This window comes from Streptomyces sp. XY006 (assembly GCF_002237655.1).
GTDB classification, from domain to species: domain Bacteria; phylum Actinomycetota; class Actinomycetes; order Streptomycetales; family Streptomycetaceae; genus Streptomyces; species Streptomyces levis.
The window spans coordinates 1-56,479 of sequence record NZ_NOKT01000002.1 but is presented as its reverse complement, the minus strand read 5'-3'; the positions used below and the strand labels follow the sequence as shown (position 1 = coordinate 56,479).

General features: G+C 73.4%; 49 protein-coding genes and 3 pseudogenes (1 of these 52 cut by a window edge). 19 read left to right on the top strand and 33 right to left on the bottom strand.

Annotated features, from left to right (window positions below):
- The 3 genes from CHR28_RS02830 to CHR28_RS02820 all read right to left on the bottom strand — a co-directional run.
- Window positions 1–318: the beginning of a tetratricopeptide repeat protein gene (locus tag CHR28_RS02830; RefSeq protein WP_094051824.1), read on the bottom strand. The gene continues 738 nt to the left of window position 1, outside the view; the window shows 318 of its 1,056 coding nt (coding positions 1–318); the start codon lies at window positions 316–318; its stop codon lies off the left edge, out of view.
- A gap of 183 nt (window positions 319–501) precedes the next feature.
- Window positions 502–1,179, bottom strand: a complete 678-nt coding sequence (locus CHR28_RS02825; protein ID WP_094051823.1) for an AIM24 family protein — start codon at window positions 1,177–1,179, stop codon at window positions 502–504.
- A gap of 141 nt (window positions 1,180–1,320) precedes the next feature.
- Window positions 1,321–2,790 carry a CAP domain-containing protein gene (locus CHR28_RS02820; protein ID WP_094051822.1) on the bottom strand — a complete coding sequence of 490 codons (1,470 nt, stop codon included), beginning with the start codon at window positions 2,788–2,790 and terminating at the stop codon, window positions 1,321–1,323.
- A 162-nt stretch (window positions 2,791–2,952) separates the two neighbouring features.
- On the opposite strand from CHR28_RS02820, the gene CHR28_RS02815 reads away from it, so the two are divergent.
- Genes CHR28_RS02815 through CHR28_RS02800 form a run of 4 tightly spaced genes read left to right on the top strand, consistent with a single transcriptional unit; the run spans window position 2,953 to window position 9,662 of the window.
- A complete protein-coding gene (locus CHR28_RS02815; RefSeq protein ID WP_094051821.1) occupies window positions 2,953–4,140 on the top strand; it encodes an ROK family transcriptional regulator in 1,188 nt (395 codons plus the stop codon).
- Window positions 4,141–4,163: 23 nt separating this feature from the next.
- The gene (locus CHR28_RS02810; RefSeq protein WP_094051820.1) at window positions 4,164–6,020 is read left to right on the top strand and encodes an alpha-galactosidase D; all 1,857 of its coding nucleotides are present in this window, start codon (window positions 4,164–4,166) and stop codon (window positions 6,018–6,020) included.
- Window positions 6,021–6,039: 19 nt separating this feature from the next.
- On the top strand, window positions 6,040–8,391 hold the full coding sequence (locus CHR28_RS02805) for a glycosyl hydrolase family 95 catalytic domain-containing protein (protein ID WP_094051819.1): 2,352 nt from the start codon (window positions 6,040–6,042) through the stop codon (window positions 8,389–8,391).
- 38 nt (window positions 8,392–8,429) lie between these two features.
- The gene (locus CHR28_RS02800; protein ID WP_094051818.1) at window positions 8,430–9,662 is read left to right on the top strand and encodes an SGNH/GDSL hydrolase family protein; all 1,233 of its coding nucleotides are present in this window, start codon (window positions 8,430–8,432) and stop codon (window positions 9,660–9,662) included.
- 67 nt (window positions 9,663–9,729) lie between these two features.
- Here the strand turns inward: CHR28_RS02800 and CHR28_RS38725 are convergent.
- The 4 genes and pseudogenes from CHR28_RS38725 to CHR28_RS02780 all read right to left on the bottom strand — a co-directional run bounded on the left by CHR28_RS38725 (window position 9,730) and on the right by CHR28_RS02780 (window position 16,246).
- Window positions 9,730–12,662 (bottom strand): annotated as a pseudogene (locus CHR28_RS38725) (helix-turn-helix transcriptional regulator).
- A 112-nt stretch (window positions 12,663–12,774) separates the two neighbouring features.
- Window positions 12,775–13,131, bottom strand: a complete 357-nt coding sequence (locus CHR28_RS02790) for a UBP-type zinc finger domain-containing protein (RefSeq protein WP_094051817.1) — start codon at window positions 13,129–13,131, stop codon at window positions 12,775–12,777.
- A complete protein-coding gene (locus tag CHR28_RS02785; protein WP_094051816.1) occupies window positions 13,128–14,573 on the bottom strand; it encodes an ATP-binding protein in 1,446 nt (481 codons plus the stop codon). The genes CHR28_RS02790 and CHR28_RS02785 overlap by 4 nt, the downstream gene beginning before the upstream one ends.
- The gene (locus tag CHR28_RS02780; protein ID WP_094051815.1) at window positions 14,570–16,246 is read right to left on the bottom strand and encodes an FAD-dependent oxidoreductase; all 1,677 of its coding nucleotides are present in this window, start codon (window positions 16,244–16,246) and stop codon (window positions 14,570–14,572) included. The genes CHR28_RS02785 and CHR28_RS02780 overlap by 4 nt, the downstream gene beginning before the upstream one ends.
- A gap of 190 nt (window positions 16,247–16,436) precedes the next feature.
- Between CHR28_RS02780 and CHR28_RS02775 the strand changes: the two genes are divergently transcribed.
- Window positions 16,437–17,330 carry a universal stress protein gene (locus CHR28_RS02775; protein ID WP_094051814.1) on the top strand — a complete coding sequence of 298 codons (894 nt, stop codon included), beginning with the start codon at window positions 16,437–16,439 and terminating at the stop codon, window positions 17,328–17,330.
- 1 nt (window position 17,331) lies between these two features.
- Here the strand turns inward: CHR28_RS02775 and CHR28_RS02770 are convergent, their stop codons facing one another.
- The 3 genes from CHR28_RS02770 to CHR28_RS02760 all read right to left on the bottom strand — a co-directional run bounded on the left by CHR28_RS02770 (window position 17,332) and on the right by CHR28_RS02760 (window position 20,113).
- Window positions 17,332–18,564 carry a DUF4032 domain-containing protein gene (locus tag CHR28_RS02770; RefSeq protein WP_094051813.1) on the bottom strand — a complete coding sequence of 411 codons (1,233 nt, stop codon included), beginning with the start codon at window positions 18,562–18,564 and terminating at the stop codon, window positions 17,332–17,334.
- Between the two features lie 41 nt (window positions 18,565–18,605).
- Window positions 18,606–19,352 carry an MBL fold metallo-hydrolase gene (locus CHR28_RS02765; RefSeq protein ID WP_094051812.1) on the bottom strand — a complete coding sequence of 249 codons (747 nt, stop codon included), beginning with the start codon at window positions 19,350–19,352 and terminating at the stop codon, window positions 18,606–18,608.
- A 137-nt stretch (window positions 19,353–19,489) separates the two neighbouring features.
- Window positions 19,490–20,113: an alpha-ketoglutarate-dependent dioxygenase AlkB gene (locus tag CHR28_RS02760; protein ID WP_094051811.1), complete on the bottom strand. Its 624-nt coding sequence runs from the start codon at window positions 20,111–20,113 to the stop codon at window positions 19,490–19,492.
- Between the two features lie 123 nt (window positions 20,114–20,236).
- Between CHR28_RS02760 and CHR28_RS02755 the strand changes: the two genes are divergently transcribed.
- Entirely contained in the window at window positions 20,237–20,869 is a 633-nt protein-coding gene (locus tag CHR28_RS02755) for a TetR/AcrR family transcriptional regulator (protein WP_256984095.1), read from the top strand.
- A 16-nt stretch (window positions 20,870–20,885) separates the two neighbouring features.
- The gene (locus CHR28_RS02750; protein ID WP_094051809.1) at window positions 20,886–22,559 is read left to right on the top strand and encodes an FAD-binding dehydrogenase; all 1,674 of its coding nucleotides are present in this window, start codon (window positions 20,886–20,888) and stop codon (window positions 22,557–22,559) included.
- Window positions 22,560–22,665: 106 nt separating this feature from the next.
- On the opposite strand, the gene CHR28_RS02745 is transcribed toward CHR28_RS02750, so the two are convergent.
- A complete protein-coding gene (locus CHR28_RS02745; protein ID WP_094051808.1) occupies window positions 22,666–23,016 on the bottom strand; it encodes a DUF488 domain-containing protein in 351 nt (116 codons plus the stop codon).
- A 144-nt stretch (window positions 23,017–23,160) separates the two neighbouring features.
- On the opposite strand from CHR28_RS02745, the gene CHR28_RS02740 reads away from it, so the two are divergent.
- Window positions 23,161–23,604: a DUF6098 family protein gene (locus CHR28_RS02740; RefSeq protein ID WP_094051807.1), complete on the top strand. Its 444-nt coding sequence runs from the start codon at window positions 23,161–23,163 to the stop codon at window positions 23,602–23,604.
- A gap of 156 nt (window positions 23,605–23,760) precedes the next feature.
- Here CHR28_RS02740 and CHR28_RS02735 read toward each other — a convergent pair whose 3' ends face one another.
- Together CHR28_RS02735 and CHR28_RS02730 are read right to left on the bottom strand one after the other, a co-directional pair.
- Window positions 23,761–24,012 carry a WhiB family transcriptional regulator gene (locus CHR28_RS02735; protein WP_094052119.1) on the bottom strand — a complete coding sequence of 84 codons (252 nt, stop codon included), beginning with the start codon at window positions 24,010–24,012 and terminating at the stop codon, window positions 23,761–23,763.
- Window positions 24,013–24,125: 113 nt separating this feature from the next.
- Window positions 24,126–25,343 carry a saccharopine dehydrogenase family protein gene (locus tag CHR28_RS02730; RefSeq protein WP_094051806.1) on the bottom strand — a complete coding sequence of 406 codons (1,218 nt, stop codon included), beginning with the start codon at window positions 25,341–25,343 and terminating at the stop codon, window positions 24,126–24,128.
- A 125-nt stretch (window positions 25,344–25,468) separates the two neighbouring features.
- Here CHR28_RS02730 and CHR28_RS02725 point away from each other — a divergent pair, with 125 nt between their 5' ends.
- Complete coding sequence (locus CHR28_RS02725) at window positions 25,469–26,176, top strand: TetR/AcrR family transcriptional regulator (protein WP_094051805.1); 708 nt, start codon at window positions 25,469–25,471, stop codon at window positions 26,174–26,176.
- A gap of 37 nt (window positions 26,177–26,213) precedes the next feature.
- Here the strand turns inward: CHR28_RS02725 and CHR28_RS02720 are convergent, their stop codons facing one another.
- Entirely contained in the window at window positions 26,214–27,113 is a 900-nt protein-coding gene (locus tag CHR28_RS02720; RefSeq protein ID WP_094051804.1) for a LysR family transcriptional regulator ArgP, read from the bottom strand.
- A gap of 70 nt (window positions 27,114–27,183) precedes the next feature.
- Between CHR28_RS02720 and CHR28_RS02715 the strand changes: the two genes are divergently transcribed.
- The gene (locus CHR28_RS02715; RefSeq protein WP_094051803.1) at window positions 27,184–27,801 is read left to right on the top strand and encodes a LysE/ArgO family amino acid transporter; all 618 of its coding nucleotides are present in this window, start codon (window positions 27,184–27,186) and stop codon (window positions 27,799–27,801) included.
- Window positions 27,802–27,885: 84 nt separating this feature from the next.
- Window positions 27,886–29,178, top strand: coding sequence for an MFS transporter (locus tag CHR28_RS02710; protein WP_094051802.1), 1,293 nt, complete (start codon window positions 27,886–27,888; stop codon window positions 29,176–29,178).
- Window positions 29,179–29,185: 7 nt separating this feature from the next.
- On the opposite strand, the gene CHR28_RS02705 is transcribed toward CHR28_RS02710, so the two are convergent.
- From CHR28_RS02705 to CHR28_RS02695, 3 genes are all read right to left on the bottom strand, one after another.
- Entirely contained in the window at window positions 29,186–29,641 is a 456-nt protein-coding gene (locus CHR28_RS02705) for a cyclic nucleotide-binding domain-containing protein (RefSeq protein ID WP_094051801.1), read from the bottom strand.
- A gap of 263 nt (window positions 29,642–29,904) precedes the next feature.
- The gene (locus CHR28_RS02700; RefSeq protein WP_094051800.1) at window positions 29,905–31,386 is read right to left on the bottom strand and encodes an aminotransferase class I/II-fold pyridoxal phosphate-dependent enzyme; all 1,482 of its coding nucleotides are present in this window, start codon (window positions 31,384–31,386) and stop codon (window positions 29,905–29,907) included.
- Window positions 31,387–31,485: 99 nt separating this feature from the next.
- Window positions 31,486–31,707 carry a hypothetical protein gene (locus CHR28_RS02695; RefSeq protein ID WP_094051799.1) on the bottom strand — a complete coding sequence of 74 codons (222 nt, stop codon included), beginning with the start codon at window positions 31,705–31,707 and terminating at the stop codon, window positions 31,486–31,488.
- A gap of 268 nt (window positions 31,708–31,975) precedes the next feature.
- Here CHR28_RS02695 and CHR28_RS02690 point away from each other — a divergent pair, with 268 nt between their 5' ends.
- From CHR28_RS02690 to CHR28_RS02665, 6 genes are all read left to right on the top strand, one after another.
- Complete coding sequence (locus tag CHR28_RS02690) at window positions 31,976–32,410, top strand: ATP-binding protein (protein ID WP_094051798.1); 435 nt, start codon at window positions 31,976–31,978, stop codon at window positions 32,408–32,410.
- A 210-nt stretch (window positions 32,411–32,620) separates the two neighbouring features.
- On the top strand, window positions 32,621–33,484 hold the full coding sequence (locus CHR28_RS02685) for an RNA polymerase sigma factor SigF (protein ID WP_094051797.1): 864 nt from the start codon (window positions 32,621–32,623) through the stop codon (window positions 33,482–33,484).
- Between the two features lie 29 nt (window positions 33,485–33,513).
- Window positions 33,514–33,777 carry a DUF5133 domain-containing protein gene (locus CHR28_RS02680; RefSeq protein WP_094051796.1) on the top strand — a complete coding sequence of 88 codons (264 nt, stop codon included), beginning with the start codon at window positions 33,514–33,516 and terminating at the stop codon, window positions 33,775–33,777.
- Between the two features lie 118 nt (window positions 33,778–33,895).
- Window positions 33,896–34,756, top strand: coding sequence for an ANTAR domain-containing protein (locus CHR28_RS02675; RefSeq protein WP_094051795.1), 861 nt, complete (start codon window positions 33,896–33,898; stop codon window positions 34,754–34,756).
- A 133-nt stretch (window positions 34,757–34,889) separates the two neighbouring features.
- A complete protein-coding gene (locus tag CHR28_RS02670; RefSeq protein WP_094051794.1) occupies window positions 34,890–35,726 on the top strand; it encodes a DUF1206 domain-containing protein in 837 nt (278 codons plus the stop codon).
- 28 nt (window positions 35,727–35,754) lie between these two features.
- Window positions 35,755–36,189, top strand: coding sequence for a hypothetical protein (locus CHR28_RS02665; RefSeq protein ID WP_094052118.1), 435 nt, complete (start codon window positions 35,755–35,757; stop codon window positions 36,187–36,189).
- Between the two features lie 25 nt (window positions 36,190–36,214).
- Here CHR28_RS02665 and CHR28_RS02660 read toward each other — a convergent pair whose 3' ends face one another.
- From CHR28_RS02660 to CHR28_RS02620, 9 genes and pseudogenes are all read right to left on the bottom strand, one after another.
- Window positions 36,215–38,455, bottom strand: a complete 2,241-nt coding sequence (locus tag CHR28_RS02660; RefSeq protein WP_094051793.1) for an FUSC family protein — start codon at window positions 38,453–38,455, stop codon at window positions 36,215–36,217.
- An 87-nt stretch (window positions 38,456–38,542) separates the two neighbouring features.
- Window positions 38,543–39,913, bottom strand: a complete 1,371-nt coding sequence (locus CHR28_RS02655; protein ID WP_094051792.1) for an NAD(P)/FAD-dependent oxidoreductase — start codon at window positions 39,911–39,913, stop codon at window positions 38,543–38,545.
- Between the two features lie 226 nt (window positions 39,914–40,139).
- Window positions 40,140–41,864, bottom strand: a complete 1,725-nt coding sequence (locus CHR28_RS02650) for a PP2C family protein-serine/threonine phosphatase (RefSeq protein WP_094051791.1) — start codon at window positions 41,862–41,864, stop codon at window positions 40,140–40,142.
- Window positions 41,861–42,673: pseudogene (locus CHR28_RS38105) on the bottom strand (SpoIIE family protein phosphatase); the annotation flags it as partial. The gene CHR28_RS02650 and the pseudogene CHR28_RS38105, both read right to left, overlap by 4 nt.
- A gap of 384 nt (window positions 42,674–43,057) precedes the next feature.
- Window positions 43,058–43,480, bottom strand: a pseudogene (locus CHR28_RS02640) (anti-sigma regulatory factor); the annotation flags it as partial.
- Window positions 43,480–43,920: an anti-sigma regulatory factor gene (locus CHR28_RS02635; protein ID WP_094051790.1), complete on the bottom strand. Its 441-nt coding sequence runs from the start codon at window positions 43,918–43,920 to the stop codon at window positions 43,480–43,482. The gene CHR28_RS02635 and the pseudogene CHR28_RS02640, both read right to left, overlap by 1 nt.
- A complete protein-coding gene (locus CHR28_RS02630; protein WP_094051789.1) occupies window positions 43,920–44,339 on the bottom strand; it encodes an STAS domain-containing protein in 420 nt (139 codons plus the stop codon). Before CHR28_RS02630 ends, CHR28_RS02635 begins: the two co-directional genes overlap by 1 nt.
- Window positions 44,336–45,223, bottom strand: a complete 888-nt coding sequence (locus tag CHR28_RS02625) for an STAS domain-containing protein (protein ID WP_094051788.1) — start codon at window positions 45,221–45,223, stop codon at window positions 44,336–44,338. The genes CHR28_RS02630 and CHR28_RS02625 overlap by 4 nt, the downstream gene beginning before the upstream one ends.
- A gap of 276 nt (window positions 45,224–45,499) precedes the next feature.
- Window positions 45,500–45,892, bottom strand: a complete 393-nt coding sequence (locus CHR28_RS02620) for an STAS domain-containing protein (RefSeq protein WP_094051787.1) — start codon at window positions 45,890–45,892, stop codon at window positions 45,500–45,502.
- 338 nt (window positions 45,893–46,230) lie between these two features.
- Between CHR28_RS02620 and CHR28_RS02615 the strand changes: the two genes are divergently transcribed.
- Window positions 46,231–46,602: a hypothetical protein gene (locus CHR28_RS02615; protein ID WP_094051786.1), complete on the top strand. Its 372-nt coding sequence runs from the start codon at window positions 46,231–46,233 to the stop codon at window positions 46,600–46,602.
- A 55-nt stretch (window positions 46,603–46,657) separates the two neighbouring features.
- On the opposite strand, the gene CHR28_RS02610 is transcribed toward CHR28_RS02615, so the two are convergent.
- Window positions 46,658–47,092, bottom strand: a complete 435-nt coding sequence (locus tag CHR28_RS02610; protein WP_030244884.1) for an ATP-binding protein — start codon at window positions 47,090–47,092, stop codon at window positions 46,658–46,660.
- A gap of 117 nt (window positions 47,093–47,209) precedes the next feature.
- Entirely contained in the window at window positions 47,210–49,108 is a 1,899-nt protein-coding gene (locus CHR28_RS02605; RefSeq protein WP_094051785.1) for an AMP-dependent synthetase/ligase, read from the bottom strand.
- A 151-nt stretch (window positions 49,109–49,259) separates the two neighbouring features.
- Here CHR28_RS02605 and CHR28_RS02600 point away from each other — a divergent pair, with 151 nt between their 5' ends.
- Complete coding sequence (locus tag CHR28_RS02600; RefSeq protein WP_094051784.1) at window positions 49,260–49,493, top strand: DUF6480 family protein; 234 nt, start codon at window positions 49,260–49,262, stop codon at window positions 49,491–49,493.
- 24 nt (window positions 49,494–49,517) lie between these two features.
- On the opposite strand, the gene CHR28_RS02595 is transcribed toward CHR28_RS02600, so the two are convergent.
- The 5 genes from CHR28_RS02595 to CHR28_RS02575 all read right to left on the bottom strand — a co-directional run.
- Complete coding sequence (locus tag CHR28_RS02595) at window positions 49,518–50,606, bottom strand: glutamate--cysteine ligase 2 (RefSeq protein ID WP_094051783.1); 1,089 nt, start codon at window positions 50,604–50,606, stop codon at window positions 49,518–49,520.
- Between the two features lie 110 nt (window positions 50,607–50,716).
- The gene (gene glgB / locus CHR28_RS02590; RefSeq protein ID WP_094051782.1) at window positions 50,717–52,924 is read right to left on the bottom strand and encodes a 1,4-alpha-glucan branching protein GlgB; all 2,208 of its coding nucleotides are present in this window, start codon (window positions 52,922–52,924) and stop codon (window positions 50,717–50,719) included.
- Between the two features lie 3 nt (window positions 52,925–52,927).
- A complete protein-coding gene (locus CHR28_RS02585) occupies window positions 52,928–54,298 on the bottom strand; it encodes a maltokinase N-terminal cap-like domain-containing protein (protein ID WP_094051781.1) in 1,371 nt (456 codons plus the stop codon).
- Between the two features lie 28 nt (window positions 54,299–54,326).
- On the bottom strand, window positions 54,327–56,045 hold the full coding sequence (treS, locus tag CHR28_RS02580) for a maltose alpha-D-glucosyltransferase (RefSeq protein ID WP_094051780.1): 1,719 nt from the start codon (window positions 56,043–56,045) through the stop codon (window positions 54,327–54,329).
- The coding region (locus tag CHR28_RS02575) for an alpha-glucosidase C-terminal domain-containing protein (RefSeq protein ID WP_179272295.1) at window positions 56,042–56,479 on the bottom strand (438 nt) is incomplete at its 5' end. The genes treS and CHR28_RS02575, both read right to left, overlap by 4 nt.

The window sequence follows — 56,479 nt, the reverse complement described above, 5'->3', positions numbered from 1 at the left end:
GGCCAGCGGGAACGCGCCGCGCTGCCGGGCCAGGGTCCCGCCGCTCCACAGCGCCCAGGCCATCGCCGCCACGTCACCGGCCTGCCGGGCGGCGCGGTAACTCGCCTTCCAGGCCCGGTCCGCCTCCTCGACCCGGCCCAGACGGCGGTGCGCCTCGGCCACCGCGAGTCCGGAGCGCGCCGCCTCCCCGGGCTCGCCCGCGCGCTCGGCCGCTCTCAACTGCTCGGTGCCGGCGGCCAGGACGTCGGTCAGGGAGGAGTTGACGGACAGGGTGGTGAGCGCGCCCTGGTACTCGGGGGCGAATGCCTTGCCGTACATCGATGCCTTTCGGTCCGTATACGCCGCATGTATACCCAGTGCGTATACATGGCGTGTATAGAGCAGTGGAAACCTGCCCCGGCCCGGGGGGCCAGGGCATCACCTGTTGCCGATCAAGACGTCGGCGGAACGGACCGGGTTGCCTGTGAGGCGCAGATCACCTGACAGGCAATCAGCGAAGGCTCAGTGCTGGCCGGGCTTCTGCGGAGTCGCCTCGCTCGGCCGGACGACGACGTACCCCTCGCCCTGGAGCAGCAGTTGCACGGCCTCGCCGGAGCCGCCGCGCAGCATGGAGCCGATGGACTGGGAGCGGTGCAGGGAGGTCTGCAGGCCCGCGGTCCAGCCGACGATCGCGTCGGTGTCGACGTACACCGGGTACTGCGGCGAGACCGGGATGACGAGCGGGTTGCCCTCGCAGATCAGTCCCAGCTTGCCGTGGCCGGTGAAGACGCTGTTGAACAGGCCGCCGCCGGTGATGCCGGCGCCCTTCACGGTGGCGATGCGGTAGGACAGTGTGGCGTCGAAGCAGAGGACGTTGCGGCCGTTGACCGTGAACTCGTCGCCCGGTTCCACGTCGACGATGAAGCAGTTCTGCGCCTCGTGCGCGAACCAGGCCTCGCCCTGCCCGCGCACCGCCATGAGTGGCAGGCCCTCCCCGGTGACCGCGCGCTTGAGCATGCCGCCCACGCCCTGGCCCTTGCGTTCGAACTGGAGGTTGCCGCGGTAGGCGATCATCGCGCCCTGCCGGGCGAGCATCTCGCCGTTCACCGCGTACCGGACGCACTTGGTGTTCTCGATCGTCATGCCCGCCGCGACGGCCGGCTGTGCCATGTGTTCGCTGGAAAAGAGGTCACCCTTCATGCGGGCATCCTCGCGCGGAGCGTTTCCCTCCGCCAAGGCCGGGCCCGCGCACCGGAGGTGGGGCGCGGTGGTGCGGTCAGCCGTGTGACCTTGCGGGGCAGCCACCCGACCCTTGCGGCTCAGCCGCCCACCCCTTGCGGGTCAGCCGCCGAACATCTGGGTCCAGTACGTGCCCGCCCGGCCGCCGCCCGCGAAGCCGATCCCGAGGTGGGTGAAGTCCGGCTTGAGGATGTTGGCCCGGTGGCCGGGGCTGTTCAGCCAGCCCTCCACCACGTCGGCCGGGGAGCGCTGGCCGCAGGCGATGTTCTCGCCGATCGCCCGCCGGGTGGAGCCCGCGGCGGCGGCGCGGTCCCAGGGGCGGCTGCCGTCGGGTGCGGTGTGCGCGTAGAAGGCGCGGGCCACCATGTCCGCGCTGTGCGCCTGCGCGGCGGCCGTGAGCCGCGGATCGGCGGCCAGGGGAGGCAGCCCGGCCCGGGCGCGGGCCTGGTTGGTGAGGTCGATGACGGCCGCCGCGGTGCGCTCCAGGCCGGCCGGGGTGAGGGGCGCGGCCCACAGGGCGGTCCAGTACGTGCCGCCGGAGCGGCCGTCGTGGACGTGCGCCACCCCGGCGTGCCGGAACGCGGGGTCCCGCACGCCGCGGCGGGGCGCGTCCCCGCGCAGGCAGTACGCGACGAACTCGGCGGCCGTGCGCGGCCCGGACACCAGGTGCTCGCCGATCGTGAGATACGCGTACCCGGCCCCGATCACGCGCTGGTAGACCGAGACGCCGTCCCGGGTCTCGACGCCGAGACGCCCGGCCGAGGCCATCGCGGCGGCGTGCTCCCGGGCCGCCGCGACGAGGCGGGCGTCGAGGGACACCGGCGGCGAACCGGCGGCGGCCCGAGCGGAGTTGACCAGCGGGAGGAAGCCGTCGGGGTCGGACACGGCGGGGGAGTGGGCGGGGGAGTGGGCGGCGGCGGGCGGAGGGTGCGCGGCCGGGGCCGAGCAGGCCGGGCGGGCGGACGGTGGCCTCGGGGCGGAGCCCGCCGCCGGCGCCGGCCGGTCCGGCTGGGACGGCCCCGCCGGTGGGCCGTCCGGCCCCGGCAGGTCCGGGCGGGGCGGCGGCTCCGGCGGGCCCACGGGCGGGGGTGCCTCGTCCAGTACCTCCACGCCGAAGTCCCGGGCCAGTCCCGCCAGTCCGTCCGCGTAGCCCTGCCCCAGGGCGCGCAGCTTCCAGCGGTCGCCGCGCCGGTAGAGCTCGGCGAGCAGCAGGACCGTCTCCTGTGCGGGGCGCGGCGGGGTGAAGCGGGCGAGCGCGCGGCCCCGGGCGTCGGTGACGTGCAGAGTGGGGGAGGGCAGGGCGCCGAGCGCGGCTGCGGGGTCGGCGGGGCTGACCGCCACGGTGACCCGGGTCGCGCCCGGTCGCAGCGCCGCGGGATCGACCACGAGCGCGTCGCCCCGCAGCCGGGCCCCGGGCGCCGCGGGCTGGTTGTAGAAGACGAAGTCGCCGTCGTCCCGGACTTTTCCGCCGTCGTCCGTGATCAGCGCGGACACGTCGAACGGGCCGGGTACGCGAACGGTCACCGCACCGCCCGGCAGTGCCAGGTTCCCCCCGGGGACCAACTCGGTCATCACGCCCCCCGCCGCCCTCGTCGTGCCGCCCCTGTCCGGAACGGCCCGGGACGCCGCGGAGTTCCCCGTCCCCACGGGCAACGGCCCGGGCACGGCGGCCGGTTGCGGCGGATCCCTGCTTCTTTTATTGACAGCGGAAAATAACCCCCTTACGTTCCGGTCATGCACTCGTCACACCGTGCCGAGACGTTCCCGGTGAACACCCCGGCCGCGTCCCAGGTCTTCACCACCGTGCTGTCCCACGGCCCCCTCACCCGGCTGGAGGCCGCCCGCCGGGCGGGGCTGTCGCCGGCCGCCGTCACCAAGGCGGTCCGCCCGCTGATCGAGGCCGGCTACCTGACGGAGGACACGGACGGGGAGACGCGGCCGGCCCTCGGCCGGCCCGCCAACCCCCTGCGGGTCAACGGCGACCGGGCACTCTTCATCGGGGCCAAGGTCACCGGCGACGAGATCATCTGCGTGCTCACCGACCTGTGCTGCCGGATGCGTGTCTCCCGGCACGTGTCCCTGTCCGGCCCGGACCCCCGTGCCGTGCTGGAGGCCCTCACCGCCGTGACGCAGGACCTGCTGACCGAGGCGCACGGTCTCGGCGCAGCGGTGCTGGGCCTGGGCCTCGCCGTCTCCGGGGACGTCGACCGCGCCGCCGGTGCCGTGCGCTACTCGCCGTTCCTGGAGTGGCGCGACGTGCCCCTCGCCGAACTCGCCTCGACCGCCACCGGCCTGCCCGTCACCGTCGACAACGACGTACGGGCCCTGACCGTCGCCGAGCAGTGGTTCGGCGCCGGGGCCGGACTGTCCGACTTCGCCGTCGTGACCGTCGGCGCCGGCATCGGCTGCGGCCTCGTCGTGCACGGCCGGGTCGTCGCCGGCGCGCACGGCGTCGCCGGGGAGATCGGGCACGTCACCGTCGACCCGGCCGGGCCGCCCTGCCACTGCGGCAACCGCGGCTGCGTGGAGGCCGTCGCGGGCGACGCGGCGATCGTCCGCCAGGTCGGCGAGGCGACGGGCCTGCCGGTGGCCGACACCGCGGACGCCCTGGAGCTGGCCCACCGGGGCGTCGCCGGAGCACGGGAGGTGTACGCCCGGGCGGGCGAGGCCATCGGCCGCGGCATCGCCACCGTCGCCAACCTCCTCGGACCCGAACGCGTGATCATCTCCGGCGAGGGTCTCGCCGCCTACGACCTGTTCGCCGAGCAGATCCGCGACGCCTTCGCCGCGGCCGCGTTCGGCTCCGCCGCCCGGTGCGACGTCCAGACCCGCCCGCTGCCCTTCGAGCAGTGGGCACGCGGGGCCGCGGCCACCGCGATCCAGTCCTTCATCCGAGCCGACGACCAGCGGCCCGGCCGCTGAACCGACCCCAGGAGGTACGGCCCATGCGGTCATCCTCGTACTCCGCCCTGCCCGCACGCGCCCTCAGAGTCCTCGCGGTCCTGGCCCTCGCCGCGGGCGCCGTCACCGCCCTGCCCGGACCCGCCGGGGCCGGCACCGACCGGTCCGCGACGGCAGGAACCGCCGCCGCCCGGCCCGCGACGGCCGGCACCGCCCCCGCCGCGCCCCTCGCCGCCAAGCCCTACATGGGCTGGTCCAGCTGGAGCATGCAGTCCTCCAAGTACCCGGGGCTCAACCCCGACGGCGGCTACAGCTGGCTCACCGAGGCCAACGTCCTGAAGCAGGCCGACGCCCTGGCCGCCCGGCTGAAGAGGTACGGCTACGAATACGTCAACATCGACGCCGGCTGGTGGCGCGACAAGGCCTGGAAGCCCGGCTTCGACCGCCACGGCCGCCAGCAGGCCGACCCGGTCCGCTTCCCGCGCGGCATGAAGGCGGTCGCCGACCACGTCCACGCCAGGGGCCTCAAGGCCGGCATCTACCTGCCCGTCGGCCTGGAGAAGGAGGCCTACGGCGACGGCAAGGTCCCCATCCTGGACGCCGAGGGCTGCACCACCGCCGACATCGTGTACGGCGACCTGCGCACCACCAACGGCTGGGACAGCGCCTACAAGCTGGACTTCTCCGACCCTTGCGCGCAGAAGTACGTCGACTCCCAGGCGAGGATGTTCGCCGACTGGGGCTACGACTTCCTCAAGCTCGACGGCGTCGGACCCGGCTCCGGGAAGAGCGGCGACCGTTACGACAACGTTGCCGACGTGGCCGCCTGGAACAAGGCCATCGCCGCCACCGGCCGCCCCATCCACCTGGAACTGTCCTGGTCCCTGGACATCGGCCGGGTCGCCGACTGGCGCAAGCACTCCCAGGGCTGGCGCATCGACACCGACGTCGAGTGCTACTGCAACACCCTCGTCAGCTGGGAGAACTCCGTCGACGACCGCTGGGACGACGCCCCCGGCTGGACCCGGCACGCCGGACCGGGCGGCTGGAACGACCTCGACTCCCTCGACGTGGGCAACGGCGGGATGGACGGCCTCACCAAGGCCGAGCGGCAGAGCTACGCCACCCTGTGGGCCATCGCCAAGTCGCCCCTGTACACCGGCGACGACCTCACCCGGCTCGACGCGTACGGCCTGTCCCTGCTGACCAACCGCGAGGTCATCGCCGTCAACCAGGGCGCCGCCCCGCCCGCGCGTCCGGTCACCCCGTCCGACCCGCAGCAGGTGTGGGCGTCGAGGAACCCCGACGGCAGCCGGACCGTCGCCCTGTTCAACCTCGCCGACCGGCCCGCCGCCGTCACCGCCCACTGGGCCTTGCTCGGCCTGACCGGCAAGGCGGCGGTACGCGACCTGTGGAACCACGAGAACCTCGGCACCCACACGGACCGAATCACCCAGGCCCTGCCCGCCCACGGCTCCCGTCTGTTCACCGTCACCCCGCGCGGCGCCGCCCTCACCACCACCGGCCACGAGGCCGAGTCCGCCGCCAACACCCTCTCCGGCAACGCCTCGCCCGCCGACTGCTCCGCCTGCTCCGGCGGGCGCAAGGTCGGCAACCTCTACCTCGGCGGCAAGCTCACCTTCCACAAGGTCGTCGTGGACCGGCCCGGCACCTACCAGGTGAAGGTCGCCTACGTCAGCGGCGACCCCCGCGCGGTCGAGGTCTCCGCGAACGGCGGCGGCGCCACCTCCCACAGGTTCCCCTCCACGGGCGACTGGGGGACCGCCGAGACCGTCAGCGTCCCCGTGACGCTCAGGGCCGGTGCCAACACGATCACCTTCGACAGCGGCTCCGGCTACGCACCGGACATCGACCGGATCGACGTACCGACCTCGTCCTGACCGCAACGGAGGCACCCCCATGGACAGCAACCCGCCCAGACGCAGCCTGCTCGGCCTGGCCGCGGCGACCGGTGCCCTGGCCGCCCTGCCCGCCTGCACCGCGACCGCCGCACCCCGGCGCCCCGCCGCGTCCGCCGTCCCCGCCGGCGACACCCGCCACACCCTGTGGTGGCGGGCACCCGCCGACGGCACGTCGATGATCGAACAGGGCCTGCCCGTCGGCAACGGCCGCCTCGGCGCGCTCGCGGGCAACGACCCCGGCCGTGAACTCCTGCTGATCACCGACGCCACGATGTGGACCGGCGGCCTCAACGACACCCTCGACGCCGACGGCCAGTTCCCCTACGGCCGCGACGACTTCGGCTCCTTCACCCTGCTCGCCCGCCTCACCGTCGAGCTGTCCGGCCACGACCTGTCAGCCGTCTCGGACTACCGGCGCACCCTCGACCTCGCCCGGGGCGTGGTGAGCTGTTCGTACACGCGCTCCGGGGTGACGTACCGCCGGCAGATCTTCGCCAGCCGCCCCGACGACGTCATCGTCCTGCACTTCTCACAGAGCGGGGGCGGCCGTCACACCGGCACCGTCGTCCTGGAGGGTACCCACGGGGAGGGCGAGGGCGTCTCCTTCGGCGCGGCCTTCCCCGGCGGGCTGCGCTACGGGGCCGCCGTGACGGCCCACGGCAGCGGCGGCCGGGTCCGCGTCGACGGCACCCGGATCGCGTTCACCGACTGCCGCGACCTGACGGTCGTGGTCAGCGGCGGCACCAACTACAAGCCCGACGCGGCGACCCGGTACCGCGACCCGTCCCTCGACCCCGCACACCTCGCCCGGACCAAGGTCCGGGCCGCGGCCGGGCACTTGGCCGCCACCCTGCTGCGCACCCACGTCGCCGACCACCTGGACCTCTTCGAGCAGTTCGACCTCACCCTCGGCGCCTCGACCGATGGGCAGCGCTCCCTGGACACCTGGGAGCGGATCCGGGCCCGCGCCCGCGACGGCGCCCCCGATCCCGAACTGGAGGCGGCCTACCTCCAGTTCGGCCGGTACCTCACCCTCGCGGGCTCCCGCGGCAGCCTCCCGCTGGGCCTGCAGGGGCTGTGGCTCGACGGCAACGACCCGGACTGGATGGGCGACTACCACACCGACATCAACCTCCAGATGAACTACTGGCTCGCCGACCGGGCCGGTCTGCCGCAGTGCTTCGACGCGCTCACCGACTACTGCCTCGCCCAGCTCCCGTCCTGGGCCGACCTCACGCGCCGGCTGTTCGACGACCCCCGCAACCGGTACCGCAACTCCACCGGGAAGAACGCCGGATGGACCGTCGCCATCTCCACCAACCCGCACGGCGGGAACGGCTGGTGGTGGCACCCGGCCGGCAACGCCTGGCTGTGCGCCACCCTGTGGGAGCACTACGAGTACCGGCCCTCGCGCGCCTACCTGGAGCGGATCTACCCGCTGCTCAAGGGCGCCTGCGAGTTCTGGGAGGCCCGGCTGCTCACCACGACCCCGCCCGGCGAGACGCGCGAGGTGCTGATCGCCGACAGCGACTGGTCACCCGAGCACGGGCCGCTCGACGCCAAGGGCATCACCTACGCCCAGGAACTGGTGTGGGCGCTGTTCGGGCAGTACGGCACCGCCGCGGCCGAACTCCGGCGCGACACCGGCTACGCCGAGACGATCGCGGGCCTGCGCGAGCGCCTGTACCTGCCCCGGGTCAGCCCGAAGACCGGCCGGCTGCAGGAGTGGATGTCCCCGGACGACCTCGGCGAGACCACCCACCGCCATCTCTCGCCCCTCGTAGGGCTCTTCCCCGGCGACCGCATCCGCCCCGACGGCTCCACCCCCCGGGACGTGCTCGACGGCGCCACCGCCCTGCTCGCCGCGCGCGGCATGAACAGCTTCGGCTGGGCCAACGCCTGGCGCGGCGCCTGCTGGGCCCGGCTGAAGGACGCCGGCAAGGCCTACCAGCTCCTCGGGAACAACCTCCGCCCCTCGACCGGCGGCACCAACGGCACCGCCTTCAACCTGTTCGACATCTACGAAGTGGAACGCGGCCGCGGCATCTTTCAGATCGACGCCAATCTGGGTACTCCCACCGCCATGATCGAAATGCTGGTGCAGTCGCGGCCGGGACACGTGGAACTGCTGCCCGCCCTCCCCGGGGCCTGGGCGGACCGGGGCAGCGTCCGGGGAGCCGGCGTGCGGGGCGGCTTCGTCCTCGACCTGAGCTGGCGGCACGGCCGGCCTGTCGAGGCCACCGTGCGCAGCGTCGGAGGCCGCGCCACCACCGTCTCGTACGCCGGGACGACCCGCGGGATCCGCCTCGCGCCCGGCGGCTCCGTGACGCTGCGGGACCTCGCGCCGTGACACCCCCCGTACCCGCCCGACCGGCCGAAGGAGCGCCGATGCCCCGCACCGCACGCCCTCGCCGCCGTGCCGCCCTGGCCGCCCTGTCCTGCTGCGTCGCGCTCGGCTGCGGGACCGGGACGCCCCCCGGCGGCCTGCCCGACCCGCCGACGGGCCCGGAGTACGGCGTGGTCACCTGGGCCACCACCGCCGACCGCGTCGGCGAGGCCGTCGAAGGCCGCAGCTACCGGCTGATGGTGCACACCAGCGTCGGTGGCGGCGGCCTGCGGGTGCGGCTGTCCAACGCCTTCGGCGACCGGCCCGTGACGTTCGAGGACGTCCACGCCGGACTGCGACGGGACGGGGCCGCCCTCGTCCCCGGCAGCAACCGGCGCCTGACCTTCGACGGCGCGTGCACCGTCACCGTCCCGCCCGGCGGCATCGTCTACAGCGACCCGCTGCCCGGGCACGTGCCCGCCGCGAGCACGCTCGCCGTCAGCTTCCACGTGGCCCGCGCGGGCGGCCCGCTCACCGGGCACTGGATGGCGATGCAGACCTCGTACACCAGCGACGGCGAGCACAGCGCCGAGGAGAGCGCGACGCACTGGACCCAGCGCACCGGCTCCTGGTTCTACCTCGACGCCGTCACCGTGCGCCCGCGCGGGAAGACCGGTGCCGTGGCCGTCCTCGGCGACTCCATCACCGACGGCTGGCACTCCACCACCGACACCGACCGCCGCTGGCCCGACTATCTCGCCCGCCGCCTGGGGAAGGACCCCGCAGCCGCCGTCAAGGGCGTGGCCAACGAAGGGCTCAGCGGCAACCGGGTCCTCACCGACGGCCCCGGGCAGAGCGCCCTGAACCGCCTGAGCCGGGACGTGCTGTCGCTGCCGGGTGTGCGCACGGTCTTCCTGTTCCAGGGCGTGAACGACCTCAAGGGCGAACCGGCGCCCACGGCCGGCGAACTCGTCGCAGGGTACAAGACCCTGGCCGAGCGGGCGCACGCGGCCGGGAAGTGCGTCGTCGGTGCCACGATCGCCCCCTACAAGGGCTGGCCGGAGTGGGACCCCGAAGGCGAAGCGGTGCGGCGCGAGGTCAACGCCTTCGTCCGCGGCGGCGGCACGTTCGACGCCGTCGCCGACTTCGACCGCGTCCTGCGCAGCCCCTACGACCACGAGCGGCTCCTGCCGGCGTTCGACGGCGGCGACCATGTGCACCCCAACGACAAGGGGATGCAGGCGATGGGCGACGCCGTCGATCTCAGGAGCCTGGACTGCGGGAGCGGCTGGTGAGGGCCGGGGATACGCGACCGGGTGCGCCCCGTCGGGCCCCGGGCGGGCCGGGCAGACCGGGCGGTCCTCAGGGGGCCGACGGCTCCGGGGCGATCAGGCCCTCGCGGTAGGCGATCGCCACCGCCTCGCCGCGGCTGGACGCGCCCAGCTTGGCGAGGATGTTGGAGACGTGGACGCTCGCCGTCTTGCCGCTGATGAACAGCTCCTCGCCGATCTGCCGGTTGCTGCGGCCGAGCGCGAGCAGCCGCAGCACGTCCTGCTCGCGCGCGGTGAGCGCACCGGCCCGGTCGCCGGCGGGCGGGGCGTCGGCCGGCCGGGCGCCCCGGACCAGGGCGTCCACCCGCTCGCGCAGCGGCGCCGCCGCGAGCCGGTCGGCCGTCTCCCGCACGAGACGGGCCTCGGCCACCGCCTCCTCGCGGCGCCCGGCCGCCACCAGGGCCTCGGCGTGGCGCAGCCGGCAGCGCGTGCGCTCGTAGACGTCGCCGTAGCCGAAGGCTTCCACCGCACGGGCCCAGGCCGCAGCGTCCGGACCCGAGACGGCCCGGATCCCCTCGGCCTCGGCACGGGCGAGCCACGCCGTGCCCTCCGGGCCCTGGGGGGTGCCGTCCTCGCCGCGCAGGGCGACGTCCCGGGCCAGCTCCACCAGTTCGGCCGCCGTGTCCGTCCAGCGGCGGGCACCGGACTCGTCGCCCGCGAGCCGCGCCTCGACGGCCGCGTCGGCCACCGCCGACAGCGCCAGGGCGGCGAGCCGGACCGCCACATCGGGGCGGGTGCCCGCCTCGTCGGTGAGGGCCGCGACCGTGGAGCGCATCCAGCGCACCGCCTCCTCGGGATCACGCCGCTGCGCCGCCGCGTCCGTGAGGACGATCCCCGCCACCAAAGTCGCCATCCAGTCGAAGGGCCCTTCCAGCAGGGCACGCGCCCGCTGCTCCGCCGTGCGGTCACCGCGCGCCAGCGCCACGTACAGCGCGGGACCGACGGTGTACCCGCCGGCCGCGGGCAGCACCTCCGCGTCGGCCGCGGCCGCCTCCACGCACTCGTCCCAGCGGCCCAGCACCTGCAGCACCAGCAGCCGCAGGTACCGCATCTCCAGCGGGTACGGCGACGACAGCAGCCCGGCCCGCCGGGCCCGGTCCAGCCCTTCGGTCAGCCAGGGCACGCACTCCGCCAGCGCCCCCGACTCGTAGCAGCCCATCGCCAGGTTGAACAGGGCCCGCAGCTCCACCGCCGCGTTGCCGGAACCGCGGGCCAGCTCCCGGGCCCGCAGCAACTGCTCGCGGCCCCCGGGGTCGCGCCGCCCGCCCGCGTCGAAGACGGCCAGGGAGATCAGCAGATCGGCCTGGGCGTCCGTCACCCGCAGCTTCTCCGCCACGCTCAGCGCCCGCCGGGCGACCCGCAGCGCCGTGTCGTTCTCCCCGATGTGACGCGCGGCCATGGCGTGCGTGGCCGCCGCCCACACCCAGGTGCGCGACGGCGGCTCCTCGGGGATCATCGCCAGCGCCTCGCTGCTGTAGGCGAACGCCGCGGTCAGGCTGTCCACGCTCAGCAGGTTCCCGGCGAGGGTGTAGCGGACCCGGGCGGCGAGCTCGGAGTCGGCGTCCTGGCCCAGCTGGGTCAGCGCCGACCGGGTCAGCGAGACCGCGCGGTGCAGCTCCCCGGCGTGCGCGGCCGCCGCCGAGGCGCGCAGCGTCAGCGTCACCCGGTCGGTGCCCGCCCCGGAGGGCCGGTCCTCGGCCGCCACCGCCGACCACACGTCGAGGGCCGCTTCGAGATGCCGGTGCTCCTCGGCGGGCGCCCCCACCCGCTGGGCGTGGTCGGCGGCCTCCAGCGAGGCGGCCAGCGCCTCGGCGAGGTCGTGGCTCTCCCGGTAGTGGTGGGCCCGCTCGGCGGCGCTCTCGGCGCGGTGGCCGCGCCCGGCGAGCAGCCGCGCGAACGCGCCGTGCAGCCGGGCGCGTTCGCCGGGCAGCAGATCGGCGTAGACGGCCTCGCGGGCCAGCGCGTGCCGGAAGGAGTACGTGTCGCCGTCACCGGCGACCAGCAACTGCCGCCCCACCGCCTCGCGCAGCGCCGACTCCAGCTCCTCCTCCGGCAGCCCGACCGCCTCGCGCAGCAGGTCGTGCTCGACGCGGCGCCCGGCGACGGCCGCGGTGCGCAGCACCTGCTGGGCCGTGTCGGACAGCTGCTCGAAGCGGATCAGCAGCACGTCGGCGAGCCCGCTCGGCACCCCGCCGGCCCGGTGTCCGTCGCCGCGAGCAGCTCCTCCGCGTAGAAGGCGTTGCCCTCGGCCCGCTCCACGATCCGCCGCACCGTGGTCTCCGGCAGCGGCCGGCGCTCCAGGGCCCGCACGAGCCGCGCCACCTCCGGGTCGGGCAGCGGCCGCAGCTCCAGGCGCTCCACGGCGGGCAGCCGTACCAGCTCCGCGAGCAGCGGCCGCAGGGGGTGCCTGCGGTGCAGGTCGTCGGCCCGGTACGAGGCGAACACCGCCAGGCGCCGCCGCAGGACGCCCCGCCCCAGCAGGAACCGCAGCAGGTCCCGGGACGACTGGTCGGCCCAGTGCAGGTCCTCCAGCACCAGCAGCAGCGGCGCCACGTCCGCCACCGCGGCCAGCAGCCCGGCGATCCCCTCGAACAGCCGCAGCCGCCCGTCCACGTCCCGCACGGCGTCGGTCCCCGACCCCAGCAACCGCTCGGCGACCGGATGCCCGGCCACGACGGCCGAGAACCGCTCGTCGGCCGCGAGCACGCCCAGAATCTCCGTGAACGGCAGATAGGGCAGGCCCACGTCGCCCAGATCGACGCAGTGCCCGACGACCACGGTCATACCGGCACCGGCGGCCCGCTTCCCGGCCTCGTCGAGGACCCGCGTCTTGCCGACACCGGCGTCCCCGGCGAGCAGCACGGCACGCGCCTCACCCGCGCGCGCCCCCTGCAGCACCTCGGAGAGGCGCGCGAGTTCGGCTTCCCTCCCGACGACCGGCGCGATGAACGAGGCCTGCGGCACTGAACCAACCTTCTTCTCCGGGCGCGCGGGGCCGTGACAATCGTGCGGCTCCGCCGCGTGGGCGCGATCCATCATGAACGGGCCGCGGCCGACGGCCGGCGGCACGCCGGGGCTACCCGGCCCGCAGCACCGTGGCCCAGTCCGCCGGCACCCGCCCGGCGGGTCCCGGCGCGGGCTGGTCCTCCGGATGACTCACCGGCGCGGCCAGCTCCGGCCCGCCCTCGTACAGCTCGTTCGTCTCGTAGCTCCAGAACCAGCTCTCACCCGGCTCGTAGCTCTGCACGAACGGGTGCCCGGTCTCCCGGAAGTGCGCCGTGGCGTGCTTGGCCGGCGAGCTGTCGCAGCACCCCACGTGCCCGCACTGCGCGCACCGCCGCAGGTGGAACCACCACCCCCCGTCCGCGTCGCACTCGGCGCACCCGCTGCCGCTCGGCGGCACGCTCGGGTCGATACCGTTCTCGTCGCTCATTCCGACTCCTCCTCGGCCGCCGTCAGCGGCAGCAGCACCTGGAACCGCGTGTCGCCCGGCTCCGATTCCACCTGGATGTTGCCGTGATGCTTGTTCACCACGATCCGCCAGGAGATGTCGAGGCCGAGCCCCGTGCCCTCGCCCACCGGCTTCGTCGTGAAGAAGGGGTCGAAGATCCGCTCCCGGTCCTGCGCCGGGATGCCGACGCCGGTGTCCCGGAACTCCACCAGCAGCCGGTCGTGCTCCCGGGCCGTCCGCACGGTCAACGTCCCTTCGCCGCCCGCGCTGTTCATCGCCGAGACCGCGTTGTCGATCAGGTTCGTCCACACCTGGTTGAGCTCCGCCGGGTACGCGGGGATCCTCGGCAGGGTGCGGTCGTAGTCCTTGACGACCTTGATCTGCGGGCCCATCTTGCCCGACAGCATCAGCAGGGTGCTGTCGAGGAGTTCGTGCACGTCGGCGTTCTGGAACGGGGCCCGGTCGAGCTGCGAGTACTGCTTCGCCGCGTCGACCAGGTGCGAGATGCGCGTGGTGGAGTCGCTGATCTCGTCCATCAGCAGCTCGGTCTCGACGGTGTAGCTGAGCCAGCCGATCGCGCTCGGCAGTATCTCCTCGTCGACGGCGGCCGCGACCTGGTCCAGCCAGTCCACGTCCAAGCCGGCCTGGACGAACGTGGGCGCGATGCGCCAGCCGTCCGGGAGGCCGTGGTCGTCGAGCCAGTCGGCGAGCGCGTCCTCCCGGTCGGAGGCCTCCAGCGGGCTCAGCACGGGGGCCTTGGCGACGCGCTCGGCGGTGCGCTCCTGGATGTCGATGAGGTTCGCCATCACCTCGGGGGAGTACGAGCCCTGCGCGATGATCGCCAGCTTGTGGCGCATCTTGCCCACCCGCTCCCGCAGCGTCGCGGTCGCCCGCACGGCCGCCGCGGCCGGGTTGTTCAGCTCGTGCGTGAGACCCGCCGACAACGAGCCGAGCGCCAGCAGCCGTTCACGCTGCCCGACGGCCCGCTGCGTGTTCTTCGAACCGAAGAACAGCCCCTCCAGCAGGTGCACCGCCATCGGGAACCACTCCTGCATGATCTGCGCGAAGGTGTCGGCGGGCAGCACGAAGAAGCGCGTCGGCTCGGTGACGCGCATGGAGTTGTTGTAGACCTGCCGCACCCGGTCGCCCAGGTAGGCCTGCATGGACCCGGCGTACACCCCGCGCTGGGAGGTGCGGCTCACCTCCACGTCGTCCCCGCCGACCCGGCGGTACAGCACGACGGTGCCCTCCAGCATCACGTAGAAGCAGGTGGCGGGGTCACCCTCGGTGTACACGGGGCCGGGCTCGAACCGCTCCACCCGCCCCTCGGCGCACAGCCGCCCGAGCTGCTCGGGCGTCAGCTTCTCGAACAGGAACAGCGCCCCGATCTCCGCGGGGTCGCAGGGCACGCACTGCCCGCTCACGACTGCTCCAGATACCGGTGGACGAGCATGACGGCCATGGCTCCCTCTCCGACGGCGGACGCGACCCGCTTGGCGGACTCGGAACGGGCGTCGCCCGCCACGAACACCCCGGGCACGTTGGTCTCCAGGTGGTACGGCGGCCGGTCCAGCTCCCAGCCCTCGGGCGGACGGCCGTCGGCGGTCAGATCGGGCCCGGCGAGGATGAACCCGCGCTCGTCGCGCAGCACCGTGCCGTCCAGCCAGCCGGTCAGCGGGGCGGCGCCGATGAACACGAACACGAACTGCGCGTCGACCTGCTCCGTCTCGCCGGTGTCCACGTCCCGCAGGGTCAGCCGCTCCAGATGGCCGTCGCCGTGCGCCTCCTCGACGACCGTGCGGGCGCGCACCCGGATGTTGGGGGACTCCTCGATCTGCTGGATCAGGTAGTGCGACATCGACGCCGTCAGCGACTCGCCGCGCACCAGCAGCGTCACCGACTTGGCACCCCGGGACAGGTACATCGCGGCCTGCCCCGCGGAGTTGGCGCCGCCGACGATGTAGATGTCCTGCCCCTGGCAGGCGGGCGCCTCGGTCAGGGCGGACCCGTAGTAGACCCCGCATCCGGTCAGGTCGTCGCAGCCGGGCGCCTGGAGCTGCCGGTAGCTGACGCCGGTCGCCAGGATCACGCTGTGCGCGGCGACCGCCGAGCCGTCCGAGAACCGCACGACGCGGGCCGCGCCGTTGACCTCCAGGGCCGTCACCTCGCGCGCGGTGAGGATCTCCGCGCCGAACTTGGCGGCCTGCCGCCGGGCGCGGTCGGTGAGCTGCGCCCCGGACACGCCGTCGGGGAAGCCCAGGTAGTTCTCGATGCGCGAGCTCTGCCCGGCCTGCCCGCCGGTCGCCGACCGCTCCACCAGCACCGTCCGCAGCCCCTCGGAGGCGCCGTAGACGGCCGCGCCGAGTCCGGCGGGGCCGCCGCCGATCACGACCAGGTCGTAGAAGTCCGCCGTGGGGGTCGTCGCCAGGCCGACCCGGGCCGCGAGGTCCACGGCCTCCGGTTCGACCAGGGGCGTGCCGTCCGGGGTGATCACGACCGGCAGCCGCAGTCCGTCCTCGCCGGCCGCGGCCAGCAGCCGCCGTCCCTCCGGCTCGTCGGAGGAGTACCAGCGGTAGGGCACCTGGTTGCGGGCGAGGAACTCCCGCACGTCCGAGGAGCGCGCCGACCAGCGGTGCCCCACGACCTTCGTGGCCGGCACGGGCCGGAAGTCGCTGGACCGCCACGCCTGCAGCAGGTCGTCCAGCACCGGGTAGAGCTTCTCCTCCGGCGGGTCCCACGGCTTGAGCAGGTAGTGATCGAGGTCGACGACGTTGATCGCGTCGATCGCCGCGTTCGTGTCCGCGTACGCGGTCAGCAGCACGCGCCGCGCACCGGGATAGACGTCCAGCGCCTGTTCGAGGAACTCGATGCCGTTCATCTGCGGCATCCGGTAGTCCGCGAGGATCACCGCGACGAGATCGCCGCGCAGCTTCAGCTCCCGCAGCGCGTCCAGCGCCGACTCGCCGGACTCCGCCCGCACGATCCGGTACGACGCGCCGTACCGCCGCCTCAGGTCGCGGGCCACGGCCCGGGAGACCCCCGGATCGTCGTCCACGGTCATGATGACGGTCCGCGCCGTGTCGGCGGCCTGTGCCATACGTCCCCCACACCGGGCGGTCGACTCACGGCACGGCGTCCCGGGGCGCCGCGCCGACCTCCGCCCATCGTATGTTCGATCGCCGCGGAACGCCCGGATACGGAGATCACCGCCACACGGCGCCCGGCCTGCGCGGAGGTTGGGGAAGACTGATCACCATCGCCAGTGACCTACACAAGGAGGCAGCCGGATGACACGCCCGATCACCGCAGGGGTCGACGGAACGCAGGAGAGCCTCGCGGCCCTCGGCTGGGCGGCCCGCGAGGCGGTGCGGCGCGACCGTCCGCTGCGCGTGGTGCACGCCTGGCGGTTCCAGCCGCAGGAGGCGCTCGAGGCCGGGATCGAAGGGGACGCGGACAGCCAGGCCGAGTGGGTGCACAGCGCCATGGCCGAGGCCGTCACGACCGTGACCGAACGCCACCCCGGGCTCGAGGTGACCACCGACGTCGTGGAGGGCCCGGTCGCCGACACCCTGGTCGCCGCCGCTGAGGACGCCGAGCTGCTCGTGCTCGGCTCGCGCGGGCACGGGCCGATCGTCGGCTTCCTGCTCGGCTCGGTCGGCCAGCAGGTCATCGCCGCGGCCACCCGGCCCGTGGTGCTGGTCCGGGCCGGCGACCAGCCCTCGGGCGAGGCCGCCGGGCGGGAGGTCGTCGTGGGCCAGCAGGGCGACCCGGAGGACAGCGCCGACGCGCTCCGCTTCGCGTTCGAGACGGCGGCCGCGCGCGGGGCGACCGTGCGGGTCGTGCGGGCCTGGACCCTGCCGCCCGTCTTCGCCTACAGCCCCGGCTCGCTGAAGCTGCTCGACGAGGCCGGGGGCCTGGAGCCGTACGAGAAGAAGGCCCTGGCCGCCGCGGTGCGGCCCTGGCGGGAGCGGTTCCCCGGGGTGCCGGTGGAGGAGCACGTGGAGATGGGCAGCGCCGGCCAGGTGCTGCTGTCGGTGGCCGGGACGGCGCAGCTGATGGTCGTCGGCCGCCGCGCCCACCGCACCGCCGTCGGCGCCCGGATCGGCTCGGTGGCCCACGGGGTGCTGCACCACGCGGACTGCCCGGTGGCGGTGGTGCCGCACGCCGCGAAGGCGCAGTAGCTCACTCCGCCGTCGGCTGCAGCGTCTTGCGCGCCTTCGGCAGGATGTTCCTGATGTAGTCCTCGACCGCCGTGTCGAGGCCGATGTCGTGCTGGGCCCGCTCGGACAGGTACCAGCGGTGTTCCAGGAGCTGGTGGTAGATCTCCGCCGGGTCCATGGTGCCGCGCAGTTCGGGCGGGACGGCCCGCACGGTCGGCCGGAACACCTCCCGCACCCAGCGGTGGGCCAGTACCTCGGGCCGGGCGCCGAGAGGATCGCCGGGCGCGTAGTCGTCCTGAGTCGCCATCCAGCTCTCCAGGTCGTTCAGCAGCCGCCGGGCCTGGTTCTCCTCGGTGTCGAGACCGGTCAGCCGCAGCAACTGCCGCTGGTGGTGGCCCGCGTCGACGACCTTGGGCACGAAGGTGACCGTGTCCCCGTGGGCGGCGTGCTCGATCTGCATCTCGGCGACGTCGAAGCCGAGTTCGTTCAGCCGGCGGATCCGGCGTTCTATGTAGTGGTGCTTGCCCGCCGGGTAGACGGACGTGCGGGTCAGCTCGTCCCACAGGCCCCGGTAGCGGGCGCAGATCTCCATGCCGAACTCGACCGGGTCCACCGACGGGTGCAGCGCCCCGGACGCCTCCAGGTCCAGCAGCTCCCCGCTGATGTTCACCCGCGCGAGATCGAGGTCGTACTCGCGCTGCCCCGGGCTGAGCCGCGGATGCAGGTCACCGGTCTCGGCGTCCACCAGATAGGCCGCGTAGGCGCCCGCGTCGCGCCGGAACAGGGTGTTGGACAGCGAGCAGTCGCCCCAGGCGAACCCGGCCAGGTGCAGCCGCACCAGCAGCACGGCGAGCGCGTCCATCAGCCGGTGCATGGTGGCCGGGCGCATGGTCGTCTCGAACATGGAGCGGTACGGCATCGAGCCGCCCAGGTGCCGGGTGACCAGCACGCTCTCCAGCGGGGCGCCGTCCGCGTCGGTGCGGCCCGTGACCACGGCCAGCGGGTCGACCGCGGGGATGCCGAGCCGGTCCAGGTCGCGCAGCAGCTCGTACTCGCGCAGCGCGGGCCGCTCGGCCAGCTCCTTGACGGCGATCACCTCGTCCCCGGCGCGCGAGTAGCGCACCACGTGGCGGGAGATGCCGCGCGGCAGCGGGACCAGGTACTCCTCGGGCCAGTCCTCCAGGGGCACGTCCCAGGGCAGCTCCAGCAGGAGCGCGGGGTGTTCCGGGTTCGTCGCGCTGATCTGCAGTGCCATGCGCCGGGTGTCCTTGTCTCGCCGCCGATCGTCGCCTCACTCTAAAGGGCGCGTTCCCGGGCCAGGAGTGCGGCGTCGCGCACCGGGCCGCGGTACACCGGCCCGTGCCCGGGCAGCAGCAGCTCGCCCTCCAGCTCGGCCAGGACGTCCAGGGAGGCCACCGCGCGCGGCCGTTCGTGGTGGAACATGTCGGGCAGCAGCTGCGGCCCCTCGATCCGCGAGGTGGCGTGCCCGCTGACCAGGGCGTCGCCCGAGATCAGCGCACCGATGCCCGGCAGATGGTAGGCGCAGTGCCCGTCGGTGTGGCCCGGCGTGTGCACCGGCACGGGGCGTCCGGGCAGGTCCAGGGCGCCCGCCCGCGGGAACGGCTCGGGTGCTGTGACGGGGTGCTGCTGCGTGCCGCCGGACCGCAGCACGTGCGCCGTCCAGGACAGCACTCCGGGCCGCCAGGCGTTCCGCAGCACCGTCCCGACGGTCACCTGCTGCAGGAAGTCCCGCCGGGCGTGCGGCACCTCGGCCTCGTGCAGGTATACGGGCGTGCCGTACGCGGACCGCAGGTACTCGGCGGATCCGAGGTGGTCGTTGTGCGCGTGCGTGATCAGCACGGCCGCGACCGCCTCCGGGGCGCTGCCCACCTCCGCGAGGGAGGCGAGGAGCTGCTCCCGGTCGCCGGGGTAGCCGGTGTCGACCAGGGTGACGGCGTCCCCTTCCGTGAGGATCACCCAGTTCGTGTTCGAGCCGTGCACCAGATAGGTGCCGTCCGCGACGTGCCGTACGCCTGCCCGCATGATCGCCCCGCGTTGTGTGGTCCCGCTCCCGACGGAAGCAGCAAAGCAGACCCCGCCCCGGACGGAACCGCCGGGTCCGGTCCAACGGGCCGGTGCGGCGGGGGCGTTCGCCGGCGCCGGGCGGCGCCTGGCCGGTGTCAGCGCACGCCGTGCGGGCGGAACTGGATGCTGATGCGCGGCCCGGTCGCGCGGCTGCTCTTCGGGATCGCGTGCTCCCAGGTGCGCTGGCAGGATCCGCCCATCACGACGAGGTCGCCGTGGCCCAGCGGGCGGCGCACGGTGTCCCGGCCGCCGCGCAGCGGCCGCAGCAGCAGGTCCCGGGGCGCTCCGACGGACAGGATGGCGACCATCGTGTCCTCACGGGCGCCGCGCCCGATCCGGTCCCCGTGCCAGGCGACGCTGTCCCGGCCGTCGCGGTAGTAGCACAGACCGGCCGTGGTGAACGGCTCGCCCAGCTCCTCGCCGTAGTGGGAGCTCAGCGCGTCCCGCGCCTCGGCCAGCACCGGGTGCGGCAGCGCGTCGCCCGCGCCGTAGTACGCCAGCAGCCGGGGCACGTCGACGACGTGGTCGTACATCTGGCGCCGCTCCGCACGCCAGGGCACCTCGGCGGCCAGCTGTTCGAACAGCGCGCCGGAGCCGGAGAGCCACCCGGGCAGCACGTCGAGCCAGGCGCCGAAGCCGAGCTCGGTGCGGCGGATTCCGTCGAGCGGACCGAGGCGCATCTCGTCGGTCTGGTCGAAGAGGGAGCCCTGGAGGTGCATGTCTGCAGCGTATCTCTTAATCGAAAATGTGTTCCATCCTGCCCGTCTGCTCTCTTCCTTCGCCTCGGCTCTTTCGATACAGCGATGTATCGAATACATTCCCGTATCGAAAGGAGGCCGACTGTGCAGGCAACGACCGGCCGGGTGACCCGGCGCCGGGTGCGCACCCGCGCCAACCTGCTGGACGCCGCGTTCGCCGTCTTCGCCGCCAAGGGCTTCGGGCACGTCTCCATCGAGGAGATCTGCGAGGCCGCCGGCTACAGCAGGGGCGCCTTCTACTCCAACTTCTCCAGCCTCGACGAGCTGTTCTTCGCCCTCTACCAGCAGCGGGCCGAGCTGATCGCAGGGCAGGTGGCGGGGGCCCTCGCCCAGGACGGGCCCGGCCTGGACGTCCCGGCCGCCGTGGACCGCGTCACCGAGGTGCTGCTCCTGGACCGGAACTGGCTGCTGGTGAAGACGGACTTCCTCGTGCACGCCGCCCGCGACCCGGACGTGGCCCGCACCCTGCTGGAACACCGCGCCCGGCTGCGCGGGGCGATCGCCGACCGCCTCGCCCGCGCCCGCGGGCACACCGCGCTGCCCGCCGTCCTCGGCGACACCGACGGCGCCGCCCACGCCGTGGTCGCGGCGTACGACGGCGTCACCACGCAACTGCTGCTGGACCGGGACGTCGAACACGCCCGGGCCTGGCTGAAGCAACTGCTCACGGCCCTGCTGACCGACGGCAGCGGCACTCCCGATCACGCGAAGCACTGAGGAAGGGAACGTCGCCATGGATGCCGACGTCATCGTCGTCGGAGCCGGCCTCGCCGGCCTGGTCGCGGCACACGAACTGACCAGCAGGGGCAGGAGGGTCGCCCTCGTCGACCAGGAGAACGCCGCCAACCTCGGCGGCCAGGCCTTCTGGTCCTTCGGCGGGCTGTTCCTCGTCGACTCCCCGGAACAGCGCCGCCTCGGCATCAAGGACTCCTTCGACCTCGCCTGGAGCGACTGGCGGGGCAGCGCCGGCTTCGACCGGCTGGACGACGAGGACTCCTGGGCCGTGCGCTGGGCACGCGCCTACGTCGAGTGGGCCGCGGGGGAGAAGCGGTCCTGGCTCGACGGCCACGGCATCAGCTTCCTGCCCACCGTCGGCTGGGCCGAGCGAGGCGACCTCACCGCGCACGGACACGGCAACACCGTCCCCCGCTTCCACATCGCCTGGGGCACCGGAACCGGCGTGGTCGAACCCTTCGTCCGCTCCGCGAAGCAGGCCGCGCGCGACGGCCTGCTCACCTTCCACCACCGCCACCGCGTCGACGCCCTCGTGGTCGAGGGCGGCACGGCGACGGGCGTGCGCGGCACGGTCCTGGCCGAGGACACCGCCCCCCGCGGTGTGGCCTCCAACCGCGACTCCATCGGCGAGTTCACCCTCACCGCCCAGGCCGTGATCGTCACCAGCGGCGGCATCGGCGCGAACCACGACATCGTCCGCCACCACTGGCCCGAGCGCCTCGGCACCCCGCCGCGGGAGATGGTGACAGGGGTCCCCGCCTACGTCGACGGGCGGATGCTCGACATCAGCGCCGAGGCCGGCGCACGCCTGGTCAACCGGGACCGCATGTGGCACTACACCGAGGGCCTGCAGAACTGGGACCCGATCTGGCCCGGGCACGGCATCCGCATCCTGCCCGGCCCGTCCTCCATGTGGTTCGACGCCCTCGGCCGCCGCCTGCCCGGCCCGTACCTGCCCGGCTACGACACCCTCGGCACCCTGAAGCACCTGCGCACCACCGAGGACATCGCCGGGTACGACCACTCCTGGTTCATCCTCACGCGGAAGATCATCGAGAAGGAGTTCGCGCTGTCGGGCTCCGAGCAGAACCCCGACATCACCGCCAAGGACCGCGCCGGATTCCTCAAGGAACGCATCCTCGGCAAGGGCGCGCCCGCACCGGTGGACGCGTTCCTGCGCAAGGGCGCCGACTTCGTGACCGCGCCCGGCATCGAGCAGCTGGTGGAGAAGATGAACCAGCTCACCGACAAGCCCCTGCTCGACGCCGCGGAGATCAAGCGCCAGATCGAGGCCCGCGACCTGCAGATGGCCAACCCCTACGCCAAGGACGCCCAGGTCCAGGGCATCCGCAACGCCCGCCGCTACATCGGCGACCGGCTCGGGCGGGTCGCCGGCCCGCACCGCATCCTCGACCCGGCAGCGGGCCCCCTCATCGGCGTCAAGCTGCACATCCTCACCCGCAAGACGCTCGGCGGCATCCAGACCGACCTCGACTCCCGTGCCCTCGGCGCCGACGGCAGTCCGGTCGAGGGACTGTACGCGGCGGGGGAGGTCGCCGGCTTCGGCGGCGGCGGGGTGCACGGCTACAACGCGCTGGAGGGGACCTTCCTCGGCGGCTGCCTCTTCTCCGGGCGCGCCGCGGGCCGGGCGGCGGCCGGGCAGACCGCCTGACCGGCGACGGCCCGGCCTGACCCGCCCCGCGACGACCCACCTGCCCCCGCCCGCCTGCTGCCCCCGCCCGTGTCGTCCGGCCCGCCTCCTCCCGCTCCGCCGGGGCCTACGCCCCCAGGAGGCGGGCCAGCATCGAGGCGTGGCTGCGCTCGGGGGTCTTCGACGCGGTCAGCAGCGTCACCTCGCCCCGGCGGGCCAGCTCCCGGACGCCCTCCAGGGCCTCGGCCGCCTCGCCGGCGGCGAGCTCCGCCTCGTACCGCTCGGCGAACTCCTCGTACGAGCCCTCGCCCGCGTGGAACCAGCGCCGCAGTTCCGTCGACGGGGTGAGGGCCTTCGGCCACGCGTCCACCCGCGCCGCGTCCTTCGCGAGACCGCGCGGCCACAGCCGGTCCACCAGGACCCGCACCCCGTCCCGCGGCTCGGGCGGATCGTAGACGCGGCGCACGCGCACGCTCATGGTCGGGCCCCTTCCGCGGCGGACGGACGTGCCGCGAGCGTAACGCCCCCCGGTGGCGACGGCGCGCCGTGCCGAAGGGCCGATTCCGCTCGCGCCGGGCGGGTACTCCGTCCGCCTGACCGCGTCGAGGAAGGAGGTCACGACATGAGTGCATCGGACGACCTGCCGGTCGTGCGCACACTCGACGAACTCGCCGGGCTCGTGGACGGGCACGAGGGCCTGTACGTGCGCTGGTCCCGCGGCCCGGAGACCGATCTCCGCGATGCGTCCAGCACGGACGATCTGACGGGCGTGTCCATGCCGGGCCTGTCCGCCAATCCGCTCGATGTCGAGGACTGGTGGGAGGACCGGCCCGTCCGCGTGTGGGTGGCGAGGCGGCTGTACGACTACGCCCACCTGCCGCACGAGAAGGGGCCCGGGGTGCGCCCCTGGGTGCTCGCGGGCAAGGAGTGCGCGCGCGGGCCCGACAACGAGCCCCTGGTCACCGACGTCGACGCGCTGGGCTGGATCGACCAGCAGGTGATCGACGAGGCGAAGGCGGAGGTGGCGCGGCAGGAGAAGCCCTGGGGGACCCTGCGAAGGGGCTGAACCGCAGACGAGAGCGGCTGAACCACAGACGAGAAACGCGCGGGCCCGGGCCGTGGAAACGGCCCGGGCCCGCGCGGTTCCGTGGGTCGCGTGCGGTCACGCGGGGGAGGGCCGGGCCGCTCGCCGCCTCTACGGCTGCGGGCGGCCCGCCCCGGCTCAGCCGGAACGGCGCCGGGCCGCGGCGCGCCGCTTCAGCGCACGCCGCTCGTCCTCACTCGTCCCGCCCCACACGCCGATGGACTGTCCCGTGTCCAGAGCCCACTCCAGGCACTGCTCCTGTACCGGGCAGCGCCGGCACACCGCCTTGGCCTGCTGGGTCTGCATCAGGGCCGGGCCGGAGGTGCCGATCGGGAAGAAGAGCTCGGGGTCCTCGTGCCGGCAGGCAGCGTGGTCTCGCCAGTTGTCCATCGAAGTCACCTGCATCGCAGTAGAAACGTGCTCTTTCGGATGCTTACTCCTCTTCGGGTCACCTGTCGATGCCCGGCGAAACAGCGCCTTCGTGGAGAACCGTTCACACTCGTTCACTGCTCCCGCATGCCCCAGGGGGACCCGTAGGCGGTCAGCAGGTCGAGGAACGGCCGGGCCGGGAAGGCCTCCGGGCCGAGCACGCCGGCCCCCGACCAGGCGCCTGTGGCGAGGAGTTCGAGCGCGACGACCGGGTTGACGGCGGTCTGCCACACCACGGCCTGCGAGCCGTACTCCGCCATGGACCACTGGTTGTCGACCACGTGGTACAGGTACACCTCGCGCGGCCTGCCGTCCTTCACGCCCCGCACCCAGGTGCCCGCGCAGGTCTTGCCGTGCATCCGCTCGCCCAGCGTCGCCGGGTCGGGCAGGCACGCGGCCACCACGTCCCGGGGCGAGACCGCCACCGGCCCCCGCGGCCCCGGCACCGTCACCGGGTCGGTGCGGTCCAGGCCCAGCAGGTGCAGGGTCCGCAGCGTCTCGACGAACTCCCGGCCCAGGCCGTACTTGAAGGTGACCCGGCGCGCGTCGACCCAGCGCGGGACCAGCAGCACCTCCTCGTGCTCCACGTTCACGCACTCGACTTCCCCGATGCCCTCGGGGAAGTCGAACACCTCGGGCTCGCTGAAGGGCGCGGTGGTGTACCAGCCCCGGTCCGCCTCGTAGACGACCGGCGGGTTGAGGCACTCCTCGATGGTCGTCCAGATGCTGAACGAGGGCGCGAAGTCGTAGCCGTCGACGGTGAGGTTCGCGCCGTCCCGGATGCCGATCTCCTCGATCTCGTCGAAGAGCTCGTCGGCGGCGTGGCGGGCGAACACGTCCGACAGGCCCGGCTCCACCCCCATCCCGACCAGGGCCAGCAGGCCCTCCTTCTCCCACTGTTCGGCCTGCGCGAACTGCTCGTCGCCGAGCTTGACCCCGCACTCCTCGTACGGCAGCTCCGGGTGCGGCCGGGAGAGCGACATCGCCATGTCGACATAGGTGGCGCCCGCCGCCCGGGCCGCGCGGAACAGCGGCATCACGAAGCGGGGGTCGGTGGCGTTGAGCAGGACGTCACAGCGGTGGGAGGCCAGCAGGCCGGCCACGGCCTCCTCGTCGCCCGCGTCGACCCGTTCGGCCGTGAACCGCGGATCGCCGCCGAGCGCCGCGACCGCCGCCGTCGCCCGGTCCGGGTCGTAGTCGGCCACGACCATCGCCTCGAAGAACGGCCGCCGGGCGGCGATCCGGGTGATCGCGCCGCCCACACCGCCGGCACCCACGAGCAGTACACGCATGTCAGAAACTCCCTTTGTGCGAAGAACGTGGCGCGCCCTCGGGGAGATACAACGCCGCCCGCCGACATAAGGTCAATGGCGTTGGCATAAGGCCGGGACCCTGGACCCAGGAGGAGGAGACCGACGTGCCCAAGCCCGTGGTGCCCGAGGGCGAACGCCGCCGGCGCAGACCCACCAAGCGCGGCACGGTGCTGTCCGAGGAACTGATCGTCCGGACGGCGCTGCGCATGCTCCGCGAGCACGGCAGCGCGGGCCTGACCGCCCGTCGCCTCGGTCTCGCGCTGGACGCCGACCCGAGCACGCTCTACCGGTACTTCCGGGGCATGGACGATCTGACCCTCGCCATCGGCGACGCCCTGATCGGCCAGGCGCTGGACGGCTGGCGGCGCACGGGGGAGTGGCGGGCCGACCTGCGGGCGTTCGGGCTGGCCGTGCACGCCGCGTACGTGGAGCATCCGCAGGCGGCCGTGCTCACCGCGAGCCGGGTCTCGGGCCGGGCCAACGAACTCGCGGCCGACGAGGCGGTCCTGGACGTCCTGCGCACGGCGGGCTTCCCGCTGCCGGAGGCGGTGCGGGTGTACCACGCGTTCATCGACACCACGCTGGGCTTCGCGGCCCTGGACGCCGCCTCCCTGGCCCTGCCCCGGGACTCCCTGCGGGCCGACGAGGACATGTGGCGCTCGACCTACGCCCGGCTGCCGGCCGCCACCCACCCCCGCATCGCCGAGGCGGCCCCCCTGCTCGCCACGCGGATGGTGACCAGCGCCTACCCGACGGCCCTGGAGATGCTCCTGGACAGCGCGGCGGCCCGGCTGGGGGCCACCCGGGAGTAGAGCGCGGCGGGGCCGGCCCCGGTGGGGGGTGCGGGCGTCAGGTGCGCAGGGCACCCGCCGCGGTCGCCGTGACCGTCTCCGCCACCTGGGCCAGGGCCGGCGAGTCGAGCTTCCACTGCTGCCAGTACAGCGGCACGTCCACGCTCCGGTCCGGGGCGATGCCCACGAGCCGGCCGGCGCGCAGCAGCGGATCCGCCTGGGCCTCCGGCACCAGGCCCCAGCCCAGCCCGGCGGCGACCGCCTCGACGAAGCCCTCCGACGTCGGCACGTAGTGGCGCAGCGCGCTCGCGCCGCCGTGTCCCCGGGTGAGCCGCCGCACGAAGCCGTCTTGGAAGTCGTCGCGCCGGTCGAAGACCACCACGGGCACCCGGAGCAGCGCCTCGGCCATCGGCCCGGTCAGATGTCGCGCGGCGAAGTCCGGCGCGGCGACGGGCAGGTACCGCATCCGCCCCAGGGCGCGCACCGAGCAGCCCGGCACGGGATCCGGCGACGACGTCACCGCCGCCATCACCACGCCCTCCCGCAGCAGCGCCGCCGTGTGGTCCTCGTCCTCGCGGCGCAGCTCGAAGTAGAGCCGCGAGGCCGGCGGCACCCGGGAGAGCACGGGCAGGAACCAGGTGGCCAGCGAATCCGCGTTCACCGCCACCGTCACCCGGGTCGGCTCACCGGTGCCGCTCAGCCCGAGCTCGGCGAACGCGTCCCGCTCCAGCCGCGCCACCTGCCGGGCCAGCCGCACCAGGACCTCGCCGGACTCGGTCGGCCGCACCGGCTTGGACCGCATCAGCAGGACCCGGCCCGTGCGCTGCTCCAGCGCCTTCACGCGCTGGCTGATCGCCGACGGCGTCACGTGCAGCGCGGCCGCCGCCGCGTCGAACGTCCCCTCGTCGACGACGGCCAGCAGGGTCCGCAGCTGATCCAGGGGCAGATCGGGCATCATCACATCTGCTGATGTTACGTAAGAATCTTTAGCTGGACCGGGATCCGGGCTCGTCCGTAGCGTCGACGCCATGACCAGCACCCTCACCGCCGGCGCCGCCGGTTTCGGCACCGGACTGTCCCTGATCGTCGCCATCGGCGCCCAGAACGCCTTCGTCCTGCGCCAGGGCGTCCGCCGTCAGGCGGTCCTCGCCGTCGTCGCCATCTGCGCGCTGTCGGACGCGCTGCTGATCGCGCTCGGGGTCGGCGGGGTGGGCGCGGTGGTGGTGACCTGGCCGGGCGCGCTGAGAGCGGTCGGCTGGATCGGCGGCGCGTTCCTGCTGGCCTACGGCGCGCTGGCCGCCCGCCGGGTGTTCCGGCCGGACGGGGGCGCGCTGCGCACGGAGGGGGAGGCGGCCGGTTCGGTGCGCCGGGCCGTGCTCACCTGCCTGGCGATGACCTGGCTCAACCCCCACGTCTACCTCGACACCGTCTTCCTGCTGGGCTCCGTCGCCGCCGACCACGGACCGCTGCGCTGGACGTTCGGCCTGGGCGCGGTGCTGGCCAGCCTGTGCTGGTTCACCGCCCTCGGGTTCGGTGCCCGGCTGCTCGGCCGGTTCCTGGCCAAGCCCGCCGCCTGGCGCGTCCTGGACGGTCTGGTCGCGGCCACGATGCTCGTGCTCGGTGCCCTGCTCATCGCCGCCAGCTGACCTCGGCGGCCGGGCGACCGGCCCGGGGGTGCGATAGTGATCCCGCCCGGAAAGATGTAGTGAGCATCGAGAAAGCGACGGCGCGTGGACACGAGCGAGAGCACGACCGGACGGCCGGACCCCGAGCCGGAGGCGCCCCGGCGGCGCGGCTGGCGCCGCTGGGCCATGGACACCCGTCCGCTGCGCCGCCCGGCCTACCGGCGGCTGTGGGGCTCCACCGTCGTCACCGCCGTCGGCAGCCAGCTCACCGCCGTGGCCGTGCCCAAGCAGATCTACGACATCACGGGCTCCTCGGCCTGGGTGGGCGCCGCGAGCCTGGCGGGCCTGGTGCCGCTGATCGTGTTCGCCCTGTGGGGCGGGGCGATCGCCGACACCATGGACCGGCGCAGGCTGCTGCTGATCACCAACACCGGCATAGCGGTCACCTCGCTGCTGTTCTGGTTCCAGGCCTTCGCCGGCCTGGAGTCGGTGGCCGTACTGATGGTGCTGCTCGCGCTGCAGCAGGCCTTCTGGGGCCTGAACGCACCGGCCCGCAGCGCCTCCATCGCCCGTCTGGTGCCCGCGGACGAACTGCCCGCCGCCAACGCCCTCGGCTCCACGGTGATGCAGACCGGACAGGTGGCCGGACCCCTGCTGGCCGGCGCTCTCATCCCCGTCGTCGGCCTGCCCGAGCTGTACCTCGTCGACGCCCTGGCCCTGTGCGTCACGGTGTGGGCCGTGTACCGGCTGCCGTCGCTGCCGCCCCTGACCGGCGCGACGGCACGGCGCGCGGGCGTGAAGGAGATCGCCGCCGGCTTCCGCTACATGTGGGGGCACACCGTGCTGCTGCTGTCCTTCCTCGCCGACATCGTCGCCATGGTCCTCGGCATGCCCCGCGCCCTGTTCCCGCAGCTCGCCGCCGAGACCTACGCCCCCTACGGCGAGGGGCTCGCGCTGGGTCTGCTGTTCGCGGCGGTTCCCATCGGCGCGGTGTTCGGCGGGCTGTTCTCCGGCACCTTCTCCCGGGCCCGCCGGCACGGCTGGATGGTCATCGGGGCGGTCGTCGTCTGGGGCGCGGCCATCACGGGCTTCGGGCTGAGCGCCGACCTCTGGGTCGCGGTGGCGTTCCTGGCCGTCGCCGGGATCGCGGACATGGTGTCGATGGTCTTCCGCGGCGCGATCCTGCTGTCCGCCGCCACCGACGAGATGCGCGGACGCATGCAGGGCGTCTTCACCGTCGTCGTGGCGGGCGGCCCGCGCCTGGCCGACGTGCTGCACGGCACCGCGGGCTCCGCCTTCGGGCCCCGCACGGCCGTCGCGGGCGGCGGGCTGCTGGTCGTCGCCGTGATGCTGCTCCTGGCCGCCGCGGTGCCGGCGCTGCGCCGCTATCGGGTCTGACGCGGTCTCACAGCGCCCCGCGCCGGTGCAGCGTGTACTGCTCCATGAGCTTGCCCCGGGTCATCTCCAGCCGGTGCGCCAGCACCTCGGCGACGTTGCGCACCAGCGTCAGCCCGAGCTGCGGATCCTCCTGACAGAGGTCCAGCACGGCCCTCGCGTCGAACTCGTAGGCCCGCACCGGGCTGAACGCCACCGCGCCGAAGTCCCAGGTGTAGGGCGGGAACAGCCAGGACCAGCCCAGCAGGTCGCCCGCGCCGAGGCTGGCCACGGTCACCCGCTGCAGCGAGTTGACCTGCTGGTCGAGGGAGACGGCACCGGAGCGGATGACCCAGAAGCGGTCGGCCGGGCCGTCCGCCTCGAAGATCCGGGCGTCCTCGGGGAAGGACACCTCCCGGGCGAGCGTCATCAGGCGCTGCCGCTGGGGCGGAGGCAGGGCGGTCAGGAGTTTGATCGCTTTGGTCATGCGGAGCTCCTCGCCGGGCGGTCGACTGCGGTGCTGTCCCTACGCCCATTTCAGCCGCTGGCGGGGCCGCGGGCACCTCGGCGTACGAGACTTCCTGATCCGGGCCGTCCGGGCATGAGAAAGCCCTGGCTGGACGGGGGAAACCAGCCAGGGCCGAATGTGGTGGCACGGAGGACGGGGGTCGACTCCGTCACCACGTATGGATGAACGGTAAACCATTCTGGGGCCGTTGACCTACCCGAGAGCGGGTCGCGTGACCGGTTTCACTTCGTGGCGCCCTCGGCGACGACCCGGACCGTCTCCAGCTCGGGGTCCGTCGGGTCGGGAAGGTGCATGCCCGCCGCCAGCCCGGTCCGCAGATACGCCAGCACCGGCTCGGTGAGCAGCTCACCCGGCAGGACCGCGGGGATGCCCGGGGGATACGGCGTGATCATCTCCGCAGCGACCCGCCCGGCCGCCTGCGCCACCGGCACGTCCTCGGCCGGACCGAAGAAGGCGTCCCGCGGCAGCACCGCCTGCTCCATCCGCAATTCGGCGGGCGAGGGCACCTCCACCCGCGGCGCCTCGGGCAGGTCCCGCGCCACCCGGGCGAGATCGCGCAGCGCCGAGAGCAGCTCGCCGGTCGTCTCCCGGTCGTCGCCGTGGGTGATCTGGGCGCCGATCCGGCGGTGGTCCACCAGATGCGCGTCGATCTGCCGGTGCTCACGCAGCCAGTCCGCCGCCTGGTAGCCGGAGATGCCGAGCCCGGTGAGGTCGATGACGCCCGGCAGCGGGTCGAAGTCGTCCGACAGACCCGGACCGCAGAAGTCGCTCCGATCGTTGACGTGCAGCCCGTCGATCTCCTCGATGGCCGCACGCACCTCCGCCGCCAGGTCCAGTGCGCCGCCCATCAGCTCCTCGCCGCGCAGCGCCATCTGGCGGCGCCAGCCGTCCAGGCCCGCGAAGATCAGCACCGACGGGCTGGTGGTGCCCAGCAGGTCCGCGCGCATCCCGAGCAGGGCCGGCGGGACGAGGTCGCCCTGGAGGTGGAAGACCGAGCCCTGCTCCAGGCCGCTGCCCATCTTGTGGATGCTGGTCACGCAGATGTCCGCGCCCGCGTCCATCGCCCAGGACGGCAGGTCGGGGTGGAACGGCAGGTGCGCGCCCCACGCCTCGTCGACGATCAGCGGACGCGAGCGCCGGTGGCAGACCTCGGCGATCGCGCGCAGGTCCGCGCAGCCGCCGTAGGGGGTGGGGCTCGTGACGAGCGCGCCGCGGGCGTCCGGGTGGGCCTCGAAGGCCCGGTCGAACTCCTCGGCGGACGGCGGATGCGCCAGGTGCCGCTCGGCGTCCCAGCGGGGTTCGACCCAGACCGGCTCGACGCCGGAGATGATCAGGCCCGACACCACGGACTTGTGGGCGTCCCGCCCGATCAGCAGCTTCTCGTGCGGACCCGCGACCGACAGCATGGCGGCCTTGACCGACAGGGAGCTGCCGCACGTGCTGAAGTACGTGTGGTCGGCGTGGACCGCGTCGGCCATCAGCTCCTGCGCCCGCTGCAGCACCCGGCCCCGGGTGAGCCGGTCGTCCAGACCGCCCGAGGCCAGCACGTCCCCGAGGAACACGGCGTCCCCGAGGATCTCCCGGGCCTCCGGATCGGCTCCGCGGGCCTGCTTGTGCCCGGGCGGCGTGAACGACAGGTGCCCCTTGCGGCGGTACGCGTCCAGGGCTTCCAGAACCGGTGCACGGGTGTGGTCGACTGTCATGCGCACCGGGTTCCCGACCCGGACGCGAACAATCCGCGAGGGCGGCGGCCGGCCCCGCCGTGCACGAGGCGGCCGGCCGCCGTCACGCCTGCCCGGCCGTCAACTCTGCGTCGACTGCCGGCCCGGGGTCAGGATCTCGTCCAGCACCGTCCGGACCGCCTCGTAGGACATGCGCCGTACCGTCGCGTCCCGGGCGCCCTGGGGGTCGGTCGCGCCCAGCTGCTCGCTCCTGGTCTGCCACGCCTGCTCCTCCCGCAGCGCGCACGCCCTCGCCCGCTGGATGCGTCGCAGCAGTTCATCCGAATCCACCACATCGGTCATGACCCTCGCGTACCCCGGCGACGCCCGGAGATGGCACCCGCGCCCGTCCGGGGGCTTTTCGAGCCGAGGACATGCACCGCAGGTTTGCAGGTGCGGCGACCGGTGAGCCGAAGAGAAGAGCCCGCGGCGCTCGCGAGGTATGCGTGCGAAACGCCGCGGCAGCCGACGGAAGCAACGGGTCCGTGACCCCGAGGCGTGCCCGTGCCCCGGGCCGTGGAGCAGTGATCCGGAACCGTCCTTCCGTCCCGACCGACCAGGGAGCAGAAGGATGTGCGACGAGCACATGATCGAATTCGTGGACGAGCCGCCCGGCGCGAACCGGGTCCGGCCGTGTCAGCCGGCCGAGGCGCGCCGGGCCGTGGAGCGGGCCGTGGCCGAACGCTGCCGCGCCACCCGCACCCCGTGCGACCAGGACGCCCTGTCCGACGCGCTGCTCGTCGCCTCGGAGCTGACGACCAACGCCATCCTGCACGGAGGCGGGGTCACCGACTTCCACGTCGACGTCGACGGACCCGGCGTCCGGGTCTCGGTGAGCGACCGCAGCGACGCACTGCCGGTGACCGCCCCGCGCACCGACCAGCACGGCCGGACGCGGCACGGCGGCCACGGCTGGCCCATCGTCTGCCGGCTCTCCCGCGACGTGCGGGTGTCGGACCTGCCGTCCGGGGGCAAGCGCATCACCGCTGTGGTCCCCCTGTCCTGAGCTGCTTCGACCGGAGCCGAAACGGTTCCCGAAGATTGCACAGCAAAGCGGAGTTTGTTCCACCGGGGGCAGGGCAGACGCAGTTTCGTGCTTCGGACCGGAGGCGCGCCAGCGGGAGCGGTATGGCTGCCCCGGCGGCCGTCGAGGTCGATCGGGGCAGCGACCTTCCCGCGGTAAGTCCCTGAAACCACCGTTCAGGAGCGAATCCGCATGCTCATTGAAACGCCCACCAACCGTCCCGGCACGCCCGAAACGACGACCACCGCCACCAAGCGGCGTCACGACGACGCGCCCGACACCGCCGCTCTCTTCGCCCGAATGGCGGAGCTCGACGAAGGGCCCGAGAGGGAAGCCGTCCGCGACGAACTGGTCACGCTCTGGCTGCCCATGGCCCACCGCATCGCCGGCCGTTTCCGCGACCGCGGCGAGTCCATCGAGGACCTCCGTCAGGTCGCCGCCCTGGGGCTCGTCAAGGCCATCGACCGGTTCGACCCGAGCCGGGGGGCCTTCGAAAGCTACGCCGTCCCCACCATCACCGGCGAGGTCAAGCGCCACTTCCGGGACCGCATGTGGGCCCTGAGGGTCCCCCGCCGCGTACAGGAACTGCGCAACAAGGTGCGCGTCGCACGGCGTGAACTCACCCAGAACCCGGGCAGCCCCGAGCCCTCCGTGGCGGACATCGCCACGCACACCGGCCTGACCGAGGACGAGGTCAACGCCGGACTCGAGGCCCTCGACAGCTTCAGCACGCTGTCGCTGGACGCCGAACTGTCCACCGACGACGACGGCTACAGCCTCGCGGACACCCTCGGCGCGGCCGACTCGTCCTACGACACCGTGGTCGACCGCGAGTCCGCCAAGGAAGGCCTGCGCCGGCTGCCGGAACGCGAGCGGGCCATCCTCTACATGCGCTTCTTCGAAGACATGACACAGAGCCGCATCGCCGACCGGCTGGGCATCTCCCAGATGCACGTCTCCCGCCTCATCAGCCGCAGCTGCGCCCGCGTGCGCGACGAGGTCCTGGGGCAGCGGACGGGCAACCGGGGCACCGGCGGCCCCTCGGCCACGGCCTGACCACCCGAACCGACAAGGAGCGATACGACATGCTGAGGCCCCATCCCGCCGTGCTGCGCCGCCTCGTGGACGAGTACGAGGCACTGTCGGCCATCGAGGCCGGCCGCGCGACGGCAGAGGTGAGCGCACGGGCACGCGACCTGGCGTACACGCTGTGCGTGTCCACGGGGACCAGGGACGTCCGGCACGCCCTGGAAGCCGCCCACCAGTGGCTCGCGGCCGCACCCGCACCGGCCCGCGAGCCCGTCTCCCTGGTCACCGAGCAGCGCATGGCGGCCCCCGAACCCGCCTGAGCGCGTGTGCGCCCGGCGCGACGGGGAAGGCGCCCAGCACCGAGGGTCCGGCCGGCGGCTGTCGCCGCCGGCCGGACCTTCGTGTCCCCCCACACCGCTCGGAGCACCAGGGAGTCCCATGTCCACAGCGCGGCGGCCCGAGGCCGCAGACGACGACGGTGAACTGGAGCGGCTGCGCGCCGAGGTGCGCGACCTGCGGGCCCGGGCGCGCGTGTACCCGCTGATCTCACAGGCCCAGGGCATGCTGCAGGAGCGGTACGCGCTGGCCGACGGGGAGAGCGCCTTCGCACTGCTGCAACGGGCCTCCCAGCGCTACAACGTCAAGCTGCGGACCCTCGTGAACCTCCTGGTCACCGTGGAACGACCCGACGACCGCGAGACGCTGTGGTTCCCGCGCCGCGTCCGGCATCCGCAGCCGGACCTCGCCTTCACCACCGCCCACACCTCCGGCTCCGGCAGCCGTGGCGCCGTCCTGAAGGCGGTACTGAGCCACACGCTGGCGGTGACGGACACCGGCATGGGCAACGTCCAGCTCGCCGACCGGGCCCGGGGCGGTCTGAGCATCGAGGAGCACACCGGGCTCACCCCGGACTTCGTGGACTTCTTCGCCCACGTCGGGGAGGACGGCACGTCCTGCGCGCAGGCCGCCCGGGACGTCGCCCAGGTCACCGTGCGCGAGGTGGAGAGCGCCCCGGTGTTCACCGAGCCCGCCCGGCAGGCCATCCTCGCGGCGGGCAGCCGGGCCTGTCACAGCGTCCCGCTGACGACCGCGTCCGGGCTGTGCGTCGGCATGGTCTCGGCCCACATGGACCGGCCCCTGCGCGGACTGACACCCGCCCAGGTCAAGGCCCTGGACGGGATGGGCGTCCAGGCGGGCCGCTGGCTCGCCTGGCACGACTACACGGTGGTCCTGGACGCCCTGGAGTACCTGCACGCCCTCGGCCGCGCCCGCCGGGGCGCCCGGCTGCGGCGGTCCTGAGCCCGTGACACGCGGGGCACCGCAGCACCGACGGGGACTCAGGGACGCGCCACCAACCGGAATGCCCTGGTCCGAAGGGTGCCCCGGGTGTGCGGCCGCCGACCCGGGGCATCCGCAGTCCCGGGAGGTCGACATGAACACGAGTGCGATGGCACAGAGCGGTCGCTTCCGGGCCCGGCGGATGGCGCGGGGCTCGGTGACCGAGGGGGCGGCACGGGCGGGCTTCACCGCCCGGGGCGTGATCTATCTGCTCGTCGGGGCGCTGGCCCTGCAGATCGCCTTCGGCGACACCGGCCGGCAGGCCGACCGCGGGGGAGCGCTCCAGGAACTGGCACACCAGCCGTTCGGCGCGGTGCTCCTGTGGGCGCTGGGCATCGGGCTCGTCGGCATGGCCCTGTGGCGGCTGTCCGAGGTGGTCTTCGGCTCGGTCGGCAAGGACGGCCGCAGCCCCCGCAAGCGGCTGATGGCGGCGGCCCGCTGCGCCTTCTACGTCTTCGTCGCCTACTCCGTGCTGGCCTTCGCGGTCAGCCGCCACCAGAGCGGCAACTCCAGCGACCAGCAGTCCCGGGACGCCACGGCCCGGGCCCTGGAGATACCCGGCGGGCAGTGGCTGGTCGGCGCCGCCGGGCTCGTCGTCGTGGGCGCCGGCGGCTGGATCGCCGTCCGCGCCGTGATGCGCAAGTACCACGACAAGCTCCGGCTGGGACAGATGAGCCGCCGCACCCGGCGGCTGGTGGACGTCACGGGCGTGGCCGGCGGCGCCGCCCGCGGGCTGGTCTTCGCCGTGGCCGGTGTCTTCGCCGTCCGCGCGGCGATCGACTACGAACCCGACCGGGCCAAGGGCCTGGACGACACCCTGCGCAGCCTCGCCGAGACCCCGCTCGGCCCCTGGCTGCTGGTGTGCGTCGCGGCCGGACTGGTGCTGTTCGGGGTGTTCTCCTTCGCCATGGCCCGCTGGCGGCGCGTCTGAGCCGCGTCAGCCGGGGAACACGATGCGGATGAGCGATTCCGAGATTCCGCATGGCGACGGCCGGCCCGTGGACGTGTACCTGGACCTCCTGCGCATCCGGATGGACACGGAGGACTACCGCCTCCTGATGCGCGTGGTGGAACCCGTCCTCGAGGCGATCGACGAGGAACGCCTGTCCAGCCTCGACTTCGCGCTCGATTCCGGGGGCGACGACGAGCTGCCCCAGGAGGTCCGTGACGAGGTCGCCCTCGTCATCGCCACCGCCGTGACCGGCCGCCTGGACAACGAAGTGATCGAACTCGACGTCGACGACACCGGCCCGGTCCGGATCGTCACCGACGCGACCACCGCGTCCGACCCCGTCCGGCTCGGCGAGATAGCCGACTACATCAAGGAACGGCACCGGCAGACCGAGGAACTGCGGGGCATCGCCGAGGTGAGCGGACTGCCCACCGACTTCTGACCGGCGGCGCCGCCCCTCCCGGCGCTCACCTCCCGGGCGTCTCCACGGGCACGCCCAGCGGCCGGGCGAGACCGGCCACGGCCTCGTCCAGCCGCTCCAGATGCCGCAGCACGCGGTCGGTGATGCGCCCGTAGCGCGGCGTCCCGGCGTCGGAGCCCAGCAGCGAGGCGATGCTCGGGCCGGTCTCGGCCTTCGTCCCGGCGTGCTCGTCGGCGACCCGGGCCGCGATGGCCCGGATGTTGCGCACGGTGCGCCCGGCCGCCCCGCGCAGCCGCGGATCCGCCGCGATCGACGGATGCGTGGGCAGCAGCTCGGCGGTGGCCGCCAGCGTCCGCGCGTGGTACGCGCACGTCTCCAGCAGGGCCACCACATAACGGGCCGTGTCCCGCCGGGCCCGCAGCGGCGTGACCGGATGGGTCAACGGCTGGGTGGCGGCCCGCAGGTCGGCCAGCGCCTGGTCCAGGTCGCGCGCCTTGTCCAGCAGGTCGTCGGCGGGACCGCCGCTGAGCTGCCCGACCGCGGCCTCCGCCACCTCGGCCAGCCGGTCCAGCACCGTCACCAGCAGCTCGTTCGTCCGCCGGTCCGTCTGCACCGGCAGCACCAGCGCCGCCGCGACCACGCCGCACACGGCGCCGATCGCCGTCTCCTCGATCCGCAGCACCAGCACGTCGTAGCTGTAGGTGTGCAGCAGGGTGTACAGCAGCCCCAGCATCGCCGTGACGAAGAACGACATCAGCGTGTACGACAGCGGCGCCGTGTAGAACATCGCGAAGATCAGCACCAGCACCAGGGCGAACGCCGTCACCGTGTGCTGCCCGACCAGCCCGGCCAGCGCGATGCCCGCCACGACGCCGAAGACCGTGCCCAGCAGCCGCCGGTATCCCTTGACCAGGATCTCGCCCGTCGAGGACGTGTTGATGAAGACGATCCAGCACGTCAGCACCGCCCAGTACCAGCGCTGCGTGGACAGCAGCTCGCCGCCCGCGATGGCCAGGGAGGAACCGACCGCCACCTGCACGGCCGCCCGCGTGGTGGGGCGCCGCAGTCCCGTCTGCTCCTCCTGCGCCGGTTCCTCGGCGCCACCGTCGAGCGCGGCCTCCTCGGCGTCCAGCTCCTCGCGGGAACGGGCGGTGGCGGGGGAGTCGTCGGACTCGTCCTGCGGGCCGTCCAGGGCGATCCGCAGCCCCAGCACCGCCCGGGCCGCCTCACCGATGCCGCGGAAGACGTCCTGCACGGCGGCCGAGGCGGGCGGCAGGTTCTCCTCGTCCCGGTAGCCGAGGAGCCGGTTGCGCACGTGCGCCAGCGCGGTGCCCGAGTCGTCGCCGGCCCGCAGCACCAGCGTGTGCAGCGCCCGCAGATCCCGGCGCAGCGTGGCGAAGGACTCGTCGGGAACGGCCGGCACGGCCACCGCCGGGGCCGGAGCGCCCGGCAGGTGCAGGGTGAGCGTGTCGGCCCGTTCGGCGGTGCGGGCCGACAGCAGCAGCAGGCCGAGCCGCTCGGCGGCGATCTCGGCGTCCGCGATCCGGCGCTGCACCAGACGCGCCGCCGACTCGTCCGGGGTGCCCTCCTCCAGCCGTCCCTGGATCATCATGGCGGTCTCGTGGAGCCGCGCGGTGCCCTCGCGCACGGCCTGCAGCGCCTTGTCCATGTCGTCCTCGCCGGCGTCGAGGAGGTCGAGCTGCGCGGACACCAGCTGGGCCAGCCGGGCCCGGAAGGCCAGGCGCAGCCGCACCAGGACGCCCGCGGGCGTCGCGGGCACCACCGCGAACCGCAGCACGGCACTGGAGGCGAAGGCCACCGTGATGGCGCCGTACAGGCCGGGCAGCGCGGAGACGGTGGCGCCGACGAACAGGGACAGGAAGTAGACCTGGAAGGCGATCAGCCCGAGCGCGGTGCCCCGGTCGCCGAACCGGCGGCCGTAGACCGCGCAGAAGATCAGGACGACGAAGAACGCGTCACCGACGACCCGGCGCTCGCCGAGCACGGCGCTCAGACTCACGGAGGCCAGCGCCACCGGCAGTCCCAGCGCCAGCGTCACGGCCTGGGCGCCCGGCTGCTTCTCCCGAATGGCGAAGGTGGCGACCATGGCCGCCATGGCTCCCGCCACCAGATGGGGCACGTCGGTCCCCAGCAGGGAGAGCACGGCGAGCGTGAGGGCGATCGCGCCGACCGTCCGAAGCCCGGCCGTCAGGCGCAGCAGCCCCGGATCGGACGCCGCGATCCGGTCCCGCAGCCGTGTCCGCACCGAGTGTCCCGCTGCCCTCACGCCGCCGCACTCTCTCCCGACTCACACACCAAGATCCGCACCTCAGCATGTCATGCCACGAGCGGCAGCCTCCGCCCGGGCCGGGGACTACTCCTGCCGTCCGGCCCCCGCGACATGCGCCCGCACCTGCTCCGGCGTCAGGTAGGCGTCGGTGTACTCGAAGTCCTTCAGCCGCGCCGGCTTGCGCGCCTGGAACCCCGTCCGTACGAAGTCGTCACCGGCGACCGCGTTCAGCAGCCAGTTGGTCATCACCCGGGTCTTGGCGACGTTGGTGCGCAGCGCCGACCAGTGGTACCCGCGGGCGACGGCCTGGGCGGGCAGGCCGCGCAGCTCGATGCCCAGCGGCTTGGACACCGCGTCGGTGCCGCCGAGGTCGACCACGAGTCCCAGGTCCTTGTGGACGTACGGCGTCATCGACTGCCCGCGCAGCGAGGCGATGACGTTGTCGGCGACGTGCCTGCCCTGGCGCAGCGCGTGCTGCGCGGTCGGCGGGCACATGGCCCCGTCGCCCTTGGCCAGGTCGGGCACGGCGGCCGAGTCGCCGAGCGCGAACACGCCGTCGCAGCCGGGCAGGTTCATCTCGGCGGCGACCGCGAGCCGGCCCTTGACGGTCTCCGCGCCCAGGGTGGCGATCAGCGGGCTGGCGACGACACCGGCGGTCCAGATGAGCGTGCGGGTCGGGATCACCCGCCCGTCGGTGAAGGTGACCTCCTCGGGGCCCGCCTTCGCGATGGAGGTGCCCAGGGAGATCTCGATGCCGCGCCGCTGCAGGATCTCCTGCGCGCTGCGGCCGAGCTTCTCGCCGAGCTCCGGCATGAGCTTGGGCGCGATGTCGATCAGGTGCCACTTGATCAGCCCCGGGTCCAGCCGCGGGTAGCGCTTGACGGCCGCGTGCGTCAGCCGCTGCAGGCAGGCCGCGGTCTCGGTGCCCGCGTAGCCGCCGCCGACCACCACGAACTGCAGCCGCGAGGCCCGCTCCTGGGGGTCCTGGCTCGCGTCGGCCAGGTCCAGCTGGGAGATGACGTGGTCCCGGATGTACGCCGCCTCGGCGAGCGTCTTCATCCCGAAGGCGTGCTCCGTCAGGCCCGGGATGTCGAAGGTCCGGGTGATGCTGCCGGGCGCCAGCACGATGTAGTCGTACGGCTCGTCGACGATCTCGTCGGTGATGGTGCGGATGACGCACACCTTCGATTTCAGGTCGACGCCGATGGCGCCGCCCGGAATGATCCGCGTGCGGTACTTCTTGCTGCGGCGCAGGGAGACGGCGATCGACTGCGGCGTCAGCACGCCGGAGGCGACCTGGGGGAGCAGCGGAAGATAGAGCTGGTAGGCGAAGGGCGTCACCAGAGTGACGTCGGCCTCGTCCGGGGAGAGTTTCCGTTCCAGACGGCGGACGCACTCCACGCCGGCGAAGCCTGCGCCAACCACCAGGATCCTGGGTCGTGTCACGGTGTTCATCCCTTTCTGCGGCTCCAGGCGGTCTGCCTCGAACGCCTTTCGCCTGCCCCTGGATCGCCGGTTCGCACCCTTTCGATCCCACCCCGTCTCCGGCCGGGACGCCAGCCGGACGTGGCAGGCAGACGAACGCGTCGATCACCACCATGCCCGTCCGGTGGCCGAAAAGCACCGGGTGGGAGTGAAGAACGCGCGCACACCGCCGGGTGAGCCCCCGGGCGAGGGCCCGTCAGGTCGCGGCGTCGCCCCGCACGTGGCACAGCAGCAGGCACACGTCGTCGTCGCGCTCGGAGTCGCTCAGCAGCGGATGCAGGATCCGGTCCGCCGAGCCCTCCAGATCCGCGTCCAGCTCCGCCGAGCCGAACCGTCCCAGGGCCGCGGCCAGCCGCTCGATCCCCGGGTCTATGCCCTGCGCGCGCCGCTCCACCAGCCCGTCCGTGTACAGCGCGAGCGTCGAACCCGGCGTCAGCTGCACCGTGTGGTCGGCGATCTCCTGGGTGAGGGGGATGCCGAGCATCGCACCGGGCTTGGCGTCGAGGGTGCGCACGGTGCCGTCGGCCAGGCGCAGCACCGGCGGCGGATGACCCGCGGCCGCCCAGGTCAGTGTGGGCTCGTCGGGGTGGAACCGGGCGATGACGGCCGTGGCGTACAGATCGGGCTGCAGATGGTGCAGGAAGCGGTGCAGCCGGGTCAGCAGCCGGCCCGGGCTGTCACCGTCGACGGCGTACGCCCGCAGCGCGGTGCGCAGCTGGCTCATCATCACCGCCGCGTGCAGACCGTGCCCGGTCACGTCGCCGATGACGGTGATGAGCCCGCCGTCGCGCTGCGGGAACGCGTCGTACCAGTCACCGCCGATGTTCAGCCCGTGCGTGGCGGGCAGGTACCGCGCGGCCAGACTGAGGCCGGGCGTGGCCGGCAGGTCCGTGAGCAGGGCCCGCTGCAGCGTCTCGGCGATGTCGCGGTTGTGCTCGAAACGGCGGGCGTTGTCGATGGCGATGCTGGCCCGCCGGGTGAGCTCGATCAGCATCACCGCGTCGTCGGGGTCCCAGCGCGCACCGGGCGGTGACAGCGTCAGCACGCCCAGCGGGGCCCGCCGGGTCGGCAGCGGCACGCACAGCAGCGGCCTGCCGGGGTCCAGCGCCGACGGCGGCTGGTCGTCGACGCCGGGCAGGTTGCCCGGGTGATCGGCCGCGTACTGGGGCCGCCCGGTGCGCGCGGCGAGCACCGCGGCGGCCGGATGCGGCGTCGACCGGCGCTTGTCGTCCTCGTCGAACAGCCAGACGTCGACGCTGCTCGCGTACTCGGGCACCAGCAGCTCCGGCAGCCGGCGCACGATCTCCTCGTGATTGAGGGAGGCCGTCAGCACGGCGCTCGCGTCCGCGAGGAACGTCAGCCTGCGCCGGGCGCTCTCCGCCTCGTTGCGGGCGCTGCGCTCGGCGGCGAAGGCCTCGCGCTGCGCCCGTCCGGCCGCGTCCAGCTCGGCGTGCAGCGCCAGCACGCCCTGGTTGGTCTGGTGCAGTTCCTCCCGGTGGAAGGCGACCAGGTCCTCCTGCTCACCGAGCTTGTCCAGCACGACGGCGGTGTCCTCGTCGGCGCCGAGCAGCGCCTCGGCGAGGGCCGCGGGGTCCTCGGCGACCGAGCCGGCGTCCGTCGCCTCGGCCGCCTCGGGGCAGGGGACGGTGACCTCCCAGGGCGGCTCCCCGGCCGCACACGCCTCCGGGGAGGGGGTTACCACGGCGTGCAGCAGCCCTTCCTCGGCGGGCGAGCCGGCGAGGTTCAGGGTGAGTCGCCAGGTGCCGCCCTTGGTGAGGCACTGCCGCAGATGGGCGCTGAGGCCGGCGGCGAGCCGGGTCCGTTCGAGGGTGGGCACACCGTAGGCGGCGGCCAGGCGCGCGAGGGCGATCCGGGCGCGTGCCGCGTCGGTGACGGTGGTGATCTGCCAAGTGCGCATCATGGGCGTTCCGGCGGGGTGGGAGTCAGCACGGCCACGGCGGTGTCGTCCCGCACCGGCCGGGCGGGACTGCTCGCGTCACGTATCGTCACGGCGGCCGTCACGGCCGGGTCGGCCGCGGGCGCCCCGGGGTCGGACGGCGGCGTCCAGCGGCTGGGCAGGCCGTCGGTGTGCAGGATGAGCATCCGGTCGTCCGCCCAGCCGGCCTCCTCCTCGCGGAGGGTGGTGGGCCGGTGGACGCCGACGATGCCGGGCCGCGACAGCAGGTGCCGCCAGGTGCCGTCCGCGCGCAGCCGCCCTGCGACGTTCCCTATGCCGGCGAACCTGAGCCGGCCCGCCCGCAGGTCGAGCTGGGCCAGGGCCACGGCCGCGCCGCGGGTGCCCCGCAGCGCGTCGTGGAGGTGGCGCAGCGCCTCGGCGGGGGAGAGGTGGGCCCACCGGTGCAGCGCAGCGACGGCGGCGGAGGAGGCCCGGGCGGCCTCCGGCCCGTGTCCCAGCCCGTCCGCGAGCATCAGGGTGACCCGGTCCCCGGCCCGCACCCACGTCCAGGCGTCACCCGAGTACTCGGCCCCGCCGTAGGGGATGTTCACACCGCCGGCCCGCACACGGGCAAGCGCCCCGGACCGTTCGCCCGCCGGCACCTCGCCCACCGCACGCCCGACCGCGCCGCCGGTCTCCGAGGGGAGACGACCCGGCGCCCCGGAAGCGGGATGGGGGCCACCGGCATACCGGAGCGGTGCCGCGCCGACACCGGCGCCTGCGACACCGGACCCGACGGCAGCGGCGCCTGCGGCATCGGCCCGCGCGGCCCCTGCGCCACCGGCCCCCGCGGCAGCGGACCCGGCGGTACCGAACTCCTCTGAACCGGACCCCGCTGCGACCGGCGCTGTGCCGGTCCGCAGGGGGCCGGTGGAGTCGGTCGGTGTCGGATCGTTCCGGGGTGCCGGTGGGGAGGAGGCGGGCTCGTCCCGCCCGGCGGGGGCGGGTGCGCCGGCGTGACCCGTCAGGGCGCCGCAGGCCACGGCCGCGAGCGGAGCCCGGGTGGCGTGTGGGGCGCCGTCCGGCCACGGGCCGTCCTGGGCGGCCGGGCCGTCCGGCCCCGTCCAGGGGCCGCCGCCCGGGGCGAGGGGACCGGCCGCCACGCCCTCGCCGGCCCACGCGGAGGCCGTCGTACCGGCCGGCACGACAGCGCCGGCCGGCGTCGAGCCGACGCGTGCCACCGCCACCGTGCCGCGGCCGGGCGTGCTGTGCAGGCCGAAGTCGTCGGCGAGGCGCAGGCACGTGCCGAGACCCGCGCCGAGCGATCGGGTCGTGGAGAAACCGTCGCGCAGCGCGGCGGGCACGTCCTGGATGCCCGGGCCGTGGTCGATCGCGGCGATCTGCACCAGGCGGGGCTCCTCACCCACGTCCCGCAGCACGGGCGGGTCCACGAGGTCGATCAGCACCTGCCCGCCCTCCGCGTGCTTGAGCAGATTGGTGGCGAGCTCGGTCGCGACCAGCGCCGCGGCCGCCGTCCGGCGCTCGTCGAGCCCGGCCAGCGCGGCCGCCTGCTCCGCCGCCACCCGCGCGTCGCGCACCCGGGTCGAGTCGCGTACCGGGATGTCCCACACGCGCGGCATCAGGCCTCCTCACGGGGCCGCGGCGGCTGGGCCACCCAGCACGTCACCCGCACCGTCGTCCCGGCGCCGGGCGTGCTGTCGATGTCGAACTCGTGCACAAGGCGCCGGGCGCCGCTCAGCCCCATGCCCAGACCGCCGCCGGAGGTGTAGCCGTCGCTGAGCGCCAGGTCGAGGTCGGCGATGCCGGGCCCCTCGTCGCTGAAGGACAGCCGCAGCCCCTGCGCGCCCCCGCTGCTGACCCGGGTCGCCTCCATCTGTCCGCCCCCGCCGTGCACGAGGGTGTTGCGGGCCAGCTCGCTGGCGGCGGTGATCAGCTTGGTCTGCTCCACCAGACCGAAGCCGAGCAGGGCAGCGGCCTGCCGTACGTGCTGGCGCACCCACACCAGGTCCATGTCGGACCGGATGGGCAGGCAGGCCTCGACGCCCGCGGCAGTGTGCATCACGGACTCTCCTGACGCGGGCCGCCGGCACCGGGCACCGGCGAGTGCTGCGTGAGGAGCCGCATGCCCGCCTCCGTGCTGAGCGCCGTGCTCAGCCCCGGCAGGGTCAGGCCCAGCTCCACCAGGGTGATGGCGACCGCCGGACGCATGCCCGCCACCACGGTCCGCGCGGCCAGCAGCTTGGCCTGCGCGGCGATCTCGGCCAGCACCCGGCCGAGGAAGGAGTCGACGATCTCCACGCCGGAGATGTCGATGAGGACACCGCGGACCCCGGTGCGGGAGATGGTCTCCGCGAGGTCCTGCTGGAGCTGCTGTGCCGTGCTGTCGTGCAGGTCCCCCTGGAGCGTGACCAGCAGGACGTCCCCGAGCCGGAGTACCGGCACCTGGCCCGGGACGGGTCGGGGGCTGGCGTCGCTCACCGCTGACCCGCACCCGGGTTCACGATGTCCGCCCCGAGCTGGTGCAGCGCGTAACCCAGCGCGTCCGAGAGACTCGCGCGGGTGAGGACGTCCAGGTCGAGACCGAGATGGACCATGGTCTGCGCGATGGCGGGCCGGATGCCGGAGACGATGCACTCGGCGCCCATCAGCCGCGCCGCCGCCACCGTCTTCATCAGGTGCTGCGCCACCAGCGAGTCGACCGTCGGGACGCCGGTGATGTCGAGGATCGCGAACCGGGCGTGCTGGTCGACGACGGCGTTCAGCAGCGTCTCCATCACCACCTGGCTGCGGGCGCTGTCGAGCGTCCCGATCAGCGGCACGGCCACGATGCCGTCCCACAGCCGGATGACCGGCGTGGCCACCTCCAGCAGCTGCATCCGCTGCCGGTCGCTGAGCGCCTGCCACTCGCTCAGCGCCGTCTGCATGGCCACCAGCCGCAGCGTGCCCATCAGCACCGTCAGGGTGGTGGAACACGCCCGCAGGTGCTCGGGCGGAGCCTGCTCCAGATCGGCGGCCAGCATGTTCTCCACGGGCGGCCGCAGGGCGGCCAGCTCACTGGAGACCTGGGTGTTGGACAGCCCGGCGCGGGAGCGGGCCGCGCCCATGCGGGCCAGCTGTTCGCGGACCCCGCTGAAGCCGGCGGCGTCCGGGTCCTCCACCCGGTCCGAGTCGGCCACCTGGGCGAGTGCGTCGACGACGGCCTTGCCCGCCTCCACCGCCTCGTCGCGCGAGACGGTGAACACGGTGCGGAACAACGGCTCGTCCGCCCACCGCTGGGCGATCTGTTCACGCCGCCGGTGCAGAAAGTCCCGCACCTCGTGCGTCGGCGTGGCGAGCTGTCCGTCCGCTTCGTGCTCCGGCACCTGGTTCTCTCCTCATCCGCGTTCGTCGACCGAGCCCGCTTCTGGCAACGAGAACGGCGATGTGACACTTGCCGGGCGACAACTCTAACCATGCGCCGACCTCGTACGACACCGGATCCGGCGCAAGCGGTCCGGTCCGGGTGACGGCGGCCGGGCAGCGCCGTCACCCGGCGTGCGAGGGGGGTGAACCACCGTGCGGGCAGGGCGCAGCCAGGGCACCGGCCGGCCGGTTCCGCACCGGCGCCGGGCCCGGGTACGCCCCCGGGGTCGGGCGCTCTACGCCTGCGGCTCCTCCGGCACCACCGGCCCCGCGTCGACGCGGGCCAGGGCCTCCTCCACGTTCTCCGATATCGGCACCGTGATGCTCACACCGGTCAGGTCGAGGATGCGCCGCACGGCCGGCGTCGGCTGGATGACGTGCACGCTGCCGGAGTCGCCCCGGGTCTCCTGGTACACCCGCAGGATGATGTTCATCCCGGACGAGTCCATGAACGGGACGGCCGAGAGATCGAGCAGGAAGTGCCGTCGGCCGTGGTGGAGCTGGTTGGCCAGATGGGCCTGGAACTCGGTCGCGGTGTCGACGTCCAGGTAGCCGGAGACCGTGATCAGGGCCACGTCCTCCCGGGGCAGTTCGACTTCCACGGACAGCGGGTTCTGGGCGAGGGGCACGGGTACCTCCAACAAGTGCTACGGCCTGGGCTGGTCACCTCCGGGGGTGACCGCGGTGCGGGGCGACGCCGGTCGTGTCGCGGGCTCGACTGCGGTTTCTCATGTGCCTCCCTTCGCTGTCGGGCTCCGTTTCCACCGCGCCCCCGCGATTACCCCGGAAACCGCACCCCATGCCCCCCGATCCGAATCCCGCCCGGATCACGTTCCCGCGCACCGGTACACGGGTACGCCGAATGCGCGTGCGGCAGAAGGGTATTTGCTGCTGTGGAGCAGGGCGGGCGGCCGTCCGCCCGCCGGATTTCGAGCGATCCGCACACCGTCAGGGAGGATGGAGCAGCGTGACCATCGACAGAATCTGGTCGTACGCGCCGGACAGCGGTCACGTCGAGGGGCAGGACCTGACCGGTTTCACCGTCGCCGCGGCCGACGGCACGATCGGGCACGTGGACCGGGAGGCCGCTCCGCACGGCCTGCGGCACCTGGTCGTCGACACGGGCGTCTGGGTGTTCGGCCGCAGCGTCCTGGTGCCGGCCGGGGTCGTCACCGGCGTCGACGCGCAGGCCCGGAAGGTCACACTGGCCTGCACCAGGGCGGACGCCAAGGCGGCTCCTCGCTTCCAGACGGACAGCGAGACGCGGGACCAGCAGTATCTGCGGGCCGTGGGTGACTACTACGACCGGCTGCCCCCGCGCGAGACGACCTCGGTCTGAGCCGGGCACGGGCGCCCCGCGCCCGTGCCGCTCGCGGCCCACCGGGCCGGAGGGTTCACCAGGGCAGGAAGACGTGGACGTCCTTGCCCCGCTCGTCGGTCACCACGCTCACCTGGTCGCACAGGGTGTGGATCAGATGCCAGCCGATGCCGCCGCCACCGCTGCGCGGATCGAAGGGGCGGGGGGCCGGCTCGGTGGTGCTGGTGTCGTGCAGCACCACGTGCACGCCGTCGAAGGTGCGGCGCATACGCAGCGCGAACGGCCCCGGCGCGTACTGGACCGCGTTGGCGGCCAGTTCCGTCACCACCAGCAGGATGTCGTCCCAGTACTCGGGGGCGGAGGGCGGTGCGGAGCGTGCGAGGTCACGCAGGAACTCCTCCGCGGCCAGCCGCGCACCCGTCACATCATGCGGCTCGCCCACGAAGCTGTTCGTGCGGCTCGGAATCTCCTCGGAGGTCAGGGCGTCGTCCCCACGCGGCTCGGTTGACATATCGCCTTTCCGGCCCGGGCGTCAGCTAGGGCTGTCGTCAGGGCTGTCGTCCTTTCTCTTGCGTCGCCACTGTTGCGTGTTCCCGAGGGCGCGAGGGCTACGCGTCCGGCCGCCTGCTCAACGGAACACACTGTCCGGATCGTCCCCGTATGCCGCTTCCTCCGGGGTGCTCGGCCGCCCGGGGCGCCTGCGCGAGGCGTACATCGCGTCGATCTCGCCGGCGCAGTGCCGCACGATCTCGTCCCGGCGCAGCTTCATCGACGGGGTCAGCAGCCCGTTGGACACGTCGAACGGCTCCGGCAGCACCCGGAAGACCCGGATCGACTCCGAGGGCGACACGGCGCTGTTGGCCGCGGCCACGGCCCGGGCGACCTCCTCGCGCAGCGCGTTCTCCTCCCTGGCCTCCCGCATCTCGCCCTGCAGGGCCAGCGCGGCCCGCCAGTGCGCGAGGAACTCCGGGTCCAGCGTGATCAGGGCGCCCACACAGGGCCGGTTGTCGCCCACCACCACCGCCTGGTGGATCAGCGGGTGCATCCGCAGCCGCTGCTCCAGCGCCGCCGGGGCGACGCTCTTGCCGCTGCTGGTGATGATGATGTCCTTCTTGCGGCCCGTGATCGTCAGATAGCCCTCCGAGTCGAGCCGCCCGAGGTCCCCGGTGGCCAGCCAGCCCCCGCGCAGCGCGGCCCGGGTGGCCGCCTCGTCGCCGACGTAGCCCTGGAAGACCGACGGTCCCCGCACCAGGATCTCGCCGTCCTCGGCGACCCGGATCTCCATGCCCGGCAGCGCCTGCCCGACGGTCCCGGACTTCTCCCGGCCCAGCGGCTGCATGGTCACCCCGCCGGCGGTCTCCGTCAGGCCGTACCCGTCGTGCACGTAGATGCCGATGCCCTCGTAGAACAGCGACAGGTCCCGGCTGAGGGGCGAGCCGCCGGACGTCGCCCGCTGCACCCGTCCGCCGAGCGCGGCCCGCAGCCGGCGGTAGACCGTGCGCTCGTACAGAGCGTGCTGCAGCCGCAGGTCGAAACCCGGTCCGCGGCCCCGGCCCAGCCGCTGGCGCTCCAGGGCGGCGGCGAAGTCCCGGGCGGTCTGCGCGGCCCGCTCGAAGAGCCCGCCGTGACCCCCCTGCTGCGCGGTGCGCAGGAAGTTCTTGTAGATCTTCTCGAAGACCGAGGGCACCGCATAGAAGTATGTCGGGCGGAAGGAGCGCAGCGCCGCCGACAGCGCCTCGCCGCCGGGATCCGCCTGGTGCCCCATGAGCAGCCCGCCGCGTACGCACAGCCCCTGGATCATCAGCCCGTACACGTGGGAGAAGGGCAGGAACGCCAGCACCGAGCCCTGCTCGCCGCGCGGCGCGGCCGTGTGCCCCCAGCCGGCCAGCAGCGTGTCGCAGGTGACGGCCAGGTTCCGGTGGCTCAGGGCGCAGCCCATGGCGTGGCCGGTGGTGCCGGAGGTGTAGGCGATGACGGCCGTGGAGTCCGGCAGCACGATGCGGCGCATCGAGTCGACCGTGGTGATCGGCACGTCCTGGCCGCGCGCCGCCAGCTCCTCCAGCGCGCCCGAGTCCAGCTGCCAGACGTGTCCCAGCGCCGGCAGCGACGCGCACACCGAGCCGACGGTCATGACGCCCTGCTCGTCCTCGACCACCACGGCCACGCAGCCGGAGTCCCGCAGGATCCACTCCACCTGGTCGCGCGAGGAGGTCGGGTAGATGGGCACGACCTCGGCCCCCACCGCCCACAGCGCGTAGCACAGGACCGTCCACTCGTAGCGGGTGCGGGCCATGATGGCGACCCGGTGGCCCGGCGCGATCCCGGCGGCGATCAGGCCCTTGGCCGTGTCCACCACCTGGTCGCGCAGCTCGATCGCCGTGACCTCCTCCCAGACGGCGGAGGCCGGGTCGGCACGGCGGGCGAGCACCGGCCGGGTGGGTTCCCGGTCCGCCGTCTCGAACACGCTGTCGGCGAGCCCGCCGGTCAGGGGCGAGACGGCCGGTGGAGCGAGGGCGAGGTCGCGCATGCACTGCTCCTGACATGTACGGGGTGTGACGCTGCCGACGGGGACCGTCATCGGCGGTGCTCGAATGTAGTCGAGTCGGGACCCTTCGGGGTCGGGAAATACGGAAGTGGGTCCGCTGATGATCCCGCCGTGATCGGGGGACCCGGGGGACATGAGCCACTACAGTCCGGATCCCGAGCCCGAGCGCAGCACCGGTCTGGAGCCCGGCGGCGGTGTGCCGCCGGGCGAGACCCCGCCCGCGGAGAGCAGCATGCCCGAGGCGCTGCCGCGCGAGACCCACAACCCGCCCAAGGGATGGGCCAAGGCGCCGATGGCCGTGATCATCGTGATCACGGTGCTGATCGCGGCCTTCTTCCTGGCCTACGCCCTCGTCCTGATCCTCTGAGGAGGCGACGGCCCCCGGGACGCCTCAGCCCTGCGTGTGACGCACGCACTCGGTGACGACGTCCCGCAGGCTCCCCGTGCGCTCCATCAGCTCGCGCTGCACCCGCGCGCCGTTGCCGTCGCGCAGCAGCTCCTCGCACCCCGCCCGGACCCGGTCCAGGTCACCCGTGCCGTCGAGGGCCTCCTCGACGTGCTCCAGCAGGGCCCGCACCACGGACTCGGCGGGCATGCGGCGCATGGTCGCCGGGTGCAGCAGCTCACCCGTCAGCCCGGAGCGGGCGGCCTGCCAGTCGGCCAGCCGCAGCAGGCTGACGCTGTGGTCCGCTGGCTCCCGGCCCTCGCGCCACTCGCGCGCCGCCGTCTCGACCAGCCCGCGCACGAGCGCGGCGATCAGAACGGGCGTCTCGGAGTGCAGGCAGACGTCCGCGACCCGCAGCTCCACCGTCGGGTAGCGCGGGGACACCCGCGCGTCGAAGTAGATCATCCCCTCGTCGAGGAGGGCCCCCGTGGCCACCATGTCCGCGATCAGACGGTGGTACCGCTCGGCCGAGCCGAAGATCTCGGTCGGGCCGGCCGACGGCCAGCGCAGCCACACCCGGCTGCGGTAACTGCTGTACCCCGTGTCCTTGCCCTGCCAGAACGGCGAGTTGGCGCTGAGCGCCCTGAGCACCGGCAGCCACGGCCGCAGCCGGTCGATGACGGCGACCCCCTCCTCGTCCGACTCCACCGCTACGTGCACATGACAGCCCAGGACCAGTTGTTCCCGGGTGGCGATCCCGTACTGGTCCGCCATCCACTGGTACCGCCGGTTCAGCCCGACGGCCGGACTGACCGGCAGCGGCGAGGTGGCGAGCGCCGCCACCGTGCAGCCGATCTCCCCGGCGTGCCGGGCGGCCTCCTTGCGGCAGCGGACGATCTCCGCGTGCAAGGCCTCCATGGACGACTGCGGATGTGTCGCGAACTCCAGCATCTGCTCGTGGAGTTCCTTCTCGAACACGTCCTGATCCGCGTCGTCCTGAGCCGCCCGGGCCAGAACCGCGGCGGACAGCGCCCGCGGCTCCCCGGTCTCCGGATCGACCAGGAGGAGCTCCTCCTCCACTCCGACGGTGCGCACCTGATGCCCGCCCTTCCAAGACTCCGAAGCGTCGACCACCGGGTTTTCCCGGGGGTAGACCCCCAGTGCCCCTCACAGGCCGGTCGGACACCTGGTGCGCCCGGCGGACTTCACCCCGTGAACGGGGTCAGCCACACCGTCGCCAGCGGAGGCAGGGTGATCCGGACCAGACCGTCCTCCGGCTTGACCGCGTCCGGGTTGGTCACACCGCTGCCGCCGTAGCGCGTGTCGTCGGTGTTGAGGGTCTCCTGCCAGGCGGCGACGTCGCCCGGGACCCACAGGCCGTAGTCCTGCCGGACGACGGGGGAGAAGTTCGACACCGCCAGCAGCGGGCGGCCCTCGGCGTCGTAGCGCAGGAACGCGTAGACGTTGTCGTCGGCCGAGTCCACCGCCACCCACCGGAAGCCCTCCGGCCGGGTGTCGCACTGCCACAGCGCGGGCGTCGCCAGATACACCGTGTTCAGGTCACGGACCAGGTCGCGCACGCCCCGGTGGTCACCCGCCGAGTGGTAGCCCTCGTCGAGCAGCCACCACTCCGGCCCGTGCTCCACCGACCACTCGGCTCCCTGCGCGAACTCCTGCCCCATGAACAGCAGCTGCTTGCCGGGGTGGCCCCACATGAAGCCGAGATAGGCCCGCAGGTTCGCCCGCCGCTGCCACCAGTCGCCCGGCATCTTCGTCACCAGCGCCTGCTTGCCGTGCACGACCTCGTCGTGGGAGATCGGCAGGACGTAGTTCTCGCTGTAGGCGTACACCATCGAGAACGTCATCTCGTGGTGGTGGTACTTGCGGTGCACCGGCTCGTGGGAGATGTACTCCAGCGAATCGTGCATCCACCCCATGTTCCACTTCAGCCCGAAGCCGAGCCCGCCGGTGTCGGTGGGCCGGGTCACCCCGCCCCAGGCGGTGGACTCCTCGGCGATCGTGACCACGCCCGGGGCCCGCCGGTACACCGTCGCGTTCATCTCCTGCAGGAACGCCATGGCCGCCAGGTCCTCCCGGCCGCCGTGGGCGTTGGGCTCCCACTGGCCGTCCTCGCGCGAGTAGTCGAGGTAGAGCATCGAGGCGACGGCGTCCACGCGCAGCCCGTCGATGTGGAACTCCTCGCACCAGTACACGGCGTTCGCGACCAGGAAGTTGCGCACCTCCGTGCGGCCGAAGTCGAACTCGTAGGTGCCCCAGTCCGGGTGCTCGGCGCGCCGGTCGTCGCCCGGCTCGTAGAGCGGCTCACCGTCGAACCGGGCCAGCGCCCAGTCGTCCTTCGGGAAGTGCGCCGGCACCCAGTCCATGATCACGCCGAGGCCCGCCCGGTGGCAGGCGTCGACGAAGAACCGGAAGTCGTCGGGCGTGCCGAGGCGTGCCGTCGGCGCGTAGAAGCCGGTGACCTGGTAGCCCCAGGAGCCGTGGAAGGGGTGCTCCGCGACGGGCATCAGCTCCACGTGCGTGAAGCCCAGGTCCTTGACGTACCGCGGGAGTTCCTCGGCGAGCTCCCGGTAGGTCAGCCCCGGCCGCCAGGACGCCAGGTGCACCTCGTACACCGAGAACGGCGCCTCGTGCACCGGCCGGTCCGCCCGGTGCGCCATCCACTCCGCGTCGCCCCACTCGTAGTGCGAGGCCGTCACGATCGACGCGGTGTTGGGCGGCTCCTCGGTACGGCGGGCCATCGGGTCGGCTTTGAGGAAGCGGTGCCCGTACCGGGAGTGGATCTCGAACTTGTACGGGGTGCCCTCGCCGACGCCCGGCAGGAACAGCTCCCACACACCGGACGCGCCCAGCGAGCGCATCGGGAACTGCGTCCCGTCCCAGTGGGTGAAGTCCGTGGCCACCCGCACGCCCTGCGCGTTCGGCGCCCACACCGTGAACCGCGTGCCGGTCACGCCCTCGTGGGTCATGGGCTCGGCGCCGAGCGCCCGCCACAGCTGCTCGTGCCGGCCCTCGCGGATCAGGTGCAGGTCGAGCTCGCCGAGCGCGGGCAGGAAGCGGTACGGGTCGTGCGTCTCCTGCTCGCCCTCCTCGTAGGCGATGTGCAGGGTGTACGCGGGGATCTCCGCCAGCGGCAGCACGCCCGAGAAGAGGCCGTCGCCCTCCGAGACCAGGGCCGTGCGCCGCCCGTCGATCACCACGCTCACCGCACGGGCGAACGGGCGCAGCGCCCGGAACGCCACCCCGCCCGGGACGGGGTGGGCGCCCAGCAGCGCGTGCGGGTCGTGGTGCGCGCCCGCCAGCAGGCGTCCGCGCTCCTCGGCACTCAGGGCGGGCGCGGTCGGGCTCGGGACCGGGCCGGACGGCTCCGGGATTGAGGTGTCTCGCAGGGCCACGGCTCAGTCTCCTCTCACGGCGAGGCGCTCGATCGCCGCCATCGGTACAGGCAGCCAGTCGGGGCGGTGCCGTGCCTCGTACAGCACCTCGTACACGGCCCGGTCCGTCTCGTAGGCCCGGAGCAGTCCGTGCTTCTTGCGGGGGTCCCAGCCGGCGCGGGCGGCATAGCCCGCGCAGTAGGCCTCGCGGCAGCGCCGCGCCCACTCCGGGCGCCAGGGGCGGCGCTGCCGGGCGGCGTAGTCGAAGGAGCGCAGCATCCCGGCGATGTCCCGCACGGGGGAGTGGGCGCTGCGCCGTTCGGAGAGCGGCCGGGACGGCTCGCCCTCGAAGTCGATGACGAACCAGTCGCGTCCGGCCCGCAGCACCTGACCGAGGTGCAGGTCGCCGTGGATGCGCTGGGCGGGCGGCCCGGCGTCGCAGCCGGTCAGCGCCGCGAACGCGGCCCGCAGGCCCGGCACGTACGGCTGCAGCGCGGGCACGCAGTGCGCGGCGGCGTCCAGCCGCTCGACCATGGCCGACGCCGTGCGCCCGTTCTCGCCCGGGGCGCCGACCGGGAAGGCCGAGGCCAGCGCGAGATGCACCTCGGCGGTGGCGGCGCCCAGCGCCCGCGCCTGGGCCGTGAAGTCGTCCCCGGCGGCCAGCGCGTGCAGCGCCAGCGTCCAGCCGTCGGAGGCGTCCCGCAGATACGGCTGGAGCACACCGAGAGTGGCCTGGAACGGGTGCTTGGTCTGGAACCAGGCGACCGGCGCCGGCACGCGGTGACAGCCCTGCCGGGCCAGCGCCCCCGGCACCTCCAGGTCCGGGTTGACGCCCGGCTGGATGCGCCGGAAGACCTTCAGGATGTACTCGTCGCCGTACACCAGCGAGGAGTTGGACTGCTCCGCGTCCAGCAGGCGCGGCACCAGCCCGGCGGGCACCCGCTGGTCCGGGTCGCACTCGAAGCGCAGGGGCCCCGCGGTGCCCGGGTGCCGCAGCCGGTCCAGGAGCAGCTGGGCCGACCGCGGATCGTGCAGCGCGTCGTACACGGTCAGGCCGGCCAGCGGCCCGTCCTGCACCTGCCCGATGAGCGCCCGGCCGAGCCGGGGCGCGGGGTGCTCCCGGACGCCGAGCAGCAACTGGTAGCAGTCGCCCGCCGGGGGAGTCCCGCCCGGGGAGGGCACGCCCGTGTGGCCCGCGTGACCGGCGTGGACCAGCAGGTGCAGACAGCCCGGGAAGAGCTCGGTCATCGACAGCAGGCCGAGCTCCGTGACGGGCCGGTCCTTGCCGGCGAACCAGCGCTGGCGCGGCAGCCAGTCGCGCAGGAGCCGGCCGAGCGACTCCATGGGCTCGGCCAGGCGCGTGAGGGTCGGGCGGAGGGATGCGGTCTTCGGCATGGTCACGCCTCCTTTCGTCGGCGCATGCTCACAGTCGCCGGCCGATGCGGGATGCGACTCGCGTGAGCCGGAACCAGTAGAAGCCGTGGCCCCCGAGGGTCAGCAGATAGGGAAGTTCACCGATGGCGGGGAAGCGCACCCCGCCGAACAGCTCCACCGGATGGCGTCCGGCGAATTCACGCAGGTCCAGCTCGGTCGGCTGGGCGAACCGCGCGAAGTTGTTCACGCAGAGCACCAGGTCGTCCTCGTACTCCCGCAGGAAGGCGAGCACCGCGGGGTTGGAGGAGGGCAGTTCGGTGTAGGAGCCGAGTCCGAAGGCCGGGTTCTGCTTGCGGATCTCGATCATGCGGCGGGTCCAGTGCAGCAGCGACGACGGCGAGGACATCGACGCCTCGACGTTGGTCACCTGGTGCCCGTAGACCGGGTCCATGATCGCCGGCAGGAAGAGGCGGCCCGGGTCGCAGGTGGAGAAGCCCGCGTTGCGGTCCGGGGTCCACTGCATGGGCGTGCGCACGGCGTCGCGGTCGCCGAGCCAGATGTTGTCGCCCATGCCGATCTCGTCGCCGTAGTAGAGGATCGGCGAGCCGGGCAAGGCCAGCAGGAGCGCGGTGAACAGCTCGATCGTGTGCCGGTCGTTGTCCAGCAGGGGAGCCAGGCGCCTGCGGATGCCGATGTTGGCGCGCATCCGCGGGTCCTTGGCGTACTCGGCCCACATGTAGTCGCGCTCCTCGTCGGTGACCATCTCCAGGGTCAGCTCGTCGTGGTTGCGCAGGAACATGCCCCACTGGCAGCCGGAGGGGATGGCCGGGGTCTTGGCGAGGATCTCGGAGACCGGGTAGCGGGACTCGCGGCGGACGGCCATGAAGATGCGTGGCATGACCGGGAAGTGGAACGCCATGTGGCACTCGTCGCCGCCTGTGGCGTAGTCGCCGAAGTAGTCGACGACGTCCTCGGGCCACTGGTTGGCCTCGGCCAGCAGCACCGTGTCGGGGTACTGCGCGTCGATCTCGCGGCGGACCCGCTTGAGGAAGGCGTGGGTGGCGGGCAGGTTCTCGCAGTTGGTGTCCTCGGCGGCGTAGAGGTACGGCACCGCGTCCAGCCGGAAGCCGTCGATGCCGAGGTCCAGCCAGAACTTCAGCGCGGCCAGGATCTCCTCCTGGACGCGCGGGTTCTCGTAGTTGAGGTCGGGCTGGTGCGAGAAGAAGCGGTGGAAGAAGTACTGGCCGCGCACCGGGTCGAACGTCCAGTTCGAGGCCTCGGTGTCGACGAAGATGATCCGCGCGTCCGGGTAGCCCTTGTCGTCGTCGGCCCACATGTAGTAGTCGCCGTAGGGCCCGTCGGGGTCCTTTCTCGACTCCTGGAACCAGGGGTGCTGGTCGCTGGTGTGGTTCATGACGAAGTCGATGATCACGCGCATGCCGCGCTGGTGGGCGGCGTCGACGAACTCCACGAAGTCCGCGAGGTCGCCGAACTCAGGCAGCACGGCCGTGTAGTCGGAGACGTCGTAGCCGCCGTCGCGCAGGGGCGATTTGAAGAAGGGCGGCAGCCACAGGCAGTCGACGCCGAGCCACTGCAGGTAGTCGAGCTTGGCGGTCAGGCCCTTCAGGTCACCGACGCCGTCGCCGTTGCTGTCCTGGAAGGAGCGGACGAGCACCTCGTAGAAGACGGCGCGCTTGAACCACTCCGGGTCGCGGTCCCTGGCGGGTGTGTCCTCGAAGGTGTCCAGCACGGGCTCGTTCACGGTCATGACGTTCCTGCCCCTCCGTTCCCTTGCGCGGCGGGCGGCGACTGGACGTGGAACACATGCGCAGGAGCCCGCCCCGGCTCCAGGCGCACATAGTTGTTCCGGCCCCAGTGGTAGGTCTCGCCGGTGAGCTCGTCGCGCACCGGCACCGACTCGTGCCAGTCCAGACCGAGTTGCGGCATGTCGAGCGAGACCGTGGCCTCCTGGGCGTGGTGCGGGTCGAGGTTGGCGACCACGAGGACGACGTCGGATCCGGTGCGCTTGCTGTACGCGATGAGCGCGGGATTGTCGGTGTGGTGGAAGCGCAGGTTCCTGAGCCGGTGCAGCGCGGGGTGGGCGCGGCGGATGGTGTTGAGCCGGGTGAGCAGGGGGGTGATGGTGCGGCCCTCGCGTTCGGCGGTGTCCCAGTCGCGGGGCCTGAGCTGGTACTTCTCCGA

Coding starts and splice junctions, on each gene's coding strand:
- CHR28_RS02670 (WP_094051794.1), top strand. CDS start 34,890: ATGAACACGAGTGCGATGGCACAGAGCGGTCGCTTCCGGGCCCGGCGG.
- CHR28_RS02735 (WP_094052119.1), bottom strand. CDS start 24,012: ATGGACAACTGGCGAGACCACGCTGCCTGCCGGCACGAGGACCCCGAG.
- CHR28_RS02790 (WP_094051817.1), bottom strand. CDS start 13,131: ATGAGCGACGAGAACGGTATCGACCCGAGCGTGCCGCCGAGCGGCAGC.
- CHR28_RS02810 (WP_094051820.1), top strand. CDS start 4,164: ATGCGGTCATCCTCGTACTCCGCCCTGCCCGCACGCGCCCTCAGAGTC.
- CHR28_RS02740 (WP_094051807.1), top strand. CDS start 23,161: ATGAGTGCATCGGACGACCTGCCGGTCGTGCGCACACTCGACGAACTC.
- CHR28_RS02745 (WP_094051808.1), bottom strand. CDS start 23,016: ATGAGCGTGCGCGTGCGCCGCGTCTACGATCCGCCCGAGCCGCGGGAC.
- CHR28_RS02825 (WP_094051823.1), bottom strand. CDS start 1,179: ATGAAGGGTGACCTCTTTTCCAGCGAACACATGGCACAGCCGGCCGTC.
- CHR28_RS02760 (WP_094051811.1), bottom strand. CDS start 20,113: ATGCACCTCCAGGGCTCCCTCTTCGACCAGACCGACGAGATGCGCCTC.
- CHR28_RS02820 (WP_094051822.1), bottom strand. CDS start 2,790: ATGACCGAGTTGGTCCCCGGGGGGAACCTGGCACTGCCGGGCGGTGCG.
- CHR28_RS02600 (WP_094051784.1), top strand. CDS start 49,260: ATGAGCCACTACAGTCCGGATCCCGAGCCCGAGCGCAGCACCGGTCTG.
- CHR28_RS02705 (WP_094051801.1), bottom strand. CDS start 29,641: ATGACCAAAGCGATCAAACTCCTGACCGCCCTGCCTCCGCCCCAGCGG.
- CHR28_RS02665 (WP_094052118.1), top strand. CDS start 35,755: ATGAGCGATTCCGAGATTCCGCATGGCGACGGCCGGCCCGTGGACGTG.
- CHR28_RS02680 (WP_094051796.1), top strand. CDS start 33,514: ATGCTGAGGCCCCATCCCGCCGTGCTGCGCCGCCTCGTGGACGAGTAC.
- CHR28_RS02700 (WP_094051800.1), bottom strand. CDS start 31,386: ATGACAGTCGACCACACCCGTGCACCGGTTCTGGAAGCCCTGGACGCG.
- CHR28_RS02815 (WP_094051821.1), top strand. CDS start 2,953: ATGCACTCGTCACACCGTGCCGAGACGTTCCCGGTGAACACCCCGGCC.
- CHR28_RS02780 (WP_094051815.1), bottom strand. CDS start 16,246: ATGGCACAGGCCGCCGACACGGCGCGGACCGTCATCATGACCGTGGAC.
- CHR28_RS02690 (WP_094051798.1), top strand. CDS start 31,976: ATGTGCGACGAGCACATGATCGAATTCGTGGACGAGCCGCCCGGCGCG.
- CHR28_RS02775 (WP_094051814.1), top strand. CDS start 16,437: ATGACACGCCCGATCACCGCAGGGGTCGACGGAACGCAGGAGAGCCTC.
- CHR28_RS02720 (WP_094051804.1), bottom strand. CDS start 27,113: ATGATGCCCGATCTGCCCCTGGATCAGCTGCGGACCCTGCTGGCCGTC.
- CHR28_RS02695 (WP_094051799.1), bottom strand. CDS start 31,707: ATGACCGATGTGGTGGATTCGGATGAACTGCTGCGACGCATCCAGCGG.
- CHR28_RS02770 (WP_094051813.1), bottom strand. CDS start 18,564: ATGGCACTGCAGATCAGCGCGACGAACCCGGAACACCCCGCGCTCCTG.
- CHR28_RS02610 (WP_030244884.1), bottom strand. CDS start 47,092: ATGTCAACCGAGCCGCGTGGGGACGACGCCCTGACCTCCGAGGAGATT.
- CHR28_RS02650 (WP_094051791.1), bottom strand. CDS start 41,864: ATGATGCGCACTTGGCAGATCACCACCGTCACCGACGCGGCACGCGCC.
- CHR28_RS02675 (WP_094051795.1), top strand. CDS start 33,896: ATGTCCACAGCGCGGCGGCCCGAGGCCGCAGACGACGACGGTGAACTG.
- CHR28_RS02805 (WP_094051819.1), top strand. CDS start 6,040: ATGGACAGCAACCCGCCCAGACGCAGCCTGCTCGGCCTGGCCGCGGCG.
- CHR28_RS02635 (WP_094051790.1), bottom strand. CDS start 43,920: ATGCACACTGCCGCGGGCGTCGAGGCCTGCCTGCCCATCCGGTCCGAC.
- CHR28_RS02715 (WP_094051803.1), top strand. CDS start 27,184: ATGACCAGCACCCTCACCGCCGGCGCCGCCGGTTTCGGCACCGGACTG.
- CHR28_RS02685 (WP_094051797.1), top strand. CDS start 32,621: ATGCTCATTGAAACGCCCACCAACCGTCCCGGCACGCCCGAAACGACG.
- CHR28_RS02750 (WP_094051809.1), top strand. CDS start 20,886: ATGGATGCCGACGTCATCGTCGTCGGAGCCGGCCTCGCCGGCCTGGTC.
- CHR28_RS02730 (WP_094051806.1), bottom strand. CDS start 25,343: ATGCGTGTACTGCTCGTGGGTGCCGGCGGTGTGGGCGGCGCGATCACC.
- treS (WP_094051780.1), bottom strand. CDS start 56,045: ATGACCGTGAACGAGCCCGTGCTGGACACCTTCGAGGACACACCCGCC.
- CHR28_RS02765 (WP_094051812.1), bottom strand. CDS start 19,352: ATGCGGGCAGGCGTACGGCACGTCGCGGACGGCACCTATCTGGTGCAC.
- CHR28_RS02655 (WP_094051792.1), bottom strand. CDS start 39,913: ATGAACACCGTGACACGACCCAGGATCCTGGTGGTTGGCGCAGGCTTC.
- CHR28_RS02585 (WP_094051781.1), bottom strand. CDS start 54,298: ATGCCGAAGACCGCATCCCTCCGCCCGACCCTCACGCGCCTGGCCGAG.
- CHR28_RS02800 (WP_094051818.1), top strand. CDS start 8,430: ATGCCCCGCACCGCACGCCCTCGCCGCCGTGCCGCCCTGGCCGCCCTG.
- CHR28_RS02605 (WP_094051785.1), bottom strand. CDS start 49,108: ATGCGCGACCTCGCCCTCGCTCCACCGGCCGTCTCGCCCCTGACCGGC.